The sequence below is a fragment of the Acinetobacter sp. GQ146 genome (genome assembly GCF_059758585.1).
Map to the genome: position 1 here is coordinate 230686 of NZ_JCAXDV010000004.1, position 57671 is coordinate 288356.

A 57671-nucleotide genomic window follows, 5' to 3' on the forward strand; every position below is an offset into this window, starting at 1 on the left:
TTCATAGCATTCAAGATATGCATACGACCTGCATACGCTTGGTTTAACGCAACTTCCATGATCTCTTCAGTAATGCCTTCGATCTTGATGTCCATTTGCAGTGCAGTAATACCGTTGGCAGAACCTGCTACTTTAAAGTCCATGTCGCCAAGGTGGTCTTCGTCACCCAAGATGTCAGAAAGAACTGCGAAACGCTCGCCTTCTTTCACTAGACCCATTGCGATACCCGCAACAGGTGCTTTCAATGGAACACCAGCATCCATAAGGGATAATGAAGCACCACATACAGAAGCCATAGAAGATGAACCGTTTGATTCAGTAATGTCAGATACAATACGAATCACGTACGGGAAGCGGTCAGCCGCTGGAAGAACAGCCTGTACGCCACGACGTGCCAAACGACCGTGACCAATTTCACGACGTTTAGGACCAGATTCACGACCTGTCTCACCTACAGAGTATGCAGGGAAGTTGTAGTGCAACATGAAGTTGTCAGTTTTAGTACCTGAAAGCGTGTCAACCATGAGTGCATCACGCGTGTTACCCAAAGTTGTAGTTACCAACGCCTGAGTTTCACCACGCGTGAACAATGCTGAACCGTGTGCACGACCTAACACACCCACTTGTACGTCTAATGCACGTACAGTTTTCGTGTCACGACCATCAATACGTGGCTTACCAGAAAGGATGTTGTCACGTACCGTACGGTATTTCAAATCTTCGAACAATTCGTTCAAGTCATCCGCAATACCTGTTTCATCATTTTCAGGAACGAACTGAGCAACCGCTTCCGCTTGAATCGCGTCTAATGCTGCATAACGGTCTTGCTTAACAGCAATCGTGTACGCTTCAGAAATTTTCGCTTCAAACGCTTCTTTTAATTTAGTACGAAGCTCTTCATTTTTCGTTGGTGCAGTCCAAGTAGACTCAGTTGCACCCGCAGCAGCAGCAAACTCTTTAATCGCTTGTACAGCAATTTGCATTTCGTCATGACCGAAAAGCACTGCACCGAGCATTTGGTCTTCAGAAAGTTCTTTTGCTTCTGATTCAACCATCAATACTGCTGATTCTGTACCTGCAACCACAAGGTCAAGGTCAGATTGTGCCATTTGTTCAAAGTTCGGGTTAAGAACATATTCACCGTTGATTAAACCAACACGCGCAGCACCAATTGGACCACGGAACGGTGTACCTGCAATAGCCAATGCCGCAGAAGTACCGAGCATTGCCGCAATATCAGCATCCATAGTTTTGTCAGAAGACACAACAGTGGCTGTTACTTGAATTTCGTTGTAATAGCCTTCTGGGAACAACGGACGGATTGGACGGTCGATTAAGCGTGAAATCAAAGTTTCAGCTTCTGAAGCACGACCTTCACGTTTGCCATAACCACCTGGGATACGACCCGCAGCATATTGTTTTTCTTGGTAGTTCACAGTGAGTGGGAAAAAGTCTTGACCCGCTTTCGCTGTTGGTTGAGCAACAACGGCAACCAATACCGTTACACCACCCATCGTGATTAAAACTGTGTTTGCTTGACGAGCAACACGACCAGTTTCTAGTACTACATTGTACTGACCGTATTGGAATTCTTTACGAACGATATTAAACATCGACATATATTTTTCTTTCCTGATTTTATTCTAGTGGAGACCCCTAAGGTTTGGCATTCACAACCTAAAGTTTGTGCAAATGACAAAGCTTAGAAGCCGACCTCACTAGAAACACTATTTTTAAACGCAAAGAAGGAGCGAAACATTCGCCCCTTCCCCTTTATCTAGACGAAGCTAGATATTCTTTAGTTTTCAGCAATACAGCATTCAACATGCAATAATCCGAAAATAAAAGTTTCAATCGAATTAACGACGTAAACCTAAAGCACCGATCAAAGCAACATAACGGCCATGATCTTTACCATTTAGGTAGTCAAGTAACTTACGACGTTGGTTAACCATACGGATAAGACCGCGACGGCTATGGTGGTCGTGTTTGTGCTCTTTGAAGTGACCTTGTAAGTCATTGATTTGAGCAGTTAAAAGAGCTACTTGAACTTCTGGTGAACCAGTGTCGTTTTCAGCACGAGCAAATTTAGCGATGATTTCTGCGCGATCTGCGTTTGTTAAAGCCATTCGATTTCTCCGAGATGCTTAAAAAAGTTACATTTGATACGAATCAATCGATTGCTCAATTGACTGCCGTGCATCACTACAGCAAGAGCGTTATTTTAAGGGAAAATGCCGATGATTGCAAAATATGCGCACTATTTAAATTTACTAAACAAAAATAATGCATGAATAAATCACATCTGGCTCCGTAAATTGTCAAATATCATGAAAATAAGCGCACAACATGAAATACTGAATAGATAATCATAATTTACATTCTATTGGATACCGTTGCCGATATTTCAACAAGCAAGCCAGCGTATTGCATCAGCCCTTCCGTCTTTAGCCAGAATTCACGATGCAAGAATTAAGCTTGTCGCAGTTTCGAGATACAGTTTAAAACTCAAGATCAGATTTGCTCGGCAACGGTGGAGAGCATGAAATAATATGCAAATTGAACAAAATAATGTGCTCAGATTCGCAATTTCCAACTTTAAACATTAATTGCATCAAATTTAAATAAGATGTATTTGTGATACATTTTGCCAACCATTATTGCGATCAAGTTCCAAAAGAAAAATGCCCAAGCATAACTTGGGCATTTCTCATTGCGCTGTAGTTCTTATATTTATTGTTATTTTTATTTTAGTTATTGCGCATAATGCGCTTATTGTGACAACAGTCCTTGTTTCCACCAAGATGTCCTTATGTGTAATATTTTGCCACAACAAAGCAAAAAGCATAGAGGTGTTTTACCTAACTCAATGTACGCTTTAACTTACATGAGCGGGCTAAATGGTCTGGCGGATTCTGATCGGAATATTGGACTAAATATAAAAGTACAGGCAATAAAAAAGCCCTGTAGTCTCTCCCAAAACTACAAGGCTTAGCGGCTGTAAGTTTCCTCATTCACCTACTTCACTGTAAGTTCGCTGTCATATCCTGACTTTGTTATTATCCTTTTGCGATTATGGCTCAACGTTCCGTGTTGTGCTCTTTATGTGAACTCATCTTCTCAGAAACCGAATAAAAGCTCTATGCGCAAATATCTCGAATCAATGTAAGCTTTTTCGTACAAGAACACCGATTATTTAGCACAGATTAATAATCCAAAAGACCCTTTATTTTTTCTAAAACACCACTCATGCGCGTTGTTCTTTTCGACAAGGCTTGGATTAATGCCTGAGGATCTACCAACAGGCTCACAACGGTTTTAGCCCGAGTAATGGCGGTATACAGTAGCTCTTGGCTTAACAAGTTTTGTGCTTGAGCATCGAGTACCACAGCCGTATGGGTAAATTCAGAACCTTGGGATTTATGAATGGTCAGTGCAAAAGCCGTTTCGATACTTTTCGGTAAGCGCGTTGCTAAAACCCATTTCTCTAAACTCGGGAAGTAGACTTCAAACTGTGCTTGTCCCTGACGTTGCCGTTTGAAACAAATCCCGATATCCCCATTCGACACGCCCAACTGATAATCGTTATAAGTCATCATCACGGGACGACCCACATACCAATCCCCTTGCTTGGTGGTATAGCGACTTAAGGCACTGAGTAAACGCTGCTCAATCTGCTGATTCAATTGTTTTAAGCCCAAAGCGCCATGACGGATTGCAGCCAAAATCCGATAGTCATCAAAGACCTGAATCACGTGCTGAATAGAAGCTTCAGGATCTTCCGCAGTTAAATGTGTTTTTAAGGCTTCAACATAGTGATGATAGCCTAGCATTAACTTATCGTAATAAGTCTCTGGATTAGTAAGATCCGCACTTAAATATTCCAGTTGCAACACATTCGGCATTTGCGCTTTCAATGGCACAGCGCGAATTTCAGTCGGTTCAACCACCTGTTGATGAAATTGTTGTAATAATGCTGCGGTAGATGCTGATTCTGGCGGTTGCTGAATAAAACGGGCCATCTGTCCAATCAAGGCCTGACCATCAAAGCGCCGACTGGTCTGTAAATTGACCCTATTGTGTTGCAATGCCTGAACTTGCTGTAAATCCGCCAATACCGCGCCCACGTCCACCGAAGCTAGCTGATTCGCATCCCCCAATAAAATCAGACGGGCTTGACTCGGCACGGCAGCGAACAACATGCTGGCCAGATTAAGATCTAGCATTGAAGCCTCATCCACCACAATAATGTCATAAGGCAAAGGCTGTTCGGCATGATAACGAGGACGGGCAGAATGCCCCAGCCCCAATAACCGATGTAAAGTGACTGGATTTAATTGTTTCAGCGCTGGCGTGACCAAAGGTTGCAATTTTTCATCATTCAATGCCTTTTGCAGGGCTTCTTTCATGCGCTGCGCAGCCTTACCTGTCGGTGCAGCCATCGCAATACGCAAATTGGGTAAAGACTGGTTTAACACGGCAATTATCCGCGCTAGGGTATAAGTCTTTCCTGTACCGGGCCCACCCGTAATAATATTCAGGGCGTGCTGACAGACCATCTGCAGTGCCTGCTGCTGATGCGGGTCACTGAGTAACGTGGCATAAGCCTGTGCATCGACGGTTGGCACCACTTGCTGCTGCAAGCGTGCGACATGCCGCGCCAAACCATCTTCCAGCTTCCAATAGCGATACAGATATAAATACTGTGAGTCATAAATGAAGGGCGCGACGCCAGGCGCGACTTGCTCGGCACTAACCGCCAAGTTAGCTAAGATTTGCGATGTATCGGCCTGAATTGGTACACAACTGTTGCCCTGTAACATCGCTGCCAGCACAGACTGGATCAGCGTATCGGCCTGTAGATTTGGGCTTGCACAAAAAGGGGGCTGTTGGATCGATTGGCTCCATTGTGCAATCCAGTCGGGAGTTAATTGCAATGCCTGCTTGTTTTCCACACAGTTATCCTCAAAGTTATCCACAATCTAATTCATTGTTTTTTAATACAAGCTCAGCGCAACTATGCACTTTTATGCACCGCTACTTCAGCAAAATAGCCCAATATTGCATCCAAACGCAGAATAAACTCGGCCTCTGGGCACCAAGTATTAACCCCTAGCCCTGCTACGCCTTGCATACCACGTAAATACAAATAACTGGCTCCACCTAAATGTTGCTCAATCGCATAACCTTCAAACTGGACTTGCAAATAGCGATGCAGGGCCACCAAGTACAGTCCGGCCTGCAACCAATAACTGGCATGCGACATGCTGTCCTGTATTTGGGTTGGATGATAGTCCTGCACATCGGCTCCCAAGAAGTTACTTTTATAATCGGCAATGTGGTAGCGTTCGCCATCAAAATAGACCAAGTCGATAGAGCCCGTTAAGTATCGTGCTGAATTTGCAGCATTCAGCTCCGGCATCACAATGCCATATTCTGCAAATAAATCTTGAATGCGTTTAATCGCCAATACATGGTTAGAAAGAGACAGGTAAAAAGGGAATTCCGCCAGATGTGCTTCTGCCGAAAGGTGCTTTAAGCAAAACTGCTGATGCAAAGGCGTCGATACCACCTGAGCCAGCCATTCCTGCATCCAGGTCAACAACTGCTCCTCATCCACAGACTGAAACTCTTGCTGATATTTGTCACACAAGTTCTGCCATAGACTCGGATAGTCATTTTTAAAACGACGGCGAATTTCAGTTTTCCAGTCCTGTTGCTGCTGAAAATCAATGTGCTCAAAAATTTCATGCAGGAAATTTCCCGCCAAGGTGCCCATCGGAAATTGACGCTGAATCCAGGGAATTGGTTGAGAAATCGCTACATCTTCAATAATCGGCTCTACATCTAGATGAAACTCATCCGCTGCACTTTGTGTGACTTCACGCTGCTGTGCCAAAGCATCCAACACCTGTTGACGAGTTAAATGCTGCGCCAAGGCACTGAAACTGGTTTTGCCTCGAGGATAAAAGCGTTGGGTCGGGAATTCGGCTGCAAAGAGTTCCGGAATTTGCGATTGCTGCTGGGGTTTTAATGCACTCGGACATGCACTCAACACCGCTTCATCCCCACTATAAGGATGCTGAAAGACCTGTTCCGCCTGCCCGCGCCAAAATGCCAAGCCAGTTGCGGATTTTCCTGCATGATCTTGCAGCATGGCATAAACCCGATGACTGGCACGGGTGAGTGCCACATACCACAAACGATGCTGCTCGGCTTCAGCCCGTGCATTATGCTGTTGGATCGCCACCTCATCCAATAAATGCTTGTCATTGATGGCAATCACCCGTTGCAGCTCGGTTTGCCCCGTTAACGGGTGAACCAAGGCTTGGGTAGAAAAATTCAGGGTCTTGTTCATTTCACTGAACTTTTTATCGGCCCCCAATAAAAAGACTATTTTAAACTCCAGCCCTTTGGACTGGTGAATGGTCATCAACTGTACGCCTGCCTCGTTAGACAGCTTCCGTTCTAGCTCCCATTCCCGCTCACTCGGGCTTTGAATCTGTTTTAAATACCAGTGATATAAAGCCTGAGGCCCCTGAAAATGCTCACTATGCTGACTCAACAATTCAGTTAAATGCCTTAAATTAACCACACAGCGCTCATTGTCACGACTTTGGCTCGCAACCACATTCGACCAGGCCTTAAACACATTTAAGGCATACTGCCAAGCTGGTAAAAAGCCGGTGTTAAACCACATTTCCCGAATGTAATCAAAATCTTCAATAAACTGGCTTAAACCCGCAGGCTGCTGTTCCAATTGAATTAACTGACTCAGTTGGAAATTCAGCATCCGGGTCAGCAAAGCCCGTTTCACTTTGCCTTCATCATAGGGATGCATAATCGCAGTCAAAATTGCTGCCACATCCTTGGCGATGACACTGTCAAATACACTGCGTTTGGATGGACGATTGACCCGAATGCCCAAGCGTTCTAATTCATACTGGACTTTATCGAGTCCATCATGGCTTTTGGATAAAATGGCAATATCATTTTCATCGACGGCGCGCTGGCCTGTGGCTTCTGCCAAGTACAGTTGCTGTTGAATTCCCTGATTGAGCAAATCCCGGATTTTCCACGCCACCTGAATAAATTCATCGTTCTTGTCTTGCAGCATTAGCCAACGTAAAGGTTGATGATTTTGACCCTGTGCATCCACCAAAGCAGGGTGTGGTCGTGAACCCGCCTCTACTGTGGTATATTGCACCTCTTCACCAAACTCCGTTTGTCGTTGAAACAGGGCATCCACCACCGTCACCAACTCCGCCACAGAACGATGGTTATATTTAAGACTATATAAATGTCCCTGCTTGGCAAGTACATCGGCTCGAGCCTTGTTATAGGTCAGCATATCTCCGCCACGAAAGCCATAAATGGCCTGTTTCGGATCACCCACCATAATCATGCAGCCTTGGGCACAATGCTGTGCATCACGCCAAATCCTCGCCAACATATTGTCTTGGTCTTGGTTGGTATCCTGAAATTCATCAACCAGAATCAGCGGATAACGCGCCTGCACAAAGCGCGCAAAGCGGCGGCCCTGCGTATCTTGCAGCGCCTCAGCCAAAGTGCGGATTTGCTGCGCAAAGGTGGTTTCGCCCTTTTGCTGCAATACCTGCGGCAAGCGTTTTTTGACTTCGGAAGCCAAATAAAACTGTAAATAGCTATCTAAAGTGTCTAGATCAAATGTGAGCTGCTCCAGACTTTGAATAAAATGAGCCAGAACAACAAGCAGTGGATGTTGTTGAAAACCTTGCAACACATCCTCTGGACATTTATTCAGTGCTTTTTTAGTGACTAAATCGGTGAGGTTTTTTAAGGTGTCGGCATATAAAGGCGCAAATAAGGCATAGACGCCTTGTTGGGTTAAGGCCGTGAGCAACTCAGGGAGTTTAAGGGTCAATAGCTGTTCTAACTTGCCGTCATCACGCCATTTTTTCGCCAAGATCTTAAAATGAACACCATCGGCGGCATAGTAGTCGGCCAAGCTACTAAGCAGACTCCAATCCTGTGCCAACAAATGTTCAAGCTGGGTGCTAAAGCCCGCCAAATCTACCTTGGGCGCATCCACAACCTGAAAATGCGCAGAAGCAAAATTCAAACTGTTTTCCACCACGCCCACATAAGCATCTTGCGATTTTAATTTTTTATTCAGCAGCAGATAGTCCAGAATCTTTTGGGGCTGCTGCTGAATCCACTCACGCAACACATCATGAATAAGCTGTCGGGTATATTGCTGAGCATCGTCGGTAATTTCGGCACGTTCAATTTTGCCACTTTCAAATGCAAACTCGCGCAGCAGTTTCTGGCTAAAACTATCCAATGTACCGACAAACAGCTCATCCAGTTGATCAATGACCAGTTTCAAGCGTTCCCGTGCATAGTCCACACGCGGAGCATAATCCTGCAACACTTTTTGATAGAGCGGATCACTTTCCTGCGTGATTTTCTGTTGCAGTTCGGCTTGCGTCAGGCTCTGGCACGTTTCAAAAAATCGTAAAGTTTCAACCAAACGACTGCGAATTCGCCCCTTTAATTCGGCTGCGGCAGCACGGGTAAAGGTGGTGGCAATCACCTGATTGGGTAAATATTCCCCCAAAAATATCCGCACCATTAAACTGGATAAAGTAAAGGTTTTTCCAGTGCCTGCCGAAGCTTCAATCCAGTGTAAGCCTTTAAACTGCATATCCACGATCGGATGATAAGAAATCGTGGCAGCTCTCGGAGTCGTCGTCATCTGCATTATTCCTCAATCACCTGCTGGTATTCAAAAATCGGGGCATACAAGCGCTCGGAAAAACGCTGGCAGGCCTGAGCCAATAAGGCACTAGCATCTTGCTGCTGTAAAATAAATTGCCAATCTCGATGATGCTGACTGGCTTCATTGTCGAGCACTGAAAACCCCGCAAAGCGACCATCATCTTGCCAAGCTTTCAGCAGGCTGTCCCAGTCTTTCAATTGTAATTTACCCTGATCATCTGGCTCCCACTCATGGGTTTTGCCTTTTTCCGCCACCTGAAACAACAAAGCTGCCGGTAACACCACAGGTTCCGTCTGCGCTTGTTGCCACAACTCAAACCAAGCCGCTAACCATGCCTTGGCCTGATTGGATGAAACCCCTTGGCACAGGATGGTCTGATCGCTAAAGACCACTATCCGAGCCAAGTCCTGTCCGGCATCCGCTAAATTTTCATGCGCCAGCCAGAGTAAATACTCCAACCATAGCTGTACCCGACGTTTAGCACGTGCACTGGAGGCTTCTAAACTGACCCACTTCTGGGTGTGCTGTGCAGGCAGGGTAATTTGAAACTGTAATGTGGGAGTCATGTTCCAAAGCTGCTGTGTCACCGCTGTGACGGCATCGGCATAGCGCGCGAGACGGGCGCGTAACTGTTGTTGCTCATTGATACTGACTTGCCAAGCCGCCTGCTGCATTTTTCCCACAGGTAGCTGATCTAATAACAATTCTGGCTGAAGATTTTGTCCCTGTTGTTGTAAAAAGTGTCGTACCGCATAGCGGCCTAGGCCATCAAGCACCAATGGCTCGACTTCATCGGGCAGATTTTCGGCCTTCAAATTTTCCACCCCGAGAGTTCTTAAATACAGTCGTGCCGGGAAACAAACATCCTGAATCCACTGCTGACTTTGAATGCTTATAAAATCACCAACTTCGGTCAAATACGGGGTATCTTGCCAAGCCTGACGCTGCCCTTGGGGTTGTACAATCTGCTGTGCCACCCGAAACCAATGATCCTGAAAACGCATGGGTTTCGTGTGTATAAATCCAGTCCAGTCAAAGGGTTGTAAGGGATGAATATGGTACAGCGAATGCAGTTGTGCAGGAATTTCCAAGCCCTGTACCTGAATGAGCTCTGCCTCTGCCTCTGCCGAACGTTGGGTAATGAATGCCAAATGCTGTACCAGTTCCTGCAAAGCAGTTGAAGGTTCGCGCACTTCCCCATCATTGACATCAAATCCATTGTAAAACAGCCACAGGCTTTGCTGTGCCAGCAGTAATCCATCTAAAAAAGCACCTTGATCATCTTCCAATCGAGAACGATCCCCCAGTTGGGGTTTAAGCAAATCCATCAGGTCAAAAGGTAAATGCTGGTTACGGCTAGGGAATTTGCCGCTATCCAGATTCAGCATCACAATCAGCTGATAAGGGATTGGGCGAATTTGTCCCAACTGACTAAAGGTAATCTGTCCCGTCGGTTCCGCTTGATCCAGTTGTGCATCCAAAGTCGCCTGAATTTCATCTAGCACATAGGTTAATGGCAGAGTGAGCTGATCCAGACCATATTGATCCTGCCCTTCATAAAAGTTGGAGAGGGTCAGCATTCGCATCTGTTTTTTAATAATTTGCGCAACGCTGGCTAAAGCTTCGACCCCTGCTTGCTCAAACTCCGCCACTTCCTGTAGCAAGACTTTGAGCCAATGTTCGACTTGCTTCGGTTGTTCAGATTGCTCATGTTGCAGTAGCCAATCGCGTCGCGCGTCCAAGTCCTGATAAATCTGCAACAGCTTGGCAATCAATTCAAAATCGCTCGGCATGACTTCGGCAAAACTGAGTGTATCTGCAAACAGTGTATGTTCAGGAATCGCAATGCCCAAGGTCAATCGGTCTAAGGCAAACTTAAAACTAAAGCGATAGTCGGTATCGCCCTCGGTCAAGCTGAGTGCCAAATGCCCGGCATCCAGTCCTCGTTTAAAGCCAGCCTGCTGCAGAAGCTCCAGCATACGTTCTACGGCACTCATCTCTAGAGCATAGCATTGCTGAGTAGCCGCCAAACCCAGCCAGTCGGCAAAATCATCCAGACGGAAACGCCCTTGGACCAGTTGCATACGCCCCAGCACGGCCCGCCATGCATTAGTCGCATCCAGTTGGGTGACCCCTGCAATTTTCACTGGCAAATAGATCGTGTCTTGGCTTAAGCGCCCTGCTACGGCTGTGGCGGCTTCTGTTTCACGCTCACGTACTGGTGGCGCAAAAACACTGCGGATGAGCGGCTCTAATTCTTTCAGGTTTGGACTTAATACCAAAATATCACTCGGCCGACGTGGCTGCTGCTTGCTGCCCTGCGCCAACCATGCCGTCAGTTGATCTTTCAGTACTTCCAGTTGACGTAAACTGGAATGACAGACATGAATTTGAATGGACTCATCCTCGGCATCCAAAACAAATTGATTGGCTTTAGGCTCAACCAAATACAGAATGTCCGATTGCAGCTTGCCCAATAGGCTGGCGGGATACTCATCCACAAAGACATCTGCCCAAACCCCATCTTCCCCCGAAGAAAGCCCTGACAGCAACGAGAAGTGATCGCGGGCTTGCTTGCCAAAACGCGTTAATAACGGATGACGGGATTCTCGCACTTCCGCATTGAAATGTAGGGTGAAATCCTGAAAGAACTGTTGAATCTCTGCATCGGTGGCCTGCGGATGCTTGGCAATAAAGCGCTCTTTGACCCTTAAGTCATAGCGCGCTTTCCAGTTCGGATCGACGCTATCGGCCCAGTATTCCTGCGACGGGTTATAGTGCAGCAGATAAATATCAATGTACTGCCCCAGACGCTGTAAAAACTGCAACTGACTCGGGGGCAAATCCAATAAGGTAAATACCACCAAGGGCTGCGGCAGCTTTTTCAGGGCTGCACTATTCGGCGCATCGACACTGCCCAAAGCCTGCCAGAAGGCAGCATCAATCTGCTGCATATCGAGAAAATCTTGATGAAACACCACCTGCCATAACCAGCGCTGCCAAGCTTCCAGCTCATGTGCCTGATTTAAAGTAAACGCTGAGATTTCATTATTGGTCTGAAAGAACATCTGCTCAATCGGCAAAGCCTGATTCTCCCCCCAACGCTGCAACCAGTTACTTGGGCAGGAACATTGATTGATTGGGCAGTTTTTTTGACAGTGCCCACGATATTCCATGTAGTGACTAAATAATCTGGACACCTGTTCGGCCACCCAGTACAACATACTTTGTTTTTTGAGTTGTTTTGCAAGGCCCTGTTGTAATTGGTCGGCACTGGCATAAATGCGTTGCACAATCGAATACAGCGGATGCTCGCTGCTTAAATTACACTGTTCCGGTTCGATATAACAGAGCAGCGCCTGATAAACCCGCCATTTAATAATAATGCGTGGAATATTGGCTTTACGTACTTGTTCCTTGTCTTGATCCAGTACCCATTGATAAGCCGTCCACTGAAATGCACGAATCCGGTGATGGAATTGGGTATTGGCACTAATGCCTTTTTGTTCAGCCAACTGCTGGGTTAACCACGCTTCGACTGCGGGCGAAGGCACAATAAAATGCTGGGTTTTTAAGACCTGTAGCGCATGTGCAGATTGTGATTTTACCGTTTTCAACATGGCCTGTAGCAAAACATCGATGCGTTGACTCTGAATCACATGAATGGCCATGAATAAATATTCTCCAACGATAAATAAATGAGGCTCTACAAAAGCATAAAGATTATTGACTATACTTAGTGTACTGTCTATGTCACGGTATAGCAGTGTCACGATTTAAAAAAGACTTTGAAAATCGTAGCTTAAAGATGCTTCAATATAAAAATGGATACAAGGTTTAAAGTACAGAATGAAAATAGACAATCTTCCCGACTCAATTGACGCCAACCTAAATCTAGAGCAAGTGCGCGCTGAATGTCTCGAGCTGGTGCAAAAACGTGCTTATGTATCAGCCGGTGCAGCCGTGATTCCTATGCCTTTTTTTGATGTGGTGATTGATGTTGGGATTTTGTCACAACTAATTCCTGAAATTAACGCGCGCTTTGGTCTTGCCCCCGAACAAATCAGTGTATTTGATTTAGAAACCAAACAAATCCACTGGCAGGAACTGCGTAAACGCGGCTTTGAGTTTTCTGGTTTGGTGGTGGCGCGAACGGCTGTAAAAAACTCCCTGCACAATATCGCCTCAAAAATGATTACCAAACAGGTCAGTAAATATATTCCCTTAGGTGGTCAACTGGTCGCGGCAAGCCTTGGCTATTTGGTCATGAAAAAAGTCGCCGAAGCCCATGTAGAGGACTGCTATAAGTTAGCCAAATCGATTCAACAAAAACAAAATTTACAAACTGCCGTCTAGCACCCGAGCTTTCGATGGCGTTATTGCCGCACTCCCCCTCAAAGCCATTTAATTGGCTTTGAGCTGTTTCAAAATACTTCTGAGTATGTCCAGTCTCGCGCCATATTTATCATCATTGGCCACAATGTACCAAGGTGCATGTTCGGTATTGGTCCGTTCAAACATATCGGCCGCAGCCTTTAAATAGTCATCCCATTTTTCACGATTACGCCAATCTTCTGGGGTAATTTTAAAGCGCTTATGCGGGGTTTCTTCGCGCTCTTTAAAACGGGCATACTGTTCGTCTTTGCTAATCGACAACCAAATTTTCACCACCACCGTATTGCTATCGCTCAGGTCTTTTTCAAACCGGTTAATCTCATCATAGGCACGCTGCCACTCAACTTCGCTGGCAAAGCCTTCCACCCGCTCAACCAGCACACGCCCATACCAAGTGCGGTCAAAAATGGTGATATTTTGATTGGGTAAAATCTTGCTCCAAAACCGCCATAAATACGGATGGCGCAATTCATATTTTTCTGGCGCGGCAATACTGTGAATATCATATTCACGTGGGTCTAAGCATTTGACAATCCGCTTGATGGCTCCACCTTTCCCCGCAGCATCCATCCCCTCTAAAGCAATAATCACATTACGCTCGCCAAAGCGTAAGGCATCGGCAACCTTGCGGGTAAGCCGATCGAGCTCAGTTTTGTATTCGGCTTTGTCAATTTTGACCGTTGGCGGTTGTTCCAATATGGCGGGAACCTCAGCCTGTTTCCATTTGTGCTGGGCCGACCGGACATGATCCGGACAATGCTGCATGGCTCTTAATACATGCAACGCAAACTGTTGATCGCGCAATTGTTCATCTTCACAATCAATAATCAACCAGTCTTCGGTAAAACGCTGACGTAACTTTTGTAAACGGTCATACTGCTTTTTATTGCGCCAATTTAAACCATGCAATTTGTGCCAGTGCATTTCACTGGCATCCATATCATCCAGACGTCTTTGCAATGATTTCCACGACAAGTCAAACCAAATTTTAATCACATCCACATGGTTATTTTTAAGATCCTGCTCATAGGCACGCATGTTCTCCAGATATTCATCATAAAGTGTTTCGTCCAGAGGCTGCGACACATGCAGCGCAGTACTGAGCAGATCTCCATACCAGTTTCCAAACATCACCACGATTTGCCCTTCTGCTGGAATAAAGCGAGCATAGGGTTGCCAAAAAGTTTGTGTGTTATTAAACATAATCGGGGCATCCGCTTTTACCCGTAAATAACGCGGATCCATCCATTCGCGTAATTGCTTGACTGACTCGCCCTTACCTGCCAGCTCTATACCACTGACCAACACCAACAAGCTTTTCGCATTGGGCTGATCTTTCGTATCTTTTAAAGCGTATTGAGCATCAATTAAATCGAGTGACAGTTGGCTTTCATCTACCAAGGCTGGTTCTTGTGGTTGTTTTGCCATTTTTGTTTCGCCATAAATTAAAGGATATGATTTTGGTCTTTTAAAGCTGAGGTTTTGTTTCAGTATAAAACAAGCAGAACGCGCATTTTGACGAATCTTTGTATAATTTCATGACAAATTGGCTGATTTTCAGACCTTATTCGATCATTTTGTCATGGCGAGAACTTGCAACAAGCACTAAGATTTGCACAAGTTTCAAATTGAGATAGCCCATGTCTAAACTTGCCGTACTAGATGACTTATTAGCACAGTACGATCAATTGCAATATCACCACAATCCTGAGCTATTTCAACGCCTGCAAGATGTGCAAATGTGGCAGAAACAACGCATGCAACGCACTCATCAGCAGCACTTTGCGGTCAAGAGCCATCAATTGATGGCGGAATACTTTCTAAATCGCTTGTACGGCGGTTCAGATTTTGATGCTTTGGCCAAACAAATTGCACGTTTAATGAAGTATGCACATAAAGCCGAAAAGCTGATTCCAGAAAATGCCATTAAAACGGGTACCGCAGGGGTTGAGTTGGCCATTCTGGCGGTGCAGTTGGATGAACAGGTCGCAAAACAACTGTTAGCAGACTACGCGCCCAATACCCCACTGACCGATGAAATGATGCGTCTCAGCTATTTGAAACTGGATCAGGGGCAAGCACGCTTACACCAATTGGAATTGCTCGATCAGCTGGGAGCTAATCTGGATAAATACATGCGCTCATTTATGGTGTATACCGCCTTTAAAATGTGTAAAGGGGTCGCCTATAAACACCATTTCGAGGTGATGTATGAGTTTATGCAAGATGGCTTCTTGGCCATGAAACCACTCAAATCGGCAGAACAGTTTGTCAAAGCTTTTACTGCGATTGAGCGGCAAATTGTGGCTAATGTGCATGCAGGCGATCTACATCCTTTTCGGTAAAGGCTGCAGACTGAGCAGATAAAATCATCGATCAGCATACTGAGTCTGTGCTTTTTTCTGTATATTATTCATAACAATTGCATGATGATTACTGTACATCGGCTGAGAATCTGTCATCATGCTTGCACTGCAACATTAACCCTATTTTTATGTTAGGAGTGACTTGAATGTCTAATGAAAATCAAACGCCTACCCCTACACCTGAGTCGGCTCAACAAACAGACAAAGTCAGCCCATTCCTAAACAGCCCGCTCCCTGAAGGTGTTCCTCAAGGGCAGCAACAATCATTACAACAACAAATTACGGATACACCCGTCAATGGTACTGTACCAAAATACAACCTGCCGCGTGGTGCCAATACTGGCAATGTCGGTGCAACTACCCACTTCGGTTACCAGACGGTAAACAGTGAAGAAAAAGCCCAGAAAGTTGCGGAAGTCTTCCACTCGGTAGCCAGCAAATACGACATCATGAATGACCTGATGTCATTTGGTATTCACCGTTTATGGAAACGCTTTGCCATTAACATGTCGGGTGTGCGTCGTGGTCAACACGTATTAGACATTGCCGGTGGTACAGGTGACTTGGCTAAAGTCTTTAGCCGTGAAGTCGGTCCTACAGGTCATGTGGTACTTTCTGATATTAACGAATCGATGCTGAACGTGGGTCGTGACCGTTTAATGGATGCTGGTTGTACCAATGTCGACTTTGTCTTGGCAAATGCCGAAACTTTAGAACCTTTTGCCGACAACAGTTTTGATTTGCTCACCATCAGTTTTGGTTTACGTAACGTGACTGATAAAGATGCGGCACTGGCAGCCATGTACCGTGTGCTTAAGCCAGGTGGTCGCCTATTGGTCTTAGAGTTCTCTAAACCAGTATTTGAGCCATTCTCAAAACTCTACGACCTGTATTCATTTACCGCACTGCCAATCATGGGCAAAATCATTGCCAATGACTCGGAAAGTTATAAATATTTAGCTGAATCGATTCGTATGCACCCAGACCAAAGAACCCTAAAAGGCATGATGGAGCAGGCTGGCTTCCAGAACTGTGACTACCATAACCTGACTGGTGGCATCGTAGCTGTACACCGTGGTTTTAAACTCTAAACTAAGGTTAAGGTTAAGCTATGTGGTCGATTCTGGCACTTGGTGCAGTTGAACGCTTGATTCACCATGTGATTGATCTGGATGCGATTACCCGTATTCAGCTCAATCAGTTACAAGGCAAAATGTTGCGTGTGGTGCTCGATGCACCACAACTCTCTGTGGATGTGTTCTTTGATCAAGACAAAGTCCGTCTGGAACCGAGTGTGACCGGTCAGGCTGAGCGCCCGTCTATTTTTGAACAGCGCCCGTTTGATCCACAACACACCACTATACCTGCAACGGCAACCTTGCATGTCTCTAATGTGGTCGAACTGCTCAAGCTGTTTTTGGCAGAAGATGTCGGCACCATTCCAGTACAGGGTGATTACCATTTACTGCAAGACATTCAACGTATTCTGCAACAGGCCGAACCTGATTTAGCAGCGCATCTCAGCCCGTGGATTGGACCCGCCTTAGCCCATGAGCTGGGTAAAATTCAGCTTGCGCCCAAACATCTCAAACGCTCTTTACAAAGCCATTTATTCTTTGCCGAAGATGCCCTCAAAGAAGATTCAGGTCTGTTTGCTGCGCGTTGGCAAATGGATGACCTGCAACAAGACACCCGTCTTTTGAATCAGAACCTTGACCGTGCAGAAGCCAAAATTCAGCAGCTGCAACGTCAAATTGATGCCCTTCCAGACTCTCTTTAAACTTAGGTAAGACACTTTATGATTCCGCATGTTTCACGTTTACTCGAACTTTGGCGCATCGCTGCGCACTATAGACTCGACACGTTGTTTCCTGCGGAAGAACTACCTGAGAAAGCGCGTCATGCTTTGGCAATTATTCGCATGCACCCTGCGGCATGGTCGAGTAAAGAACGTAAAAACCCGCTGAAACTCAAGCAAGCGCTTGAAGATATGGGGCCGTTGGCGATTAAGCTGGGGCAGTTGCTCTCGACCCGTCGTGACTTGATTCCACCCGAAGTGCTGACACAACTGGTGTTATTGCAAGACCGCGTCAAGCCCTTTGGCTCCGATGTTGCCAAAAGCCGTATTCAGCAATCCCTCAAAGCCGATGTGAATACCTTATTCAGCCGCTTTGATGAGCAGCCGCTTGCCGCTGCATCGATTGCGCAAGTGCATACCGCAGCCTTGCACGATGGCCGTGAAGTGGTGGTCAAAGTCACCCGTCCCGACATTCGCAGCCAAATTCTGCAAGACTTTGAAATTCTGGAATGGCTCGGGGCTACCCTAGAAAAACGCCTCGAAGCGGCACGTGCCCTGCATCTGTCCGAAATTATTCAGGATTACCGCCAAATTATCCTGAATGAGTTGGATCTGACTTTAGAAGCAGACAACACGCGTCGCATGCGCCATTACTTTACCGGTTCAAGCATGATGTACGTGCCTGAAGTGTATATGGACAGCAAAGAAGTGATGGTGGCGGAACGCATCACCGGTGTACCGATTTCCGACACAGCGACCTTTGACCGCATGGGCATGGATCGTAAAGATTTGGCCGAAAAAGGCTTAACCATCTTTTTCACCCAAGTATTCCGCGACAACTTCTTCCATGCGGACATGCATCCGGGCAATGTATTTGTCGAAACCATCAATCCAAGCAATCCACGCTTTATTGCACTGGACTGCGCGATTATGGGCGAGCTGTCTAAACACGACCAAATGACCGTGGCGCGTATGTTACTGGCCGTGATGAACAGCGACTTTATGCAACTGATTCAGATTGTGCATCAGGCGGGCTGGATTCCACCGGGCACCGATCAAGATGCGCTCGCGCGTGAAATGCGCCGCACAGTTGGACCGATGGTCTCAAAACCAATGCATGAATTGGACTTTGCTGGCATCCTGATTCAAGTCATGGATATTGCACGTCGTTTCCATTTAGAAATTCCGCCACAGCTGATGCTGCTGCTGAAAACGTTAGTGCATGTCGAAGGCTTAGGAACAGATCTTTACCCTGAATTGGACATTTGGAGCTTGGCAAAACCCATCCTGACGGATTGGATCAAAGCCCAGATGAACCCGCAGAAAAACCTCAAAGAGCTCGGGCAAAAAATCCCGGATTTGTTGTTAGGTGCACAGGATTTTCCAACTCTGTTGGTGGATAGCTTGAATGGTCTGAAAAATCAGTCAGCTTGGAATGCCAAACAGCTGAATGAACTGCAAAGCTTGCGCCTGCAAATGGAACATCAGCAAAAACGCAGTTGGATTTTTGGTAGCCTGATGGCGATTTTCCTGTCGATTGCAATTATTGCCCCGTGGTACATCTCGATTATTCTGATTGTCTGTGCCAGCCTGTTGTCGGTTTGGCGTCTGTTTAAATAATTTTGACGATACATACTGCTGTGGATAGCCCAAGAGTTATCCACAGCCTTGTGCATTTTTAGCCCAACTCATTAAAGTGACTCTAAAGTCACCTAAAGTTTTTCCACGCCATTGAGCCCGCAAGCAGAACTTTTAAACTAAGTGCACATTTGTATATTTATAATTGCACTATGATTCAAATTCTTGAAAAGCGCTCTCCCGCCTTGAACATTCGTGCTGGTCATCTCGCTCGCCAACTCATTCAACAACAAGGTTTTCACGCCCAACAGGTCGATATTATACCGGGTGCTGCTGGTGGCCCCAAAGGCATCGGTTTAACTGGACTCGATCAAGCGATATTTGGAGATTTTCTACCCCAAGCCAAACAACGTCGTTTTTTAATCGGCTCTTCGGTGGGTGCATGGCGTTTTGCAGGGATTCTAGCACAGGGTGAAAAGCTTGGTCCTGAACAACTGGCTGAGCTGTATATTCACCTGCCTTTTCATAAAAAAATGAAAATTGCCGAAATCGAAAAAATATCACGCGACATGCTCGCGGGAATTTTAAATCAGCAGACCCAAAAACTAGTGGATCATCCCGATTATCACTTAACCATTATTGCGGCTAAAGCTGCACACCTATTTCAGAGTGATCAACGCCTTGCCCTCTATGGTTCTTTACTCGGCATTATTGGCAGCAATGCCATTTCCCGTCAGCATTTAAAGCATTTCATGCAACGCGTGATTTGCCAGCCACACGATTTCCCGCAATTCAAAATCAAAGACGATAGTTTTACCACGCATTATCTCAACTTCAACTCAGACAATGTGGCCGACTGGCTGATGGCTTCAGGCTCTATTCCGGGTGTGACTCCTGCGGTGAAAAATATCCATGATGCACCGCAAGGAGCCTATCGGGATGGCGGCTTGATTGACTATCACATTGACCTGCCCTTTGAAAGTCAAGGCATCGTGCTCTATCCGCATTTTACCGACAGCATTACCCCAGGCTGGTTCGACAAGATGTTTAAATCACGGAAATCTAACCCTGAAAATCAAGCCCGCACCTTGCTCATTTCGCCCTCGCAGGACTATCTGGCCAGTTTACCCCTAGGCCGTTTACCTGATCGTAAAGATTTCGTGCTGAAAGGCATGGAGCCACAACGTCGTATCCAGCTCTGGAAACAATGTGTCGCGGAAAGCCAACGTCTGGGGGATGAGTTTTTAGAGTTGGTTGAAAAGCAGCGCTTTGCCGAAGTGATGCAACCCCTTTAACTCGCTGAATGATCTATGGCTCTGCCCAACGCAATTGTGGGTCGAGCCGTAACGGCTGGCTAAATTGATGAAAGATAATTAACACAAATCCAGCCCGATCACCTACACTATAGCCTGCTGCTTTTCACAGCAATTTAAATATTCTTTTAGCTCAACTGATTTTGGTGAAGTCCCTATGAACAATGCGCTCTGGCTCGATGAAGTAAAATTTAACGATCAAGGTTTAGTCCCTGCCATTGCTCAGCATCATCAAACAGGACGAGTGCTGATGGTCGCATGGATGAACCGTGAAGCGTTGGCACTCACTGCCGAAAAAAATCAGGCGGTGTATTTTTCTCGTTCACGCAATAAACTCTGGCATAAAGGTGAAGAATCTGGGCACTTTCAAACTGTGCATGAAATTCGCTTAGACTGCGATGCCGATGTGATTGTGCTGCAAATTGAACAACATGGTGGTATCGCCTGCCACACGGGTCGTGAGTCTTGTTTCTACCGTAAACTCACCCCGCAAGGCTGGGAAATTGTCGATGCTCAACTCAAAGATCCAAGCCAGATTTATGCCAATGAAAAATCGACCAACCCGCATACCCTCGCCATGAATGCTTCTAAGGCACAGGCTGAGCAAGTCGAAGTGCTGTCTTACCTCGGCCAGATGATGGCAGAGCGTAAAGCTGCAGATCCAGACTCTTCTTATGTGGCCAAACTGTATCACAAGGGTTTAAATAAAATTCTTGAGAAGGTTGGTGAAGAAAGTGTTGAAAGCATTCTCGCAGCCAAAGAATTCCAACTGGCAGCCAATGAAGACAATAAAAACGATCTAATCTATGAAGTGGCAGATCTCTGGTTCCATACCATTGTGATGCTGGGTCACTTCGATTTAGACCCGCAATTGGTCTTGAATGAATTGGCACGTCGCCAAGGGCTGTCTGGCTTGATCGAAAAAGCCAACCGTAGCCACTAAAGTAGACTTTGCCTGTGTCAAACACCTCAAAAAAACCGAGCGCCACCTATGAGCAGGCCACTGCCATTGATAACGCTCGTCTGGGGCAATCCTTTAAGGTGATTGCCTATGCAGGCACAGGGAAAACCACGACGCTGCAAATGATCAGTGATGCCATGCCGCAACGACGTGGCATGTATCTCGCGTTTAACAAAGCCATCGCCAGTGAAGCCCAGCAAAAGTTCCATACCAATGTGGATTGTCGTACCTTCCACTCGCTGGCCTTTCGTAGTGTTCCACGTGGAATCACCGACAAACTGCGCCTGCCGCGTTTAAGTCCGAGTTTTATTGCCAAAGAATATCGCTTAGAGCCGATTACCTTAAGGCGCATGATGGGCGGACGTTATGAAAAATACGTGCTAATGCCAAGTCGTCTGGCCAGTCTGGTCGCCAATGCAGTGAGTTACTTCTGCTCCACCAGTTCGCAATATCCTGCACCACGACATCTGCAAGCCCCAAACTGGTTGCATCCCGATGATATCGAGAGCCTGCAGAAACACCTTTATCCCGCGGTGGAACGACGCTGGTTAGAATCCATTGACCCGAATCATCAAGCCGGAATTGGGCATGACATTTATTTAAAACTTTGGGCACTGTCTGAACCGAATATTCCTGCCGATTATGTGCTGTTTGATGAAGCACAGGATGCTGATCCGTTAATGCTCGGTATTTTGTTGCGACAAAAAAGCACCCAAGTGATTTATGTTGGTGATGCGCATCAGCAGATTTATGCATGGCGCGGGGCGGTCAATGCCATGCAGCAGTTGCCACTGCCTGAATCACGACTGACCACCTCGTTTCGCTTTGGCGAAAGTATTGCGCAGAATGCCAATGCCATCTTGGGGGCATTAAATGAAAAAGTCCCGTTGCTGGGTAATCCACTACTGAATTCCAAAGTGGTAAATAAACCACATACCAAAATGCGGGATGCGATTTTATGCCGAACCAATGCCCGTGCCATGGAGCTTCTGCTTTCAGGCTTAGTGCATGGTGAAAAAGTCAGTCTACAAGCCGATCATGTCAAACTGAATCGTTTTGTGGATGCCGCCAGCATGCTGAAACAAGGTAAACGTGTGACGGATGTGCCCGAACTGGCATGGTTCAATTCTTGGCATGATGTGCATGAATATTGCGAAACCAACGAAGGCAGTGACATCAAACCTTTGGTGAAACTGGTGGATGATCATGGCACCGATCCGCTCAAACGGGCCTTAGCCAAAATCACACCGATCGATCAGGCTGACTATATTATTTCTACGGCGCACAAAGCCAAAGGGCTAGAATGGGATCGCGTGCATATCGAAGATGACTACCAGTTTAAAGTCAATGAGCACGACCATAAAATTAGTGACGAAGAGTTAAGATTACTGTATGTCGCCTGCACTCGTGCTAAAGTAAGTCTAAATATTCATCATATTTACGACTTGATGCAACAATTAAAAAATAGGATGCCTATCTCGTTGCGCCAAGCTGTAGGCTAGTCGTTTGACGCATGCGGGGCTTCTATGAAAATCGAATCGTTACAGCTCAAACACACCAATCATTTTGCCAACCTACACATTCAGTTTCGATATCATGATCAACCCATCACCCTGATTTTGGGTGATCATGCCACGGGCAAAACCAGCATCCTCAAACATGCTTACCAAGCCCTAACTTGGTTCTCTGCGCGCTATAAAGATTTACGCAGTGCAGGGGTTGTCATGCTGGATCAAGACATCATGCACAGCCGCCTCCAATCCAAAGTGCAGATTTGCGTCGAAATTCCGACCGAGATTGGCACACTGGCTGAATCTGAAACCGCTCAGACCGAAGCTTTAAATCTTTGCAGTTGGCAATTGTATAAGACCCTGAATCAGCAAGGTATTGGATTAAGTAAAGCCGAGACTGCGCAACTCGAACAATTGGTGCAACTGTATCATCGGGCACTCCAGCAAGACCCGATGCAAGGTCTACCTTTAATTGCCTACTACCCTGCGGAAAGATTCGTCAACGAAATCAATTTGCTCAGTAAAAACAACCCGATCATTTTTCAAACGGGACATGCCTATGAAGTCGCGGCGATCCCCTTTACCACCTTTAGCCGCTTCTTTGAATGGTTTCGCGAAATTAGTGATTTGGAAAATGCCCAAACTGCGCAATTGTTTCAGCAATTGATGCGCGAAAAACTGCATTTAGGTCCACATCTACAGTCTGAAAATGTACCGAATACCCTGTTTCAAGCACATGCCCAACTACATGCACCCTGCTTAAAAGCACTCAAAGACAGCCTCAAATTAATTTTGCCTGAATTGCACGATATCTTTATTCAATACCAACCAAAACTACAACTCATGGTGAACTATCAAGGCAGAACCATGCAATTTCAGCAATTATCGAGCAACCAGAAAAACTGGATTGCCCTGATTGGCGATATTGTGCGTCGGCTGTGTTTACTGAATCCCTTAAGCCTTTACCCCTGTCTAGAAGGTGATGGCATCCTCTTTATCGATGCGATTGATGCGCAACTTGATCAACAGCAATGTTGTGAAATTTTGCATCGGCTTCATCAAGCGTTTCCACGTCTGCAAATTATTGCGACCGGCAATCGGACTGCCCTGTTAGAAAATGCCGAGGCTTATCAATGTCTGCAACTCAGTCCACAAGGGGTTCAAGAGATTATCTTGCAGCCGCGACAACAACAATTTGAGCAAATTTATGCCGAACTGAGCCAACTGTCTTTAGCATCTGCAACTGAACAACTCTCGGATGAGCCCCCACTGTCTGTGGCTCAGCACATGTATCTGCAAATTCAGCAACTTTCTCCCGAAGCACAGGCCGAATTACAACAGCTCTGGCTGCAAGCCAAGGATAGTTCTTTTAAAGATTCCTCGACCTAATTGCTGACTTCCTCCGCAGTCATGCACGAAGTTTTAAGCGCAAACTTCCCTGCAACGCGTATAATCTGATGGGTGTGCGCAAAAAGGTTTGATGTTGTTTTATTCATGTAATAAGATCAGATTTATTCGGCTTTTTTATAGTAAAATTTTGTTTTGCTATAGTTTTGCAAGTTGCGCAACACAACTTGTTTTTCGTTATTTATTTTCTTTACGGCTTTCAAGATCGAGTATTTTTGGATATCTCTTTGCTGTCCTGTAATCCTTGAAAGATAAGATTCACCCTTAGGTTTCGACCTATCACGACAATGGATACAAGTGTGCTACCAATTATTATCTTGTTACCGTTAGTACTTGGCACAACCCTTGTCTCGTGGCTGAAGAAATTCTCGCGCGGGGTAACGGCTTTCGGGGCTATCGGAGTCAGTTTAAGCAGTTTAATTTTGTTACTGACTCAAGCAAAGCAGGTCTTTCATGGCGAAACCATTACCCAAAGTTGGTCTTGGCTACCACAACTGGGCATTGATCTCAGTTTTCGTTTAGACGCCTTAGGACTCCTTTTCTCTTTGCTGATTACCGGTATCGGTACCCTCATTTTTATTTACGCCTATTATTATCTTAGCCCTAAAAACTCACTCAGCAAACTTTATCTATTGCTGATGCTGTTTATGGCGGCCATGTTAGGGATTTCTCTCTCCAATAATTTAATTTTACTGTTAATTTTTTGGGAATTGACCAGTATTTCATCGTTCTTGCTGGTGGGTTACTGGAGCAACTATGAAGTTGCCCAACGCGGTTCACGCATGGCACTGACCATTACAGGTATGGGTGGCTTAGCGATGCTGGGGGGCTTCATTTTATTGGGGCAAATTACGGGCACTTATCAAATTGACCAGATTCTGACCATGTCAGAACGCATTCAAAGTCATGCCTTATTTGTTCCAACCCTGTTGCTGATTCTATTAGGTGCCTTTACCAAAAGTGCGCAATTCCCCTTCCATTTTTGGCTACCGAATGCCATGGCTGCTCCAACTCCGGTTTCAGCCTATCTGCACTCTGCCACGATGGTCAAAGCTGGCATTTTCCTGCTGGCACGCTTACTGCCAATTTTTGCAGGTGCTGCGCTTTATCACAATATTGTCACATTTGTCGGCCTATTCACCTTGTGTATGGCTGCATTTTTCGCCATTTTCAAAGAAGACCTCAAAGGTCTTTTGGCCTATTCCACCATCAGTCATCTGGGTCTGATTGTGTGTTTATTGGGGATTGGCTCTCCTTTGGCCGTAGCCGCTGCGATTTTCCATATCATCAATCATGCCACCTTTAAAGCGGCACTGTTTATGATTGCGGGTATCGTCGATCATGAAACGGGCACCAGAGACTTACGCAAACTCAGTGGGGTCTGGCAACTCCTCCCCTTCACTGCCACGCTCACCATGATTACGGCCGCATCGATGGCAGGTGTGCCCTTTACCAATGGTTTCTTGTCTAAAGAAATGTTCTTTACCGAACTGTTGGCCAACCTCAGTGGTCCTGTGCTGATTGTCGCGGCAATTGTGGCAACCTTTGCAGGTATTTTTGCGGTCGCGTATTCCGTGCGCTTGGTACATGGTGTGTTCTTTGATGGTGCTTTGGGTGAACAAGTGCCCAATAAAGAGGGACATGAACCTCCAATTGGCATGCGTGCTCCAGCCATTTTATTGGCGACCCTATGTATTCTGGTGGGGATCTTCCCTGCATTAACGGTTGAACATATCGTCAATAGCACTGCACGTGCCAGTACACAACTCAATAACTTTACAGGCGCGCATCTGGCGATTTGGCACGGCTTTAATCTGCCCCTCGTCATGAGTATTATTGCCCTTGTCGGCGGTCTGGCTTTTTATTTTGCGCTGGCCAAAAATCGTAAAATTCGCGCGATTGATTTAGACCCTGCTTTGGGACAGTTCCAAGGTAGACTCCTGTTTGAGTCTTTCCTGAAACAATTATTGCTAAATGCCCGCAAGATTAAACGGAAAACTGAAACAGGCTCCTTACAAACCTATCTGATCTGGATTGTGGTGCTGAGCATTGCATTAGTTGCAGCCCCCCTACTGGGACAAGGACTCACCACAGGCAGCCGTGAACTCACGCATGCCCCGATGCTCGCAATCGTGCTGTGGCTGCTGTTGTTCTCTGCTTGCTGGATGATGCTCTGGTTCCACCACGAACGGATTAAGGCCGTCCTGATTAGCGGTGCAATTGGTTTAGTCGTGACAATGGTCTTCGTGACCTTATCTGCGCCTGATTTGGCATTAACCCAAATCACGGTAGATGTTGTGACAACCGTCTTATTACTGATGAGCTTATCGCTCTTACCTCAACTCACTCCGTACGAGTCGAGTCAGGCACGACGCTGGCGTGATGCGATTATTGCCATTGTGGCGGGTGTCGGGATTGGCTGGATTACTTGGCTGATTCTGACCCGAGATCATAATTCGATTTCATGGTTCTTCTTACAGCAGTCCATTCCATTGGGCGGTGGCTCCAACGTGGTTAACGTCATTTTGGTCGACTTCCGTGGTTTCGATACCTTTGGTGAAATCACCGTGCTCGGGATTGCGGGGATTGGAACCTTGTGTTTAATGGATGGTATGCGTACGCATGGCACCACTATGACGCAGGGCTTAACTTACCGTTTTAATCCCTCCCCTTTAATGCTACGGATTACCTCTTCGTGGATTTTGCCGCTGGCACTGGTGATCAGCCTGTACATATTCCTGCGTGGTCACAACTATCCTGGTGGGGGCTTTATTGCCGGCTTAATCACAGCCTTGGCTTTAATCATTCAGTACATCGCCTTAGGTCAAGACCAAGCAGAACAGTTGTTAAAAGCTAAATCGGGACGTCTCTATGAAATCTGGATTGGTACCGGTTTAAGTATTGCAGGAATCACGGCCATTGCAGCTTGGTACTGGGGACGTCCATTCCTGACCAGTGCACATATTTATGTGTCACCACCAATATTAGGTGAAATGCATTTGGCTTCTGCCGCTGCCTTTGATGTCGGGGTGTATATCACCGTGGTTGGGGCGACCATGCTGATGATTTCTGTCCTCGGTGACTCCCGTCATTCCAGCATGTCTGGTCCATTACCGAAGGGGAAATAATATGATTAGTCTAGAATTTCTTATTGCCTCTGCGATTGGACTGCTGATTGCAACAGGCATTTATTTGATCCTGCGTGCTCGTACTTTTCCTGTGGTGCTCGGTCTTGCCATGATTGGCTATGCGGTCAATGTGTTCCTGTTTGCGATGGGACGCTTACAGGTCAATGCCCCAGCGGTGTTGACCGAAACCACAAAATCGACCGACCCATTACCCCAAGCCTTGGTGCTCACTGCCATTGTTATTGGCTTTGCAACGACCGCCTTTATTGTACAACTGGCCTTACGAAGCCGTTATGAATCAGGGACAGACCACGTTGACTCCAAAGAAGAAATTAGTCTTGTCGACCCGCGCGAGGATGAGCCTTAATGCATAACTTCCTCCAATTTTGGGCCGAACATACACCAATTTTTAGCATTATCATTCCTGCCTTTACAGGGTTTTTACTGGTACTTTTAGGCAATCCTGGTTCAGGCTCCTTGGCTTACGATTGGCGCCAACCATGGCGTCGGGGCATCAGTTTAATTTCTGTGATTTTGGGGCTCATCACCGCCATCAGTTATCTTATGTTGGCGCATCATGGACAAATCAGCAGTTATAACCTGAGTGAATGGACCGCCCCGTTCGGTATTGTTTTGGTCCTAGACCAACTCTCTGCCTTCATGCTGGTATTAACCTATGCCCTCGCAGTCCCAGTACTCTGGTTTGCCAGTCGTGAATGGGATACCCGAGGTCGTTATTTCCATGCCATGTTCCATTTTCTGCTCATGGGACTCTGTGGGGCGTTCTTAACCGGCGATTTATTCAACCTGTTTGTGTTCTTTGAAATTCTGTTGTTGGCCTCTTATGTATTGCTCTTACATGGGCAAGGCAAAGCACGCTTTCAACTGGGGATCCATTACGTCACCATTAACCTGTTGGCTTCTGCACTGTTCCTGATTGGGCTGGGCATGATCTATGGCAGTGTCGGCAGTTTAAATATGGCCGATGTGGCTCGTCTTATTCCGAGCCTACAACCCGATCAGCACAAATTAGCAGTCGCTGGAGGGCTATTGCTGTTCGTGGTGTTTGGTATTAAAGCCGCTATGTTGCCTGTGGGCTTTTGGTTACCTAAGACTTATGCCGTCGCCACAACTCCAGTTGCCGCAATTTTTACCATTATGACCAAAGTCGGGATTTATGCGATTTTAAGGGTAAATGGGACGGTCTTTGATGATGCCTTGAGCCAATCTATCCTGCAAAACTGGTTATTACCGATCGGTTTAATTACCTCACTCTATGGTGTAATTGGCGCGATTGGAGCAGAACGCTTACGTCGTTTTGTCGGTTTTATGGTGCTGTCTTCAATTGGCACCCTATTAATCGCCATTTCACTTGGCAACAGCCAAGCATGGTCAGCAACGCTATATTACTTGGTACACAGCACCCTGATTGCAGCCGTATTTTATCTGCTTTGTGGCTGGATCACCTCGCAACGTGGTGTCTATAAAGATTATCTGAAAGTTGCGCCACAAATGAAGCAGCATCATGTGCTCTCAATTTGCTACTTCCTGATTGCCTTAATGATGGCAGGTCTCCCGCCATTTAGCGGTTTCTTAGGAAAAGTTTTCATTTTACAAGCGACGGCCAACGCTCCTTACCAAGGGTTGATTATTGCAATCATCTTGATTGTGAGCTTATTAAGCATTATCGCTTTTACCCGTGTAGGCTTTATTTTGTTCTGGCGTGCCAGCAAACCTGAAGAACTGGCACATACTGAAGCTGACTTTATTGCTTATCAAGCCACCCCAGAGCGAGCGCCTGCGCGGAATGATGCTGCGATTTACATATTATTGGCAGGCTTAATCGTCTATATGGTTGCGGCAAGTCCGATTCAGAAGTACACACTTAATACCGCGGTGCAAATGCAAAATAATGCCTTGTATGAGGCCGCTGTATTGAAAAAGGATGAACTGAATCAAGTCATCAGTGTGCAACCATTTGACCCTGAAAATTTGCCAGAAACCAAATATGGTGGTGAAACGCAAGATCCGAATGCTCATCTGATTCCGTATGCAATCAGTGAAAAAACTTTGTCAGGTGAACATATTTCACCGTACAAGTTACGTCAGATTCAGGAACAGCAAACCCAAGAGATGTTGATTCCCGATGATGCTCAACTTAAACCAGTGGAGCCATAACGATGCAAAAAACCTCTGTTCTTAATCGATGGTTACCTCATCCTTTTGTTTCGGTACTGGTTGCCATTACCTGGATTATGTTGGCACAGAGTCTAGAAGCCACCACATTGCTGATGGCGACTATACTGGCGATAGTGATTCCACGCATGGTTCAGCCTTTTATCCAGAAAACACCCAATATTAATTGGGTTGCCGCTGTAAAGCTGTGTTTTGTGGTGCTATGGGACATCATCATTTCCAATATACGGATTGCCAAACTGGTTTTAGGCCCAATGGATCGCCTGCATCCCAAATGGTATCGCGTACCGCTAGAAACCCAGCATGACGAGGTTAATAGCTTATTGGCGATGATCATTACCACCACCCCAGGTACCGTTTCTGCGGGTATTGATCAGGATCGGGGTGATATTTTAGTCCATGCTTTAAGTAGCGATGATGCTGAGGCAGATATCCAAGACATTAAAACCCGCTACGAAAAGCCCTTGCTCGAGATCTTCCACGTCCAATCAGGAGATGCCTCATGACCATTTTGCCTTATGCTTTAGGGATTTGTATGGTGGCAATTACACTCTCGATGCTCATGTGCTTGATTCGCTTGATTTTTGGCCCCTCAATTGTGGATCGCCTCTTGGCACTCGATACTCTGTTTCTGAATGCGACCTGCTTAATCGTCGTCTTAGGAATTTATTGGAGTACCACATCTTTATTTGAAGGTGCATTACTGGTTGCCATGCTTGGTTTCGTTTCCACAGTGGCTTTGGCGCGTTACTTTACCTCTGGCCATGTCATCGATTAAGGAGACCATAATATGCAACTTATGATGGAAATTTTGGTTTCTATATTTTTACTGATTGGTGCCTTCTTCATGCTGGTCGGTGGCATTGGCATGATTCGTCTGCCTGATTTGTTTATGCGCTTACATGCTCCGACCAAATCCAGCACTTTAGGCTTGGGGAGCTTTCTGATTGCCGCCATGATTTTCTTTGGCTTTCAGGGACATATCGGTTTCGCAGAACTTCTGCTTACGCTCTTAGCCTTTATTACTGCCCCTGTTTCAGCCAACTTGATGGCCCAGGCGGCCATTCATCTCCGCTTACGCTCTATGAGTGGTGATGTACCTGAAGCGTTAAATCGACCTTTACCTTGGCAACGGCAACGTCGTCGTGACTAAGTTTACCGCAATAAAAAAGCCACCCGAAGGTGGCTTTTTTATTCTGCTCAATTTAGAAAACCAAGCTTATTCATCATCTTGTTTCGCATCTGCAGGTAAATCTTTTACCGCTTCAGCGATCAGACCAAACATATAGTTACCATAGGCATTGGTCTTGTCATAATGGAAACGCAAACGCGGCGTAATACGTGTCTTAATACGACGACTCAACTCATGGCGCAAGAAACCCGATGCTTTGTTTAAGACATCGAGGGTTTCTTTATTGGCCACGGCACTTTGTTCATCGCCAAGTTCACGTCCCATCACGGTAACATAGACTTCTGCATAGCCTAAATCTGGGCTGACCTTCACCGCAGAGATGGTCACAAGACCACCTAAGCGTGGATCTTTCAGCTCTTGGCGGATTAATTCAGACAACTCACGTTGTACTGTATCTGCCATTCGCTTAAGACGCTGACTACCCGCCATTAAAGACTCCGTTTAATCAGTTGAACATCATAGACTTCGATCTTATCTTTGACTTTGATGTCTTTATAACCTTTCACCGCAAGACCACATTCCATACCCGCACGAACTTCTTCAACCACTTCTTTATAGCGACGAAGAGATTCAAGCTCACCTTGGAATACCACCACGTCATCACGTAATACGCGAATCGGTTTATTACGGTGTAACATGCCTTCAAGAACCATACAGCCTGCTGCTGCACCAAACTTGCTTGAGTGGAACACTTCACGTACTTCAGCCACACCCAAAATCGTTTCACGATGTTCTGGTGCAAGCTTACCACTCATGGCATCTTTCACATCATCAATCAATTGATAGATCACGCTATAGTAACGAATGTCGATACCGTCGGCATCAGCTTTTTGACGCGCAGTGTTGTCTGCACGGACGTTAAAGCCAAGCAATACAGCTTCAGAAGATTCAGCCAATGTTACGTCAGACTCAGTGATTGCACCTACGCCTGAACCAATAATACGAACTTTTACTTCATCGGTTGCAAGTTCAGCAAGCGCAACATGCAAGGCTTCCAAAGTACCACGTACGTCAGTTTTCAACACTACGTTGACAATCGGCACATCTTTCTTGCCCATTGACGCCATGATGTTTTCTAAACGCATTGCACTTTGACGCTCAAGACGTTTTTGACGTTCACGATCCATACGCGCATCGGCCACTTCACGTGCTTTCTTCTCGTCATTTACAACAAGAACTTCGTCACCTGCCATTGGCGCTTCTGGAAGACCCAAGATTTCAACAGGAATCGAAGGACCAGCAGACTTGATACGTTGACCGTTTTCATCTGCCATCGCACGAACGCGACCATAAGATGAACCTGCAAGTACAAGATCGCCAACTTTCAGAGTACCGTTTTGTACCAAGATAGAAGTAACTGCACCACGACCTTTGTCTACACGCGCTTCAATCACCACACCTTGTGCTGCACCTTCTTCAGATGCTTTCAACTCAAGTAATTCAGCTTGGATTGAAATAATATCGAGAAGCTCATCAATACCTTGACCAGAATGCGCTGATACCATTGCCACTGGAACATCACCACCCCATTGTTCAGGTACGATTTCTTTCACAGTCAATTCATTCAATACGCGATCTGGATCAGCAGATTCTTTATCCATCTTGTTGATTGCAACAATGATTGGCGTACCTGCTGCACGTGCATGGTCAATCGCTTCCGCAGTTTGTGGCATAACACCATCATCCGCAGCAACAACCAACACCACGATATCAGTCGCTTTCGCACCACGTGAACGCATTGCAGTAAATGCCGCATGTCCAGGCGTATCTAGGAAAGTGATGATACCTTTGTCTGTAGTGACGTGGTAAGCACCGATATGCTGGGTAATACCACCGGCTTCACCCGCAGCCACTTTCGAGCGGCGAATACGATCCAGTAATGAGGTTTTACCATGGTCAACGTGACCCATGATGGTCACAACTGGTGGACGAGTCGTTTGCTCACCACGTGCTTCTTCAGCCGCTTCAAGCAAGTTATCTTCTGCTTGTGTATCAGAAACCAAGACAGGGTTATGTCCCATTTCTTCAACCACAAGTGCAGCCACTTCTTGCTCAATTGCTTGGTTCTGAGTAACTAGCTCACCCATTTTCATGAGTGATTTAATAACTTCACGAACTTTAACTGCCATTTTCGCAGCCAAGTCAGCAACGACGATGGTTTCACCGATTTCTACATCATAAACCTGTTTTTTAACCGGTTTTTCGAAACCATGTTTATTCGCTTGGCTTGATTTTAAACCACGCTTGTGTGAGTTATCACGGAAAGATTGCTCTTCACCACGACGACCACCTTTCTTTGATGAACGTGTATTGGTCGTGCTTGTACCACGCTTTATTTCACGGTCTTCTTTAGCGAAAGAATCTTCGTAGGCTTGACCCACAAGACCTGCTGCAAGAGGAGAGTCATCAATCACACGGATTGTCGGTGTCGCATCGTCAGCAGAATATTTTGAAGCCATCTGACGCATCTGTTCAAGCGTACGTTGTTGTGCTTCTTCAGCTGCTTTACGGCGCGCTGCTTCTTCAGTTGCTTTAAGTTGTGCTGCTTGAGCCTCACGCGCTTTTTTCTGCTCAGGCGTCTCAATCACTTTAACTTGAGCTTTTACAATCGGCTTATTGGTTGACTTACGCTTTACCACCACCGCAGCTTTCGCTGTTTCTTGCTTTGTGGTTTCTTGCTTCGCAGCAGCACGCATCGCCTCTAAATTCGCAGCTGCTTTGTTTGCTACTGGAGTTTCAGCTTTTGGTTCAACCATAGCTTGCACGTTTGCACGCGCTTGTTGCTCAGCTTGTGCTTTTGCCAAAGCTTCTGCTTTGATTTGTTCAGGATCTGGCTTAGTAAATGTATGTTTCTTGCGAACTTCTACATTAATGGTTTTCGCCTTACCTGAGGTACTTGCCACTTTGGCAGTACCTGTAGTTTTACGTTTCAACGTGATTTGTCCTGCTTGCCCAGCGTCCTGACCATGAACTTTCTTCAAGTGGTTAACGAGGGTGTCTTGTTGTTCAGTGGAAATAAGGTCGTCAGCTTTACGTTGCGGTAAACCTGCATCACGAACCTGCTCTAGGAGCTTGTCTACAGGACGTCCTACGCTGAGTGCTAACTCTTGAATCGACTTGTCCGTCATATATTACCTCCTAGTTAAACCATGATTCGCGCGCTTTCATAATCAATTGACCCGCTTGCTCAGCCCCTAAACCTTCGATATCAGAAATATCGTCAGTCGCTTGGTCTGCCAAATCATCAACTGTCACTACTCCGCGTGCAGCCAATGCATACGCGATTTCTTGTGTCATTCCTTCCATTGCAAGAAGTTCAGCACTTGGATCTTGGATATTTTCTTGTTGCTGTAAAGCATCTGCCAACGCCACTTCTTTGGCACGGCTTTGCAATATTTCAACAGTTTCCGCATCCAACTCGATTTCGTCAAAGGTCTCAGCTGGAACATAAGCAATTTCTTCAAGTGAAGTAAAGCCCATGTCTACCAAAGCCATCGCCAAATCTTCTTCAATATCTAAACGTGAAACAAACAAGTCTAGGTATTGTTGAGCTTCGTTTTGCTGACGTGCATGATACTCTTCTTCAAGCATCATGTTCAGTTTATAACCCGTTAATTCAGAAGCTAAACGAACGTTTTGACCTTGTGAACCAATCGCACGAGCCAATTGATCGCTCGTAGCGAAAATAATGTCCGCAGTACGCTCTTCTTCATCGATCACGATACCCGACACATCTGCTGGCTCTAAAGCACTTGCAATATACTGCGCTGGATCGTCTGACCATACCACCACATCAATACGTTCACCATTCAGTTCCTGTTGAACCGCTTGGATACGTGTACCACGCATACCAATACAAGCACCTACAGGATCAATACGGTGATCATTGGTTTTCACTGCAATTTTAGCACGAACACCGGGTTGACGAGCAGCAGCTTTAATTTCAATGATTTCTTCAGAAATTTCAGGAATTTCCTTTTTCATCAAAGCCATGAGCATTTCAGGACGTGCACGCGACAATAAGAGTTGTGCACCACGACCTTCACGATTAACGTTAAATAAAATCGCATTGACACGTTGTTTTGGACGCAAAATTTCTTTTGCAATCATTTCTTCACGTGCCAGATAGGCTTCAGCATTGTCACCTAAGTCAATAATGAAACCATCTTTGGTTTGCTTTTTCACTTCACCGTAGATCAGCTCACCAACTTTAGACTCATAAGCATCAGCCACTAAAGCACGCTCTGCTTCACGAATCTTTTGTACAATCACTTGCTTGGCAATTTGTGCTGCAATACGACCGAAATCAATTGATTCCACTTCAAGTTCGCGAATATCACCAATTGACCATTTTGCAGGATCGACATCAGAAATTGCATCCTGACATGCAGGCATTTCATGATCTTCATCCGCAACCACTTCCCATTGACGGAATGTACGATAGTCACCAGTTTTACGATCAATTTCTACACGCAGACGCGCTTCTTCAGAATTCGTGCCTTCATAAAATTTCTTTTTCGTCGCTGCAACCAGAGCTTGTTCAAGCGCTTCGAAAATTGCTTCGCGACTTACACCTTTTTCATTACTAACCGTTTCAACGACGGTAAGGATTTCGCGTGCCATAAGTCACCTATTTGTTCAGATTCTTATAAAATAAATTAATCTTGGTAGACCAGATTTGCTTTGTCGATATTACTACTATCAATTTCAAGTACTTGTTGCTTTTCAACTTCAACCTGAATGATTTCATTCTCCAGATCTACTGCAACCAATTTGGCTTGAAACTTACGACGATTATCTACAGCACTGATCAGACGTAATGCGACTTGTTGACCGATATATGCCGGCATCTGTTCCAACTGGAAAAATGGTCGATCCCACCCTGGAGAAGACACTTCAAGTGCATATTCGCCGGAAATTGGATCATGAACATCAAGCATGGCACCCACTTGCTGAGTAACACGCACGCAATCTTGTACACCAACACCACGGCCAAGCTCAACCTCGCCGTCTTCATTGATCATTGGTTCTACATTTTCATCAACAACTTTGTCAATATAGATACGTAATAATGAACGTTTGCCTTGTGGGATAAATTCAATCCCCCAAAGATCTACATCACAAGCTTGCACTGCAGGAGCGATTAAATCTTGGAGTGCTTGGGTTTTATTTGATAACTTCATTTACTCTCGTCATTCTTGTGCGATTCAATAGTCTTGAAGACCGATGAGACAGACCTACTATAGTGAAGCATGACTATTTGACCAATTGATGTCGACACTACACGATAGCCAATAAAAAAGGGCGTAATCGCCCCTATTATTACACAGAAAACTAAAGTCCACTGTGCAAAAAGGCCCACCTTGTTGTGAGCCTCTTTTAGAAACTTGGTAGCGGGAGCTGGATTTGAACCAACGACCTTCGGGTTATGAGCCCGACGAGCTACCAGACTGCTCCATCCCGCATCAACGTGCAAAAATTATATACAAATATGAAATATTTTTCAATCTAAATACTTCGTACTCGCACTGATTTAGTTGCACCTAAATCAAAATGGTAGCGGGAGCTGGATTTGAACCAACGACCTTCGGGTTATGAGCCCGACGAGCTACCAGACTGCTCCATCCCGCAACAAAACGCAAAATTTCTTAATTTAACAATTTAAATTACTTATTTTAGTTTGCTTCTAAAACAAGGTTGATTGGTAGCGGGAGCTGGATTTGAACCAACGACCTTCGGGTTATGAGCCCGACGAGCTACCAGACTGCTCCATCCCGCATCAACAGATTTGCTGCATACACCAACTTAATTTTCTGGATTCATAAGTTGGTGCGGAAGGGGGGACTTGAACCCCCACGCCCGAAAGCACTACCACCTCAAGGTAGCGTGTCTACCAATTCCACCACCACCGCAGCTGTGACGCATTCTAGTAGCATCGTCACAAAAAAGAAAGGATTAATTCTAATTATTCGCTCGTTTTAGGTGCAGCTGGCGAAGTTTCACCCGAATTGGTTGTTGCTGGCGCTGTGGTTTGTACAGATTTTAAACTATACGCTTCTGTGGTTTGCTGTTTGGCAAATACGGCGAGCGTTAAACTGGTAATAAAGAATAAAGCCGTCAAGATCGCGGTTAAACGTGTCAAGAAGTTGCCTGAACCCGATGCGCCAAACACAGTTGCAGCACCGCCACCACCAAAAGAGGCACCAGCATCCGCACCTTTACCATGCTGTACGAGAATCAAGCCGATCATTAATACAGCAAGAATAATATGTACCACCAGCACAAAAGTATGCATGATGAACTCCTCAATGATTATTTAAGCGCAAACGCCTGAGCAATTTGATAAAAAGATGCAGCATTCAAAGATGCTCCACCCACTAAGGCGCCATTAATATCTGGACAGGCCGCTAACTCTACTGCATTTTCTGGTTTAACACTACCACCGTACAAAATCGGCATAGTGTCACCAAATGAAGTTAACTGTTTCAAACCTTCACGAATTTTGGCATGCATATTTTGTGCATCCGCAGGTGAAGCGGTTTTGCCTGTGCCTATCGCCCAAATCGGTTCATAGGCAATAACGATGTTTTGCCACTGTTCAGCACTAATACTAGCCGCAATATCACAAATCTGTTGCAGTACCACCTGATCCGCCTGACCATTTTCACGCTGTTCCAGACTTTCACCAACACAATAGATAACAGTTAGGCCTTCGGCTAAGGCATGTTTGACTTTTTCACGAATGACTTGCGGATTATCGCCAAAAAATTCACGACGTTCTGAATGACCAATTAAGACATGTTCAATCGCACTGTCTTTTAATAAAGTGGCACTCACCTCGCCCGTAAATGCCCCAGTCCCCGCCATACGCGATACATCTTGCGCAACAACAGCAACTGGTCTACTCGCTTGCTGTAACTCACTCTGTACAAAACTTAGCGCGATTGAAATCGGAGCCACCGCTAAATGACATTGTGCTGCGGTAATTTCATTCTTGTTCAATAATTCTTTAAATTCATTTATAAGTTGTTTGGCATTGGCCTGCATTGGATTCATTTTCCAATTACCCACAACCCAAGGCGTGATCGTCGAATCCGACATACTTAACCCATTCACAAAACAATTGATTTAAACGGCGACATTCTACACGGAATTCCCGATTTTGAAGATAATTTTCTTGACGGTTTGGTATGAACTTTACTTTTTTATATTTTTTTCAGTCAGTAAAATAGTAAAAAATCTCGGTTTGATTAGACTGGTTCATGCTTTTCTACAATACTTAGTCAGACACAACATTTTAAGATATGGTATTTTTATACAACAAAAGTATAATTTTACGATACCAATTATAAACAATTTAATTGAAGTAGGCATATTGCGAATGACAGCACTACAAGGTTCTCCACGTTTTACCGGTTTTATTCGCCGTTTGGTCGAAGATGGGCTCATTTCTACAGAAAATATGCAGGCTGCAATCGTCAGTGCAAAAAAATCCAATCAAGATATTGTTCCTTATCTGCTTGAGCATCAAAAGCTTAAGCCCATCACCATAGCGGAAAAAATTTCTGAAGAATTCGGCGAACCTCTATTTGACCTGTCAACTTATGATTCTTCTCATATTCTTCGGGATGTCATTGAAGACAAACTGATTACCAAATTCAAAATTTTACCGATTTTCAAGCGCGGTCATCTACTTTTCGTCGCAACCAGTAATCCCACCCATATTGATGCCATGGATGCGATTCGTTTCAACAGCAAGTTAAATATTGAAGCGGTGATTGTTGAACACGATAAACTCGAAAAAATTATCGAACAAAATTTCACTGAAGATACCACTTTTCATTTTGATGAAGACTTCGATATTGATATTCAAGAAACCAATATCGAGAAGAATGAAGACAATGATGACCCTCAAGAAGATGAAGCCCCGATTGTCAAATATATCAATAAATTATTAATCGATGCGATTCGCATGGGGGCATCGGACTTACATTTTGAACCTTATGAAAAAGTTTATCGGGTACGTTATCGTGTGGATGGGGTATTACGTCAAATTGCCACCCCTCCTCTGCAATTGGCCAATCGTCTTGCTTCGCGTCTAAAAGTCATGTCACAGATGGACATTGCGGAAAAGCGAGTTCCTCAAGATGGACGCATTAAACTTAAAATATCAAAAAATAAAGCGATTGATTTCCGTGTCAACTCACTGCCGACACTGTTTGGAGAAAAAATTGTACTGCGTATTCTCGACCCCTCGAGTGCAATGCTCGGCATTGATGCCTTAGGTTATGAGCCAGAACAAAAAGCCTTGTTTATGGAAGCACTCGAAAAACCTCAAGGCATGTTACTGATCACAGGCCCGACGGGTTCGGGTAAAACCGTTTCCCTGTATACCGGTTTAAATATTCTAAATAAAGAAGATACCAATATTTCCACCGCCGAAGATCCCGTCGAAATTAACTTGGAAGGGATTAATCAGGTCAACGTGAATAATAAAGTCGGACTGACCTTTGCCGCCGCTTTAAAATCATTCTTACGTCAAGATCCAGATATTGTCATGGTCGGTGAGATTCGCGACCTGGAAACTGCTGAGATTGCGATCAAAGCCGCACAAACGGGTCATATGGTGATGTCGACCCTACACACGAACAGTGCACCAGAAACATTAACTCGCCTAAGAAATATGGGCGTCCCTTCCTTTAATATTGCAACCTCTGTAAACTTGGTGATTGCACAACGTCTGGCTAGACGACTCTGTTCACAATGTAAAACACCGATTGAAATACCCAAAAACAGTTTGTTAGAAATGGGCTTTATCGAACAGGATATACAACATCCAGATTTCCAACTCTACCAACCAGTGGGGTGTTCTGAATGTCGCGAAGGCTATAAAGGGCGTGTGGGGATTTATGAGGTAATGAAAGTTACACCTGAAATATCCAAGATTATTATGGAAGATGGCAATGCAATTCAAATTGCAGAAGCATCGGCAAAATCGGGGTTTAATAATCTTCGTAGTTCAGGCTTAAAGAAGGTCATGCAAGGGGTCACTTCACTGCAAGAAGTCAATCGTGTGACCAGCGAATAAAGTAAGTATTTAAAATAAGGATAAATGCATGGCTGTCAAAAAAGCACAGATGATGCCAACCTTCAGTTATGAAGGAGTTGACCGCAAAGGGGCAAAAATTAAGGGGGAATTGCCTGCACGTAATATGGCTTTAGCCAAAGTCACATTACGCAAGCAAGGTGTGACCATTAAAACCATTCGGGAAAAACGCAAGAATATTCTCGAAGGGCTACTCAAGAAAAAGGTCGGCACGCTCGATATTACCATTTTCACCCGTCAGCTCGCCACGATGATGAAAGCCGGTGTTCCTTTAGTACAAAGCTTTGAAATTGTGGCTGAAGGTTTAGAAAATCCAGCCATGCGTGAAGTGGTTTTGGGCATCAAAGGTGAAGTCGAAGGCGGTAATACGTTTGCAGGGGCTTTACGCAAATATCCGCAGTATTTTGATAATTTATTCTGTTCTTTGGTTGAATCTGGTGAACAATCTGGTGCCTTAGAGACCATGCTGGATCGTGTCGCCATCTATAAAGAAAAAAGCGAACTGCTAAAACAGAAAATCAAAAAGGCCATGAAATATCCGATTGCGGTTATTGTGGTTGCCGTGATCGTAACCATTATTCTGATGGTCAAAGTTGTGCCTGTATTCCAAGACTTATTTACTTCCTTTGGTGCAGATCTGCCTGCATTTACCAAAATGGTGGTAAATATGTCGGAATGGATGCAAAAATACTGGTTTATTCTAATTATCGCGATCGGAATTTTAATCTCTGCATTTCTAGAAGCAAAAAAACGTAGCAAAAAGTTTCGAGACTTCTTAGACAAGGCAGCCTTAAAATTGCCTATTTTTGGTGACTTGGTCTACAAAGCGATCATTGCACGCTATAGCCGTACTTTAGCCACGACCTTTGCTGCGGGTGTGCCATTAATTGATGCACTCGAGTCTACTGCAGGTGCTACCAATAATGTGGTCTATGAACAAGCCGTGCTCAAAATCCGTGAAGATGTAGCAACTGGTCAACAGCTGCAATTTGCCATGCGACTCACCGATAAATTCCCTGCCATGGCGGTGCAAATGGTCGCCATTGGAGAGGAGTCTGGGGCACTAGACGCCATGCTGGATAAAGTCGCAACCCACTACGAAAATGAAGTCGATAATGCCGTAGATGGTTTAACCTCAATGATGGAACCTTTAATTATGGCAATTCTAGGTGTCCTCGTCGGTGGTCTCGTGATTGCGATGTATCTCCCAATCTTCCAAATGGGCTCTGTGGTTTAATGCAAGATTTAATCAATATTTTTATTCAAAACCCAACTGCCCTATATGCTGCGGTTGGGCTTTTTAGTTTATGCATTGGTAGTTTTTTAAATGTCGTGATCTACCGCACACCAAAAATGATGGAACAAGAGTGGCGCCAAGACTGCCAACTCCTGCTTCATCCGGAACAAGCGATTATTGATGAGGAAAAGCTAAGCCTAAGCAAGCCCGCATCAACCTGCCCGAAATGTAACACAGCAATTCGCTGGTATCAGAACATTCCTGTCATCAGCTGGTTGGTTTTACGTGGTCAATGTGGTACTTGTCATAACCCAATTAGCATCCGCTATCCTTTGGTTGAATTACTCACTGCCATTTGCGCCTTAACAGTCGTTGCAGTTTATGGTCCAACCATTCAGATGTTGTTTGGCTTAATCTTCACTTACACCCTAATCGCGCTCACCTTTATTGATTTTGATACCCAACTTTTACCCGATCGCTACACGCTTCCACTTGCAGCGCTTGGACTAGGGATCAATAGCTATGCGATTTATGTCTCTCCCACGACGGCAATTTGGGGCTATCTGATTGGCTTTCTATGTCTATGGATTGTCTATTACCTGTTTAAAATCATTACAGGCAAAGAAGGCATGGGTTACGGTGATTTTAAATTACTGGCGGCTTTAGGTGCGTGGATGGGGCCTTTAATGCTGCCATTAATAGTCCTGTTATCCTCGTTGGTAGGTGCCATTATTGGGATTATTTTGCTCAAAGTGCGCAAGGAAAACCAACCTTTTGCATTTGGTCCCTATATTGCCATTGCAGGTTGGATCGCATTTCTTTGGGGCGAACAAATTATGAAAGTTTATCTTGGACAATAGGTATGCAAAAGCCTTTCATTCTTGGTCTTACAGGTGGTATTGGCAGTGGAAAATCTGCCGCCAGCCACTGGTTTGAAGCACAAGGCATTCAGGTGGTGGATGCCGATATTGTAGCTCGTGAAGTCGTCGAGCCTGGCCAACCTGCCCTACATGCGATTCAAACAGCCTTTGGTGACTGGGTACTGGATAAAACGGGTGCCTTAAATCGTAAAGCCTTACGCGAACATATCTTTCAGCATGCTGAAGCGCGTAAAGTTTTAGAAGGCATCACCCATCCTGCCATTCGCCAATCCATCATCCAACAATTACAGCGTGCAAGCAGCCCCTATGTAATTTTAGTGTCTCCCCTACTCTTAGAAACCAATCAACATCAACTCACGGATCGTGTGTTACTGATTGATGCCAGTGAAGATTTGCAGATTGAACGCGCCAGCCAGCGGGATCGACAAAACATTCAACAGATTCAAAAAATTATTCAAGCGCAAATGCCACGCAAGCAGAAACAAGAACTTGCACATGATATCGTGCTGAATGACGGGCATTTATCGCATCTATATGCACATCTTGAACCTTTACATCAGCAATATTTAGACCTAGCTCAGCAAAAGCAGTCGAATTAACGTGACTTCTTTTTTTGTTGCTCTAATTGGCTGCTTAAACTGTCTTTACGTAACCAACGCCAAGGCTGTAATGCACCGACGCCCATCCCCAATAAACCGCAGATAATGGCAAAACTTAAAGGCTCATGCAGCAAAGGGACCGCTAAAATTGCAGCAATAAAAGGTGCTAAAGTCACAATACTGCCAGCCTTAAATGCTCCTAAGCGCTTAATTGCTTCTACATAGGTCAGCGTTGCCACAATCACCACAAAGATACCGTGAAATAGCGTTTGCATCAGCAAATGCATCGGTTCGGGCTGATCGAGATGTTTGGGTAAAAATAATAAATAGATCGGCAGATAAATGATCGCTGACCAAATGGCGACACTGGCCATGGAATGCCAAGCAGAAAGTTTCCATTGCCGCAATAAAACTGTGAAAATCCCCCACCACATCGCACTCAGTACAAACAACAAATCACCAAAACCAAAGGCAACGCCTGTTTCCTGATACATCAAATAAGACATTGAAGCAATTGCAGTCAGCATAATGGCCAGGCTCAGCCAGGTATGCCGATCAAAAGGTTGTTTAAACAGTAGATAGGCCGCGATGGCAGTACACAGGGGTAAACAGCCATTCAGGAAAATTGCCGCATGTGCTGCGGGCACATAATGAAATGCACTATAGGAGGTCAAACAATACGCCACACCACCAATCAGCGCTAAAATCACGGGTTGCTTGTGCCATAAAAATGCCGTGTCTTTTTTATAAATTAAGATCGGCATTAAGATACAGAACGCCAAAGCAAAACGCAGTGCGGTAATATCCCAAGCACTAATATGCCACTGAGCACTTAAACGGGAGCTCAGTGTAAAACCGCCCCAAATGCACATCGTAATGGCAACAAATAAATAGCCTTGGGAGCGGTGAGAAATCATGCTTTAAACAATATTTTTTAGTAATAACAGCAAATTAAACGCTTTGACGTTGGCGACAAGCTTCATACAATGCCATGCCTGTTGCGACACTGACATTTAAACTTTGCAAGTTGCCCGACATTGGAATATAGACAGTCTGATCACATTGGGACTGGGTAACTGGACGTAAACCTGTATCTTCCGCCCCCATCACCACGCACACCGCGGTGCCTGTAAAATCGAACTGTTGCAATGGCAGTGCTTTTTCATCGAGCATAGTACCAACCACACGTACATTAAACTGCTCTTTAATTTGCCCTAGCGTACGTGCCAGATTCGTCACCTGAATAAACTTGACTTTTTCCGCCCCACCGGCAGCCACTTTACGTGCAGTCGGCGTTAAGCTGGCAGAACGATCGCGCGGGACAATCACTGCTTCAACACCCATCGCTGCTGCGGTACGAATACAGGCACCCAAATTATGCGGATCGGTCACTTGGTCTAAACCAAGCAACAAACAATTTGGCGACTGTTTCAGTAAATCTTCTAAATCTTTTTCATTTAAAGTCGGATGCGGACGAACTGCCGCCACGACGCCTTGATGAAAAGGCAGACCAGCCAACTTTTCTAGACTGTCTCGACTGGCCTTCTGTACACTAATCCCAAAAGGTTCAGCCAATTGTAAAATCTTCTGCAGGCGTTGATCGTCGCGACCTTTTAAGGTGAACAAAGTCAGGACACGTTCAGGCTCCAATTCTAACAGCGACTCTACCGAATGAACGCCATAATAATATTCAGGTTTTGCCATGAACGACCTCGAGCAAACACAAAGACAGGGAGAAAAGAAAACAGAAAATCCTGCAAAGTTGCCTTTACAGGATTTTGTCATGGGCAGTAGTTTAACCGATTTTGATTAAAATAGCTGTGTAAATCGATCCGAGACTTAGCCTTCTAAATGGCAAACATAGTCCAGAACTTCATCCGTTTCAATTTTAAAACGGCTATTGCCAGGCACATAAAACGACTGCCCTGCACGGAACAACTCGCTTTCTTCGCTATCGGCAATTTTAACGCGGCACTCACCCGAAATAATTTCCATACGCTCAGGCACATGCGTTTCAAACGTTAACGCTTGTTCAGTCGGAAGAATAACGCCGAGTGTTTTTTTAGTTCCATCTTCAAATTGAACCGTGTGGCTAATGCATAGACCACCAAAGTAAACGTTTGATTTTTTGATAACTGATACATGATCAAACTGAGCTGACATGCGTATTCTCCAGATGATGCGCATAAATATCTTAATGATTGATGTAGTTTAAATAGGCAATAACAACTAATCAATCGGTGTTTGTCTGCAAAAGGCATTTTTCGTAGAAAATCTACAGTCACACTTTAACCACTCTGCATTTTGCGGAAAAGTTTAAAAGATCATCTGGAAAGATACAAATCACTTTGCGGTTAAAACTTTACTATGCAATTGAAGAATTTACGCTAATATACATCTAAACACAGTTTCAGCTTCGCCTGATGCTTGTGAGAATTAAAAAACTTGACTATCTTACAGAAACCAAACTTTTCGCAGCTTGGACGCGTTTATGCTGACACATTTAACTCTCATCAATTTTGCCTTAGCTGATCACTTAGCCATTGATATTGATCAAGGTTTTAATGTTTTAACAGGCGAAACTGGTGCAGGAAAATCTTTATTACTAGATGCCCTTTCGGCCTGTTTAGGTGAACGCACCGATACCAATTACGTACGCTATGGTGCAGACAAAGCTGACATCACGGCTGTGTTTAGTTATCAAACACAAAGTCCTGAAGCGAACTGGTTACAACAGCACGAGCTGGATGATGACTCTGGTGAAATTCATTTAAGACGCGTGATCTTTGCCACAGGGCGTAGCAAAGCCTGGATTAATGGTCGTCCAAGCAGCCTGTCTGAGCTGAAAGAACTGGGACGCCTCTTGGTACAGCTCTACAGCCAGCACAGTCAGCAACAACTTTTAGAGCCGCCTTATCCAAAACACTGGCTTGACCGCTACAGCAATTTTGCTCAACCTGCCCAGCAGGTCAAAGACGCGTATTCACATTGGCAACAAACCATTCGTCAGCATCAGGCTGCGCTGGATGCTCAAGCAACACGTAAGCAAAGAATTGAAACGCTTGAATTACAGCTTGAAGAATTAGAAGAAGTGGTGCAACTCGAATATAAAGACATTGAACAAGAATTCGATCGTCTCAGTCACCATGAGCACATCATGCAAGACTGTAGTTATGCCCTAAATGCCCTAGACGATGCAGAACAAAATATTAATCAAGAACTCTCAGGACTGATTCGACGTCTAGAATCTCATGCAGGACGTAGTGAGCAGCTGGCAGAAATTCATACCTCTCTTCTGAATGCACAAAGTGAACTGGATGATGCCACTGGCAATTTACGTCAGTTTATTGATCGCCAAAGCTACGATCCCGAACGTATGGAAGAATTAAATACGCAGCTCGAGGTATTCCACCGTTTTGCCCGCAAATACCGTACTCAGCCCGAATTACTCAAAGAAGAACACCAAAGCTGGCAAAGCGAGTTAGAGCAGTTACTTGCACTCGAAGATCCAGAAACCCTCGCTGAGCAAGTCGAACAGGCACATCAGGACTTTTTGAATAAGGCCCAGCATTTAGATGACATTCGACGTGAAGCAGCAGCACCGTTAGCCAAACAATTAACGGAACAAGTCAAACTATTGGCACTGCCAGAAGCGCATTTTGAGTTTAAATTTGAACCGCTTGAGCACGCTTCTGCCGATGGTCTGAGCTTTATTCAACTGTTGTTCACCGCAAATAAAGGGATTCCTGCCCAACCCTTGGCTCGCGTGGCCTCGGGCGGTGAATTGTCACGTATAGCCTTGGTCATGCAAGTGATGAATGCCGAGAAAACCGAAGCTGAAGTGCTGGTCTTTGATGAAATTGATGTCGGGATAAGTGGAGGCACGGCAGAAATCGTGGGGCGCTTACTGGCAGATTTGGCACAACATGTACAAATTCTTTGTATCACCCATCAGGCACAGGTCGCGGCTCAATCGGATCAGCATTTACTGGTGAAAAAACAGCAAACCGATCCGGCCAGCAGCACCATCATTTCTCTAGAAGAACAACAACGTATTCTAGAGCTGGCACGCATGACCGGTGGCGTGGAAATTAGTGAAACCACACTGCAACATGCCAAACAACTACGCCAATTAAAATTTCAAACGGCGTAAATTTAGTGCCAAAGCCGTAAAAAAAGATTGGTGAATACTACAAAGTCTTGTAAGTTGAAAGGATACAGACTTGCTCATCGTAGAGATGAATTTTTAAGGAGAAATGCTTAGGTGACCAAACAATATCTCACGCATCGTTGCCTGATTGCCCCGCCAGAAATGAAAGATGAGTTTTTTGCTCATACCGTCATTTATTTGGCTCGACATGATGATGAAGGTGCGCAAGGCATTATTATCAATCGACCTTCTGGCATTTCCGTAAAAGAATTACTTAATGATCTAGAAATTGATGCGGATAATGTGCATCCACATGATGTGTTACAGGGCGGTCCTTTACGTCCCGAAGCAGGTTTTGTCTTACATACCGGGCAACCAACTTGGCACTCCTCGATTGCAGTGGGTGAAAATGTCTGCATTACCACTTCTAAAGATATTCTCGATGCCATTGCCCATAATGAAGGAGTGGGACGCTATCAAATTGCCCTAGGTTATGCCAGCTGGGCGAAGCATCAACTTGAAGAAGAAATTGCCAAAGGCGATTGGCTGATTTGTGATGCCGACATGGACCTGATTTTTAATCTGCCTTATGGCGATCGTTGGGATGCGGCCTATAAAAAAATGGGCGTGGATCGTACTTGGTTATCTTCAGAGATCGGTCATGCCTGATTTGTCTCAACCGCAATTGATTATGGCGTTTGACTTTGGCACCCAAAAAATGGGCATGGCGGTCGGGCAATCGATGATTGCCAGTGCCAATCCACTGGCGTTATTCCCAATGAAAGATGGCATTCCACATTGGGATAATCTACTTAAATTGGTCAAACAACACCAACCGAACTTATTTCTGGTTGGTTTGCCGTTAAACATGGATGACAGCGAGTCGGAACTTTCGACCCGTGCACGAAAATTTGCCCGTCGCTTACGCCATCAAACCAATATTGAAACCTTAATGGTCGATGAACGCCTGACCACCCGTGAAGCCCGCGATGAGTTAGATCATTATCAGGCTCAAGGTCGTGCAAAAAAACTGACTGCCGACAGTTTGGCAGCTGCTTTATTGATAGAAAGCTGGTATCGCCATCCTGAAGGCGTTCAGCCTTAAAGCCTTTGATGGAAAAGGAACTTTTCAACTTTTCCATCGCTCCTACTGCTGGGTTTGAATATGAATGGTTGCAGTGCGACCCGCAACAAAAGCCAATTGGTTTTTCGGCATTTCATCCAGCACAATTTTGACGGGTACCCGCTGTGCGAGGCGCACCCAAGTAAAGGTTGGGTTTACATTTGCCAATAAAGTCGAACTACTCGAACGTTCACGGTCTTCAATCCCTGATGCAACCCCCTGCACATGACCTTTAATGATCTGATCATCACCCATCAATTGCACCGTGGCAGGATCACCAATTTGAATATGGTTCAATTTGGTTTCTTCAAAATAGCCCACCACATAAAGTTGCTGGCGATTCAGCAAGGCCGCAACCGCATCCCCGGTTTTGACATAATTGCCGACTTGTAAACCAAAATTTGACAGCGTTCCATCTGCAGGAGCCACAACTTCAGAACGCGCCAAATTGAGTTGCGCTAAATGTAGATTACTGTTCGCCACTTCAATCAAGGCCTTTTGCTGCACAATATTGGCTTGGGCTTGCTCAATCGCCGCCAACATTTGCTCATGCTCGGCATGGGACTGATCACGTGCTGCAAACATCTGATCCTGTTCTTGTTTCGAAATTGCACCATCCATTAAATTGGCATAACGGCTGGCATTTTTATCGGCCAAATGAGCATTGGCTTCGGACTTCACCAAGTTAGCTTTGGCTTGAGCTAAGGCCGCCTCAGCTTCCGCCAGTCCCGCATGGGCTTTGGCTAAATCAGATTTCGCCTGCTCCACATCTAGCGCCTGACGTGCCACATCAATTTTAAACAGAACCTGCCCTTTCTTCACGGTTTGGTTGTCTTCAACCAAGACTTGCGTGACTAAGCCCGAAACATCCGAAGAAACTTGCATGACATCGCCTCTGACCCGCCCATCACGTGTCCAAGGTGCTGAATTATAGTAATTCCACAAATGCACCACCACGTAGATCGCGGCCAATAGCATGACCACGGTCACGATCGGTCGGATGACCTTACGCGTATCTAAGGTATTCATCTCAGTTTCCTCTTTCCTAATTCAATCATCTGTACGGCCTAAACACCCCAAAACACCAAAGACACTTCATGGATGCCCATCAACACAAGCAGATACAGGCAGAGATTGAAGACACCCGGCAACGCAATCCAACCTTTATCTATCCACGAATCAGTCAAAATGGACACCCATTTAAACAGCAGATAAGCACAAACTGCCTGTATTAAAAAAACAGGAATATAGATGCCATAGGCATTCAACTCACCCATCTCAGACTCCTTTTTCTGCTGCATCCTCTACATGCACAGAGGCTTGTTCATGAAAAATACTGCTGCGGATATTGTTGAGATTCATTCTGACCCGTGTACAGAGTTCAGCATTTGGTTCATCCCTCAACTGCTGCTCGACTTGCAACAGTGCAGCAAACACGTGTTGTTTCAACACCTCAGGTAAGAGTCGTTGTTTCTCTTGTGCCAGAAAGGCCTGTTCCAGACGATGTTGTAACGCAACCAATGCTTGTTGCAGATTTCGACTAATATTCGGGTTCTGCACAAATTCAGCCAGACGGCTCAGGTTGATGGCCGCACTGGTTTCAATCAGGGCCAGATTCATCGCCTGCTTGATCGGTTCAGACTGTACCAGCTTGGTGTTCAGCACACCGATGCGATCTAACATACTGCGTAAATGAATGCGAAACTGCACCCCATATGGCATAAATAAGGCTTCACGCATCGCACGGTAATGCAAAGACAAAATACGACTGGCACTGGTTTCGGGTGACATGGCGCGAATAAAATAAATCGCCAAGATCGAAATAATCGGACCCACGACACCGGCCATTGCCGTATCAATCAACAGTACGGCATCGGTGCTATAACGGTTTTGTAAATTCAAACTCATGATGAAATTGATCAACATGGGCAAAGCCAAACCCATTAATGGTGGATTTGGAAACATACTCAGCAAATATAAGGACAGTGGCGCCAGGACAAAGGCCAACTGCCAGAACTCGTGGACCTCGGGCATAATGACAAAGGCATAGAGCATGGTTATGATTGCCGCGTAGACCGAGCCACGAATAAACAAGCGCAATGCAGGCACCGGATTGTCTAAGCCAGACAAAATACACACACTGACTGCTGTCAGCTGCACCATCATATAGCCCGCATGCCAACCACTATAAATCCACAGCAAAAATGAAGTGATGGTCGCAATGACCGCCGCCACCGCACTGCGCACCGCCACCCCATGATCGCGATGTAAACTCGGATAAGACGTGGTCAAGGTCACAATTTGCTCGGGAATGCGCTTGTCGCCTCGCTGAATCAAATCCCACAGGCACTTGATGGTCACCACATTTTCCATAAAGTGGCGAATATCCATTTTGAAGGCATTCAAAATAATCTGTTGTTCAGTCGATGCCAATTGCGCTAGCGCGGCAAAATCCTGCTCAAAATTTTCAGGCAATTGCTTTAATTGTTCCGCAGCTACCTGCTGTTGTGACTGTAAAAATTGCAGTACATGTTGATGTAGCGTGGGTAAAACCTGCCGATAACGGCGATCGATCTGATCCAGCTGGGCGATGCGTTCCGACATCGCCACCAAGTTAGCCACGGTCATGCTCACCTGATGCAATAATTCTTGCAGTGACTTGGTCATGCCCTGTAAGGCGCTGCGTTCATAATTCAAATGTACTGCCAAGGCATGAATATCAGACGTATCCCGGGTGATAGCTGCCAGCAGTTGGGTATAGCTGCTGCTATGCTCGGGATCGGTCAAAATACGACGGAACACCTGTCGCGTATCATCCAGCGTTTTTTGCACCCGTTTCTGCAGCAAACTGCCTAAATGTACAGGAAACAGCGTACTAGAGACCACGGCACTACACAGTACCGCCACTGAAATCTCTAAGATACGTCCTAAAGCCATATCAAACACACTATGCGTGCTGATGCTGTTGATCGAGCTACACACCACCATGACCGTGGTATAACCCGCCAACATAAAGACATAACTGCGCGGCGTGCGGTCTAATAACGAAATATACAGGCATAGCCCAACCCATCCCGCCAGAACCACGGTAAAGAAGATTGGCAGATCAATAAATTGAGGGGTCAGTACGATTGCCACAATTCCGCCAATCAGCGTCCCGAGAATGCGATAAACCGCCTTAGACGACACCATCCCTGCATAAGGATGCGCCACAATAATTACGGTGCCTGCTGCCCACATCGGATAGGTCAAATCGAGGGAAAATGCGATAAACAGCGCCAATAACATCGCAATAAAGGTTTTCATCGCAAAAACCAAATCCATGCGACTCGGGCGAAAAGCCAATATCGGTTTAATTAATAACATCGTCCCATCCTTTAGACGAAATCAGACGGATTACCAGTTTCAAAGTCACACCAATGCCGACAATATCAATATGCAAGATCTGCCCATCCCGCGAAAATTGCGGTAACAGGAATATTTATGTAAATGAGGGTGCAGATCTTGACGTGGGAGAAACGTCATTTCTGCTATTCATGCGTAAATTTTGCGCTGCAAAATTTACAGTGAGAAATTTAATGCTGCTATTTTGCGAATAACCACAGCAAAAGTCAAATAAAATATCTTATTATGATAATTTAATTAAATTAATATCTAATTTTTAAGTTTTCATCAGTCAAATTATCGATAAACAGCTTGCTTTGACTCACTCGTCGATTTATTACAAAAGCCCTGCAAGCCCCAGCACAATTTGTTATAACATTACTTTAAATGTCTTTTTATTTTTGACGTTGTGGCTTGTTATGACACTTTCTAGTTTTGGTAAAATTCTCACCGTTTTAGACCTGTTTTCAGTGTCTCGCCCAATCATTAATGTCGATATCATTAGTGAAGAACTTGGCCTTTCTAAACCAACCAGCTATCGCTATTTAAAAGAATTGGTTTCTGCCGAACTCTTACACCGCCTGAGTGGCACTTCTGGGGACTATACCCTGGGCTCAAAAATTGCCGTTTTAGATTATATTTCGCGTAAATCCGATCCACTGGTACAAATCAGTATTCCCTTTATGAAAGAGATTGTGGAACGTACAGAATTTTGCTGTCTGTTGACCCACCTCAATCATGATTCCTGTATCGATGTGCATCATGAGGTATTTAAAGATCTCACGTTATTATCTTATGGGCGGGGCTGTCCACGACCTGTTTATGTGGGTTCATCGCCTAAAACCATTATTTCGCACTTACCCAAACAGGGAATTTTGGATTATTACCACCGTTTTGCCACGCAACTTGCCGAAGTGAGTTTTGCCAGTGACGAGCAAGAATTTTTAACGAAAATGAAGAAAATTAAGAAACAGGGTTATTATTTTTCCAATGGAGAAGTCGATCCGAATGTTTCTGGTTTATCTGTTCCGATTAAATTCTCGAGTAAAGAAGCACCAATGACATTGACCTTATTGGGTTCTAAAAATCGTTTCGAATTCGTAGACTTACAAAAACTCATTGCAATTTTGCAAAGCAATGCCGCGCTCATTGAACAAAAATTCATGGGCTTATCCGATCACAATAGCGTTTAAACTGAAGTTGGCTGTATACAAGAATTGAACAAAGTTATAGGGTCAATTTTATTGAATTAAGAAACATATTCTCATACTATGATTATAGTTCTTCAGCGGCTTTATGTTTCCATGACATAAAAGACGCCCAACTCTCCCTCAGAAGTTGCAGTTGCTGTAGTTAAAAAGCTCAAGCCCCGTCTTGGGCTTTTTAATGCCTGTTAGATTGCTACGAAAATTCAGACATAAAAAAACTCCATGACTGGAGTTCTTTCTATTTCAACCCTTAAGGCTGCTTCAAATATGGCCATGCGGCTTTTAAATAAATAAACATCGACCATAGGGTCAGTATCACTGCGGTATAGAGCAGCAGATAAGCCAGCGTTTCTAAAGGTTGCCAATTCAACAAGAACACTGAAATTGCAATCATTTGAAAGGCAGTTTTATATTTACCCACGGTAGACACTGCCACATTGGTTCGCGCCCCTAGCTCAGCCATCCACTCTCTTAACGCAGATACGGTGATTTCACGCGAAATAATCACAATCGCTGCAAAAGCCATGGAAATTGAAGGCTGCCATTGCACCAATACAATTAACGCAGCAGCCACCATGAGTTTATCCGCAACAGGATCGAGAAAACGACCAAACGCCGAGGTCTGGTTTAAGGTTCTGGCCAGATAGCCATCAAACCAATCTGTCACTGCCGCAAGCACAAAAATCGCAGTCAAAATAATATGCCGCGTCATGCCGCCATCATGCCCAGCCACACCAATCGCTGGTGGCCAGTAAGCAATCAATAAAAATACAGGAATCAAGGCGATACGCGCCAAGGTCAAGATATTTGGAATATTCAGGATTCGACCTGCTGTCATAGACACCGCCAACTTTTCCCCTTATGTGCGATGAAATAATTCGCCAGTTTGAGCGAATTGGCACACCGTAATTAGGGCTCACTTTATACGAATTGCTGGAACGTGTCACTAGGCAAACACGGTCACTGTTTGTCTCGAAATGGCAATCAGTCGATTTTCGGCATCCCATAAATGTGCATATTCGGTGGCATAGCCCTCAGCCGCATAATCTGTAAAGACTTTATATTTAAACCAATCATGCAAATTTTGCTGTAACGGATTCACATAGGTCACGTGCCAAGTTAGCGAACTGGCTGGTGCCAAAGTCTTAAACAGCGGCAACACTCCGGGTGGCCAAATATCAAATAAAGTCATTAAATCAGCAACATTTAAAGCTCGATTCTCATGCTGTACAGGGTCAAAACGACACCAGCCACCGAAGTCACTTTGCTCACTGGCGCTACAAGGGATCTGCCCTTCGGCCCAGCGTACATCAAATTGTTGATAGCATTCTGGAAAATGTTCATGCTGCATGCTGTGTAGGGTTTCAGGCTCGGGATAATCAGGCGCTGTACGTTCCTGACGGACATGAATTTCTGATGCACGGGCTGCACCAAAACTGGCAATCAAAATACTTTGCACCGCATTGTCCTGCCATAGCCGCACTTCAATGCTGGTGACCGACTTGCCTTGCCGTAGAATTTCCGCAGTCAACCTTGCCGCCCCTTGTTGCACTGGACCCACAAAGGTCACACTGCTACTGAGTAAGCGTTTACTCGGATCGGCAATACTGCTCACGGCTTTGTGCATCATCAGCCCCGCAACCACTCCCCCATAGACCGTCCGTCCTTGTAGCCATCTGGTGGGAATCTCAATCCAATCATTCTGCTCAATGGCCTGATACACAGCTAACAGCGACATATTGTTCTCATTTTTTATCCCGTGGACAATATTGTTCACCAAGTTCCAGCATTTGTGAATGATCAGTGACTACTGCGTCAATGAGTGTTTTTGCTAATTATCCGTGTTATTCATGCAAGATTTTATAAATGGTACGTGCCATGACCTCCCCCAATCCTGGGACTAAAGTCAGCTCATTTTCTGAAGCTTTCAGTACACCTTGAATCCCGCCAAAATGGGTCAATAAATCCCGACGGCGTTTAGGTCCCAACCCCGGAATGACTTCCAAAATAGAGGATCCACGTTTTTTATCACGCTTGGCACGATGCTTGGTAATGGCAAATCGATGCGCTTCATCCCGCACTTGCTGAATCAAATGCAAGGCTTTGTGGTCTTCGGGCAACTGGATCTTAGTGCCATCGGTAAAATGTAGGGTTTCCAGCCCGGGCTTACGTCCTTCCCCTTTCGAGACCCCAACCATAAACGCATCCAGCTCTAAATCCTGCATCACTTGCATCGCCATATGCAATTGCCCTTTACCACCATCAATCAACAATAAATCAGGCAACATATGCTTTTTATAGCGACGAGTTAAAGCTTGACGCATGGCGGCATAATCATCACCTTCGGTAATATCTTGAATGGAGAACTGACGGTAATCACGTTTGCGTGCTCCCCCCGCATCGAACACCACACAAGAAGCCACGGTTTCTTCCCCCATGGTATGTGAAATGTCAAAGCATTCAATCCGATCTACCGGGCGACCCACCACCTGTTCCAATTGATGAAAACGCTCATTCAGTTCCAGATGATTCGCCAACTTGCCTTTAATCGCATGCTGCACATTCATCTGGGCCAGCTCTAACCATTCTGCACGCGTTTCTCGTACCTTCTGTTTAATCTGGATTTTTTGTTCAAAATGCTGCTGTAAAGCTTGCTCCAATTCTTTGCGATTGGGAATTTCCACATTCACAATCAATTCATTCGGCACTTCATCCGCCACCTGAAAATAGAAGTTCGCCATAAACTCAGACAACATCTCGCCCAAATCATCCCCCAACATATCTGGGAAATAAGCTTTTCCACCCAGCATTTTGCCATTGCGTACATGCATGATTTGCACACAGGTCACACCTGCCTGATAGGCAATCGCCAGAATGTCGGCCTCACCTTTAATTTTATAAATCGCCTGCTGCGCCTGCACATCACGTAATAACGCCATTCGGTCACGGTAAAACACCGCTTTTTCAAATTCGAGAGCTTCGGCAGCCGCTTCCATTTTCTGAATCAACTCCTGATTCAGTTCTTTAGTATCGCCTTTTAAAAAGCGGATCGAATTGTTGACATCTTCCTGATAATCTTCGGGACTGATTAAGCCCACACAGGGGGCGGAACAGCGCTTGATTTGATACTGCAAACATGGACGCTTGCGCTGCGAAAAATAGCTATTTTCACACTGGCGCACATTAAACAGTTTTTGCAGCACCAACAGCGTATCACGTGCATTATAGGCACTCGGATAGGGACCAAAAAACTTGCCGACCTGATGCTTACCCTTACCGCGACCACTGGCAATGCGTGGATACGGCTGGTCTGCCGAGATAAAAATATAGACATAAGATTTATCATCGCGCAGCATAATATTGTATGGCGGACGATGCAGCTTAATCAGGTTTTGCTCAAGCAATAGTGCTTCGGTTTCGGAACGCACCACCAAGGTTTCAATGTCATAAATCCGCGCCACCAAAGCCTGTGTTTTCGGATGCTCAAGGGTTTTGACAAAATAACTCGACACCCGATTTTTCAGATTTTTGGCTTTGCCCACATACAGCAATTCGCCATCTTTGCCCAACATCCGATACACCCCCGGCAAGGTGGTCATATGGGCGAGAATCTTTTCAATATGTTCGCGGGCGTTTTCGTTCACAGTGTCTTGAAACCTTGAAGAGTTATGGGTGGATGTGGAGTGCATCAGCCAATTTTCAAGCCAGTGGCTTAAATGGCTTTAGGCTGGATCAATCGCAATTTGAGCCAAACTTAAAAGGCTTATAGCACACTGTCTTGCAGCCGTGCTGATGACTGAGCAGCTGGCACCACCTGACCATATAAATCCATATGGGTATCACCCCAGGTTTTTAGGGCCATTAAAATCTCACGCAGACTTGCACCCAAAGGCGTTAAACTATATTCCACTTTCGGCGGCACTTGCGGATACACTTCGCGGTGGATCAGGCCGTCTTGTTCCAGTTCTCGCAGCTGATTGGTCAGCATGCGCTGTGTCACATTCGGAATCCGTTTACGAATTTCTCCAAAACGTAAAGTATGCTCGGTCAGTAAATGCCATAAAATAATACTTTTCCATTTCCCGTCTAAAATGCCAATTGCCGCTTCGACTGCGCAGCCTGGACTGCAATTAAATCGGGAATGCTTTGTTTTGGTCATGTTCATAGTATCCTTTTATACACTATATGCAGAATTTAACCGTATACACGCAATTTAAAACTACATTAAGATTTTCATCATAAACCCAATTTGAGATTAAAAATATGAAAGCTGTGGGCTATTTACAGGCAGGTGGTGCCGAACAATTACAAGACATTCAGCTACCAACCCCAACCCCGAAAAACCGAGAGGTTTTGGTGGCAGTCAAAGCTATTTCAGTCAATCCTGTGGATTGTAAAATCCGGACTCGTGTTTCACCTGAGCAGGGACAATATAAAGTCTTAGGCTGGGATGCCGCAGGTGAAGTGGTCGATGTCGGCCCGGAAGTGGAACATTTTAAAGTCGGAGATCAAGTTTGGTATGCGGGCGACCTCACCAAAGCCGGCACCAATGCCGAGTTTCATGTGGTGGATGAACGGATTATCAGTCTAAAACCACAAAATCTGAGTTATGCCGAAGCAGCGGCACTCCCGCTTACCTCCATTACGGCATGGGAGATGTTGTTTGACCGCCTGCAAGTGCAACAGCATGATCACCCGCAAGAGTCGATTCTGATTATTGGCGGTGCAGGAGGTGTCGGCTCGATGGCCATTCAACTGCTCAAAGCCAAGACCCAGCTCAAAGTGATTGCTACAGCCTCGCGCCCTGAAACGCAGGCTTGGGTCACACAGTTAGGAGCAGACGTCGTTCTGGATCATCGCCAGTCTTTAGCTGAACAAATTCAGGCACAGGGATTAACCGCGCCTCGTTACGTCTTTTCCACTACGCATACCGGCAGTTATCTCACCCAAATTGCCGAACTGATTGCCCCGCAAGGACAGTTTGGATTGATTGATGATCCTGAACATCTCGACATTAACCTGTTTAAACGTAAATCCATTGCTGTGCATTGGGAATTTATGTTCACCCGCTCCATGTTCCAAACGGCAGACATGTCGGCACAAGCGCATTTACTGCAACAGGTCGCGCAACTGATTGAAACAGGAAAAATCAAAACCACCTTGAATCAGGTCATGGGCAGCATCAATGCCGAAAATATTCGTCAGGCACACCAAGCCATTGAGTCTGAACGTACCCAAGGCAAATTGGTACTCGAAGGCTTCTAAAACAATAAAGCCCCATGCTCATTAACATGGGGCTTTATCGATGTGTTTATTGTGTTTTTAGACAGATTGCTGAGCTTGATGCAAAGCTTGAGTAAAGCCCTGTTTATCTTTG

Annotated in this window: 47 protein-coding genes and 4 tRNA genes (2 of these 51 only partly in view); 24 read left to right on the plus strand and 27 right to left on the minus strand. The window is 45.3% G+C overall.

The window, feature by feature from the left end; genetic code table 11:
• From pnp to AC6CHI_RS09085, 5 genes are all read right to left on the minus strand, one after another.
• Window positions 1-1613 carry the 5' portion of a polyribonucleotide nucleotidyltransferase gene (gene pnp, locus AC6CHI_RS09065; protein ID WP_458892685.1) on the minus strand. 475 nt of this gene lie to the left of the window's left edge, so the window shows 1613 of its 2088 coding nt (coding positions 1-1613); it begins with the start codon at window positions 1611-1613; its stop codon lies off the left edge, out of view.
• 246 nt (window positions 1614-1859) lie between these two features.
• Window positions 1860-2129 carry a 30S ribosomal protein S15 gene (gene rpsO, locus AC6CHI_RS09070; protein ID WP_004637724.1) on the minus strand — a complete coding sequence of 90 codons (270 nt, stop codon included), beginning with the start codon at window positions 2127-2129 and terminating at the stop codon, window positions 1860-1862.
• A gap of 1077 nt (window positions 2130-3206) precedes the next feature.
• Window positions 3207-4955, minus strand: coding sequence for an exodeoxyribonuclease V subunit alpha (gene recD / locus AC6CHI_RS09075; protein ID WP_498120829.1), 1749 nt, complete (start codon window positions 4953-4955; stop codon window positions 3207-3209).
• A gap of 62 nt (window positions 4956-5017) precedes the next feature.
• A complete protein-coding gene (locus tag AC6CHI_RS09080) occupies window positions 5018-8737 on the minus strand; it encodes a UvrD-helicase domain-containing protein (protein WP_498120831.1) in 3720 nt (1239 codons plus the stop codon).
• 5 nt (window positions 8738-8742) lie between these two features.
• Window positions 8743-12432 (minus strand): exodeoxyribonuclease V subunit gamma, encoded by a 3690-nt coding sequence (locus tag AC6CHI_RS09085; protein ID WP_498120833.1) that lies wholly within the window; start codon window positions 12430-12432, stop codon window positions 8743-8745.
• Window positions 12433-12610: 178 nt separating this feature from the next.
• Here AC6CHI_RS09085 and AC6CHI_RS09090 point away from each other — a divergent pair, with 178 nt between their 5' ends.
• The gene (locus AC6CHI_RS09090; RefSeq protein ID WP_458892548.1) at window positions 12611-13117 is read left to right on the plus strand and encodes a hypothetical protein; all 507 of its coding nucleotides are present in this window, start codon (window positions 12611-12613) and stop codon (window positions 13115-13117) included.
• A gap of 48 nt (window positions 13118-13165) precedes the next feature.
• On the opposite strand, the gene pap is transcribed toward AC6CHI_RS09090, so the two are convergent.
• A complete protein-coding gene (gene pap / locus AC6CHI_RS09095) occupies window positions 13166-14584 on the minus strand; it encodes a polyphosphate:AMP phosphotransferase (RefSeq protein ID WP_498120835.1) in 1419 nt (472 codons plus the stop codon).
• 212 nt (window positions 14585-14796) lie between these two features.
• Here pap and AC6CHI_RS09100 point away from each other — a divergent pair, with 212 nt between their 5' ends.
• The 14 genes from AC6CHI_RS09100 (at window position 14797) to AC6CHI_RS09165 (ending at window position 30567) form a co-directional block, all read left to right on the plus strand.
• Window positions 14797-15501: a DUF8198 family protein gene (locus AC6CHI_RS09100; RefSeq protein WP_498120837.1), complete on the plus strand. Its 705-nt coding sequence runs from the start codon at window positions 14797-14799 to the stop codon at window positions 15499-15501.
• 167 nt (window positions 15502-15668) lie between these two features.
• Window positions 15669-16613: a bifunctional demethylmenaquinone methyltransferase/2-methoxy-6-polyprenyl-1,4-benzoquinol methylase UbiE gene (gene ubiE, locus AC6CHI_RS09105; protein WP_458892545.1), complete on the plus strand. Its 945-nt coding sequence runs from the start codon at window positions 15669-15671 to the stop codon at window positions 16611-16613.
• 20 nt (window positions 16614-16633) lie between these two features.
• Entirely contained in the window at window positions 16634-17302 is a 669-nt protein-coding gene (locus AC6CHI_RS09110; RefSeq protein WP_498120839.1) for a ubiquinone biosynthesis accessory factor UbiJ, read from the plus strand.
• Between the two features lie 18 nt (window positions 17303-17320).
• Window positions 17321-18940 (plus strand): ABC1 kinase family protein, encoded by a 1620-nt coding sequence (locus tag AC6CHI_RS09115; RefSeq protein WP_498120841.1) that lies wholly within the window; start codon window positions 17321-17323, stop codon window positions 18938-18940.
• Window positions 18941-19110: 170 nt separating this feature from the next.
• On the plus strand, window positions 19111-20193 hold the full coding sequence (locus tag AC6CHI_RS09120; protein WP_498120842.1) for a patatin-like phospholipase family protein: 1083 nt from the start codon (window positions 19111-19113) through the stop codon (window positions 20191-20193).
• 175 nt (window positions 20194-20368) lie between these two features.
• Window positions 20369-21154: a bifunctional phosphoribosyl-AMP cyclohydrolase/phosphoribosyl-ATP diphosphatase HisIE gene (hisIE, locus tag AC6CHI_RS09125; RefSeq protein WP_498120843.1), complete on the plus strand. Its 786-nt coding sequence runs from the start codon at window positions 20369-20371 to the stop codon at window positions 21152-21154.
• A gap of 14 nt (window positions 21155-21168) precedes the next feature.
• Window positions 21169-22674, plus strand: a complete 1506-nt coding sequence (locus AC6CHI_RS09130; RefSeq protein WP_498120845.1) for a UvrD-helicase domain-containing protein — start codon at window positions 21169-21171, stop codon at window positions 22672-22674.
• Between the two features lie 24 nt (window positions 22675-22698).
• Complete coding sequence (locus AC6CHI_RS09135; RefSeq protein WP_498120847.1) at window positions 22699-24072, plus strand: ATP-binding protein; 1374 nt, start codon at window positions 22699-22701, stop codon at window positions 24070-24072.
• A 305-nt stretch (window positions 24073-24377) separates the two neighbouring features.
• The gene (locus AC6CHI_RS09140) at window positions 24378-27218 is read left to right on the plus strand and encodes a monovalent cation/H+ antiporter subunit A (protein WP_498120848.1); all 2841 of its coding nucleotides are present in this window, start codon (window positions 24378-24380) and stop codon (window positions 27216-27218) included.
• Window position 27219: 1 nt separating this feature from the next.
• Complete coding sequence (locus tag AC6CHI_RS09145) at window positions 27220-27585, plus strand: Na+/H+ antiporter subunit C (RefSeq protein WP_458892536.1); 366 nt, start codon at window positions 27220-27222, stop codon at window positions 27583-27585.
• Entirely contained in the window at window positions 27585-29396 is a 1812-nt protein-coding gene (locus AC6CHI_RS09150; protein WP_498120850.1) for a monovalent cation/H+ antiporter subunit D, read from the plus strand. The genes AC6CHI_RS09145 and AC6CHI_RS09150 overlap by 1 nt, the downstream gene beginning before the upstream one ends.
• Window positions 29397-29398: 2 nt before the next feature.
• The gene (locus tag AC6CHI_RS09155) at window positions 29399-29920 is read left to right on the plus strand and encodes a Na+/H+ antiporter subunit E (RefSeq protein WP_498120851.1); all 522 of its coding nucleotides are present in this window, start codon (window positions 29399-29401) and stop codon (window positions 29918-29920) included.
• A complete protein-coding gene (locus tag AC6CHI_RS09160; RefSeq protein WP_498120853.1) occupies window positions 29917-30192 on the plus strand; it encodes a monovalent cation/H+ antiporter subunit F in 276 nt (91 codons plus the stop codon). Before AC6CHI_RS09155 ends, AC6CHI_RS09160 begins: the two co-directional genes overlap by 4 nt.
• Before the next feature lie 12 nt (window positions 30193-30204).
• The gene (locus tag AC6CHI_RS09165; protein ID WP_458892532.1) at window positions 30205-30567 is read left to right on the plus strand and encodes a Na+/H+ antiporter subunit G; all 363 of its coding nucleotides are present in this window, start codon (window positions 30205-30207) and stop codon (window positions 30565-30567) included.
• A 66-nt stretch (window positions 30568-30633) separates the two neighbouring features.
• Here the strand turns inward: AC6CHI_RS09165 and AC6CHI_RS09170 are convergent, their stop codons facing one another.
• The 10 genes from AC6CHI_RS09170 to tpiA form a co-directional block, all read right to left on the minus strand.
• Window positions 30634-31035, minus strand: a complete 402-nt coding sequence (locus AC6CHI_RS09170; protein ID WP_458892531.1) for a ribosome-binding factor A — start codon at window positions 31033-31035, stop codon at window positions 30634-30636.
• On the minus strand, window positions 31035-33734 hold the full coding sequence (infB, locus tag AC6CHI_RS09175) for a translation initiation factor IF-2 (protein WP_498120854.1): 2700 nt from the start codon (window positions 33732-33734) through the stop codon (window positions 31035-31037). The genes AC6CHI_RS09170 and infB overlap by 1 nt, the downstream gene beginning before the upstream one ends.
• Window positions 33735-33744: 10 nt before the next feature.
• Window positions 33745-35229: a transcription termination factor NusA gene (gene nusA, locus AC6CHI_RS09180; RefSeq protein ID WP_458892529.1), complete on the minus strand. Its 1485-nt coding sequence runs from the start codon at window positions 35227-35229 to the stop codon at window positions 33745-33747.
• A 35-nt stretch (window positions 35230-35264) separates the two neighbouring features.
• Window positions 35265-35789 (minus strand): ribosome maturation factor RimP, encoded by a 525-nt coding sequence (gene rimP / locus AC6CHI_RS09185; RefSeq protein WP_498120856.1) that lies wholly within the window; start codon window positions 35787-35789, stop codon window positions 35265-35267.
• A 205-nt stretch (window positions 35790-35994) separates the two neighbouring features.
• Window positions 35995-36071: transfer RNA gene (locus tag AC6CHI_RS09190), tRNA-Met, on the minus strand.
• An 89-nt stretch (window positions 36072-36160) separates the two neighbouring features.
• Window positions 36161-36237 (minus strand) — tRNA-Met (locus AC6CHI_RS09195).
• Window positions 36238-36308: 71 nt separating this feature from the next.
• Window positions 36309-36385: transfer RNA gene (locus AC6CHI_RS09200), tRNA-Met, on the minus strand.
• 48 nt (window positions 36386-36433) lie between these two features.
• Window positions 36434-36518, minus strand: a tRNA-Leu gene (locus AC6CHI_RS09205).
• 53 nt (window positions 36519-36571) lie between these two features.
• Window positions 36572-36901, minus strand: coding sequence for a preprotein translocase subunit SecG (gene secG / locus AC6CHI_RS09210; RefSeq protein WP_016168397.1), 330 nt, complete (start codon window positions 36899-36901; stop codon window positions 36572-36574).
• A gap of 17 nt (window positions 36902-36918) precedes the next feature.
• The gene (gene tpiA / locus AC6CHI_RS09215; RefSeq protein ID WP_498120858.1) at window positions 36919-37707 is read right to left on the minus strand and encodes a triose-phosphate isomerase; all 789 of its coding nucleotides are present in this window, start codon (window positions 37705-37707) and stop codon (window positions 36919-36921) included.
• Window positions 37708-37987: 280 nt separating this feature from the next.
• On the opposite strand from tpiA, the gene pilB reads away from it, so the two are divergent.
• From pilB to coaE, 4 genes are read left to right on the plus strand one after another with little or no spacing between them, the layout of a single operon-like run.
• Window positions 37988-39694 (plus strand): type IV-A pilus assembly ATPase PilB, encoded by a 1707-nt coding sequence (gene pilB / locus AC6CHI_RS09220; RefSeq protein ID WP_498120859.1) that lies wholly within the window; start codon window positions 37988-37990, stop codon window positions 39692-39694.
• Between the two features lie 28 nt (window positions 39695-39722).
• Window positions 39723-40949 (plus strand): type II secretion system F family protein, encoded by a 1227-nt coding sequence (locus AC6CHI_RS09225; RefSeq protein WP_498120861.1) that lies wholly within the window; start codon window positions 39723-39725, stop codon window positions 40947-40949.
• The gene (locus tag AC6CHI_RS09230; protein WP_498120863.1) at window positions 40949-41809 is read left to right on the plus strand and encodes a prepilin peptidase; all 861 of its coding nucleotides are present in this window, start codon (window positions 40949-40951) and stop codon (window positions 41807-41809) included. The genes AC6CHI_RS09225 and AC6CHI_RS09230 overlap by 1 nt, the downstream gene beginning before the upstream one ends.
• 2 nt (window positions 41810-41811) lie before the next feature.
• Entirely contained in the window at window positions 41812-42429 is a 618-nt protein-coding gene (coaE, locus tag AC6CHI_RS09235; RefSeq protein WP_498120864.1) for a dephospho-CoA kinase, read from the plus strand.
• On the opposite strand, the gene AC6CHI_RS09240 is transcribed toward coaE, so the two are convergent.
• From AC6CHI_RS09240 to ppnP, 3 genes are all read right to left on the minus strand, one after another.
• Entirely contained in the window at window positions 42426-43343 is a 918-nt protein-coding gene (locus tag AC6CHI_RS09240; protein WP_498120929.1) for a DMT family transporter, read from the minus strand. The two genes, coaE and AC6CHI_RS09240, sit on opposite strands and share 4 nt — an antisense overlap.
• 37 nt (window positions 43344-43380) lie before the next feature.
• Complete coding sequence (rlmB, locus tag AC6CHI_RS09245) at window positions 43381-44133, minus strand: 23S rRNA (guanosine(2251)-2'-O)-methyltransferase RlmB (protein WP_498120865.1); 753 nt, start codon at window positions 44131-44133, stop codon at window positions 43381-43383.
• A 135-nt stretch (window positions 44134-44268) separates the two neighbouring features.
• The gene (gene ppnP / locus AC6CHI_RS09250) at window positions 44269-44592 is read right to left on the minus strand and encodes a pyrimidine/purine nucleoside phosphorylase (protein WP_016168405.1); all 324 of its coding nucleotides are present in this window, start codon (window positions 44590-44592) and stop codon (window positions 44269-44271) included.
• Between the two features lie 328 nt (window positions 44593-44920).
• Here ppnP and recN point away from each other — a divergent pair, with 328 nt between their 5' ends.
• From recN to ruvX, 3 genes are all read left to right on the plus strand, one after another.
• Window positions 44921-46582, plus strand: coding sequence for a DNA repair protein RecN (gene recN / locus AC6CHI_RS09255; protein ID WP_498120867.1), 1662 nt, complete (start codon window positions 44921-44923; stop codon window positions 46580-46582).
• Window positions 46583-46693: 111 nt separating this feature from the next.
• Window positions 46694-47248, plus strand: a complete 555-nt coding sequence (locus tag AC6CHI_RS09260; protein WP_458892518.1) for a YqgE/AlgH family protein — start codon at window positions 46694-46696, stop codon at window positions 47246-47248.
• The gene (gene ruvX / locus AC6CHI_RS09265; protein WP_498120869.1) at window positions 47241-47684 is read left to right on the plus strand and encodes a Holliday junction resolvase RuvX; all 444 of its coding nucleotides are present in this window, start codon (window positions 47241-47243) and stop codon (window positions 47682-47684) included. Before AC6CHI_RS09260 ends, ruvX begins: the two co-directional genes overlap by 8 nt.
• A 42-nt stretch (window positions 47685-47726) precedes the next feature.
• Here ruvX and AC6CHI_RS09270 read toward each other — a convergent pair whose 3' ends face one another.
• From AC6CHI_RS09270 to AC6CHI_RS09280, 3 genes are read right to left on the minus strand one after another with little or no spacing between them, the layout of a single operon-like run.
• The gene (locus AC6CHI_RS09270; RefSeq protein ID WP_498120871.1) at window positions 47727-48731 is read right to left on the minus strand and encodes an HlyD family secretion protein; all 1005 of its coding nucleotides are present in this window, start codon (window positions 48729-48731) and stop codon (window positions 47727-47729) included.
• Between the two features lie 38 nt (window positions 48732-48769).
• Complete coding sequence (locus AC6CHI_RS09275) at window positions 48770-48979, minus strand: DUF1656 domain-containing protein (protein ID WP_458892515.1); 210 nt, start codon at window positions 48977-48979, stop codon at window positions 48770-48772.
• Window position 48980: 1 nt separating this feature from the next.
• Window positions 48981-51068 (minus strand): FUSC family protein, encoded by a 2088-nt coding sequence (locus AC6CHI_RS09280; protein ID WP_498120873.1) that lies wholly within the window; start codon window positions 51066-51068, stop codon window positions 48981-48983.
• A gap of 437 nt (window positions 51069-51505) precedes the next feature.
• Here AC6CHI_RS09280 and AC6CHI_RS09285 point away from each other — a divergent pair, with 437 nt between their 5' ends.
• A complete protein-coding gene (locus AC6CHI_RS09285) occupies window positions 51506-52279 on the plus strand; it encodes an IclR family transcriptional regulator (protein ID WP_498120875.1) in 774 nt (257 codons plus the stop codon).
• A gap of 265 nt (window positions 52280-52544) precedes the next feature.
• On the opposite strand, the gene pgsA is transcribed toward AC6CHI_RS09285, so the two are convergent.
• The 4 genes from pgsA to AC6CHI_RS09305 all read right to left on the minus strand — a co-directional run bounded on the left by pgsA (window position 52545) and on the right by AC6CHI_RS09305 (window position 56453).
• Window positions 52545-53132 (minus strand): CDP-diacylglycerol--glycerol-3-phosphate 3-phosphatidyltransferase, encoded by a 588-nt coding sequence (pgsA, locus tag AC6CHI_RS09290; protein ID WP_458892512.1) that lies wholly within the window; start codon window positions 53130-53132, stop codon window positions 52545-52547.
• A gap of 108 nt (window positions 53133-53240) precedes the next feature.
• Window positions 53241-54032, minus strand: coding sequence for a thioesterase family protein (locus AC6CHI_RS09295; protein WP_498120877.1), 792 nt, complete (start codon window positions 54030-54032; stop codon window positions 53241-53243).
• Between the two features lie 106 nt (window positions 54033-54138).
• Complete coding sequence (gene uvrC, locus AC6CHI_RS09300) at window positions 54139-55938, minus strand: excinuclease ABC subunit UvrC (RefSeq protein ID WP_458892510.1); 1800 nt, start codon at window positions 55936-55938, stop codon at window positions 54139-54141.
• 119 nt (window positions 55939-56057) lie between these two features.
• The gene (locus AC6CHI_RS09305; protein WP_498120879.1) at window positions 56058-56453 is read right to left on the minus strand and encodes a winged helix-turn-helix transcriptional regulator; all 396 of its coding nucleotides are present in this window, start codon (window positions 56451-56453) and stop codon (window positions 56058-56060) included.
• Window positions 56454-56557: 104 nt separating this feature from the next.
• Here AC6CHI_RS09305 and AC6CHI_RS09310 point away from each other — a divergent pair, with 104 nt between their 5' ends.
• On the plus strand, window positions 56558-57559 hold the full coding sequence (locus AC6CHI_RS09310) for a zinc-binding alcohol dehydrogenase family protein (protein WP_498120881.1): 1002 nt from the start codon (window positions 56558-56560) through the stop codon (window positions 57557-57559).
• A 57-nt stretch (window positions 57560-57616) separates the two neighbouring features.
• On the opposite strand, the gene AC6CHI_RS09315 is transcribed toward AC6CHI_RS09310, so the two are convergent.
• Window positions 57617-57671 carry the end of a PH domain-containing protein gene (locus AC6CHI_RS09315; RefSeq protein ID WP_498120882.1) on the minus strand. 365 nt of this gene lie beyond the right edge of the window, so only the last 55 of its 420 coding nucleotides appear in the window; its start codon lies beyond the right edge, outside the window — the gene reads right to left on this strand; its stop codon occupies window positions 57617-57619.

Bases quoted from the DNA above. Each gene is read 5' to 3' on its own strand.
- rpsO (WP_004637724.1), bottom strand. From the start codon at position 2,129: ATGGCTTTAACAAACGCAGATCGCGCAGAAATCATCGCTAAATTTGCT.
- AC6CHI_RS09080 (WP_498120831.1), bottom strand. From the start codon at position 8,737: ATGACGACGACTCCGAGAGCTGCCACGATTTCTTATCATCCGATCGTG.
- AC6CHI_RS09085 (WP_498120833.1), bottom strand. From the start codon at position 12,432: ATGGCCATTCATGTGATTCAGAGTCAACGCATCGATGTTTTGCTACAG.
- AC6CHI_RS09090 (WP_458892548.1), top strand. From the start codon at position 12,611: ATGAAAATAGACAATCTTCCCGACTCAATTGACGCCAACCTAAATCTA.
- pap (WP_498120835.1), bottom strand. From the start codon at position 14,584: ATGGCAAAACAACCACAAGAACCAGCCTTGGTAGATGAAAGCCAACTG.
- AC6CHI_RS09100 (WP_498120837.1), top strand. From the start codon at position 14,797: ATGTCTAAACTTGCCGTACTAGATGACTTATTAGCACAGTACGATCAA.
- ubiE (WP_458892545.1), top strand. From the start codon at position 15,669: ATGTCTAATGAAAATCAAACGCCTACCCCTACACCTGAGTCGGCTCAA.
- AC6CHI_RS09110 (WP_498120839.1), top strand. From the start codon at position 16,634: ATGTGGTCGATTCTGGCACTTGGTGCAGTTGAACGCTTGATTCACCAT.
- AC6CHI_RS09115 (WP_498120841.1), top strand. From the start codon at position 17,321: ATGATTCCGCATGTTTCACGTTTACTCGAACTTTGGCGCATCGCTGCG.
- AC6CHI_RS09120 (WP_498120842.1), top strand. From the start codon at position 19,111: ATGATTCAAATTCTTGAAAAGCGCTCTCCCGCCTTGAACATTCGTGCT.
- hisIE (WP_498120843.1), top strand. From the start codon at position 20,369: ATGAACAATGCGCTCTGGCTCGATGAAGTAAAATTTAACGATCAAGGT.
- AC6CHI_RS09135 (WP_498120847.1), top strand. From the start codon at position 22,699: ATGAAAATCGAATCGTTACAGCTCAAACACACCAATCATTTTGCCAAC.
- AC6CHI_RS09140 (WP_498120848.1), top strand. From the start codon at position 24,378: ATGGATACAAGTGTGCTACCAATTATTATCTTGTTACCGTTAGTACTT.
- AC6CHI_RS09145 (WP_458892536.1), top strand. From the start codon at position 27,220: ATGATTAGTCTAGAATTTCTTATTGCCTCTGCGATTGGACTGCTGATT.
- AC6CHI_RS09150 (WP_498120850.1), top strand. From the start codon at position 27,585: ATGCATAACTTCCTCCAATTTTGGGCCGAACATACACCAATTTTTAGC.
- AC6CHI_RS09155 (WP_498120851.1), top strand. From the start codon at position 29,399: ATGCAAAAAACCTCTGTTCTTAATCGATGGTTACCTCATCCTTTTGTT.
- AC6CHI_RS09160 (WP_498120853.1), top strand. From the start codon at position 29,917: ATGACCATTTTGCCTTATGCTTTAGGGATTTGTATGGTGGCAATTACA.
- AC6CHI_RS09165 (WP_458892532.1), top strand. From the start codon at position 30,205: ATGCAACTTATGATGGAAATTTTGGTTTCTATATTTTTACTGATTGGT.
- AC6CHI_RS09170 (WP_458892531.1), bottom strand. From the start codon at position 31,035: ATGGCGGGTAGTCAGCGTCTTAAGCGAATGGCAGATACAGTACAACGT.
- infB (WP_498120854.1), bottom strand. From the start codon at position 33,734: ATGACGGACAAGTCGATTCAAGAGTTAGCACTCAGCGTAGGACGTCCT.
- nusA (WP_458892529.1), bottom strand. From the start codon at position 35,229: ATGGCACGCGAAATCCTTACCGTCGTTGAAACGGTTAGTAATGAAAAA.
- rimP (WP_498120856.1), bottom strand. From the start codon at position 35,789: ATGAAGTTATCAAATAAAACCCAAGCACTCCAAGATTTAATCGCTCCT.
- secG (WP_016168397.1), bottom strand. From the start codon at position 36,901: ATGCATACTTTTGTGCTGGTGGTACATATTATTCTTGCTGTATTAATG.
- tpiA (WP_498120858.1), bottom strand. From the start codon at position 37,707: ATGTCGGATTCGACGATCACGCCTTGGGTTGTGGGTAATTGGAAAATG.
- pilB (WP_498120859.1), top strand. From the start codon at position 37,988: ATGACAGCACTACAAGGTTCTCCACGTTTTACCGGTTTTATTCGCCGT.
- AC6CHI_RS09225 (WP_498120861.1), top strand. From the start codon at position 39,723: ATGGCTGTCAAAAAAGCACAGATGATGCCAACCTTCAGTTATGAAGGA.
- AC6CHI_RS09230 (WP_498120863.1), top strand. From the start codon at position 40,949: ATGCAAGATTTAATCAATATTTTTATTCAAAACCCAACTGCCCTATAT.
- coaE (WP_498120864.1), top strand. From the start codon at position 41,812: ATGCAAAAGCCTTTCATTCTTGGTCTTACAGGTGGTATTGGCAGTGGA.
- rlmB (WP_498120865.1), bottom strand. From the start codon at position 44,133: ATGGCAAAACCTGAATATTATTATGGCGTTCATTCGGTAGAGTCGCTG.
- ppnP (WP_016168405.1), bottom strand. From the start codon at position 44,592: ATGTCAGCTCAGTTTGATCATGTATCAGTTATCAAAAAATCAAACGTT.
- recN (WP_498120867.1), top strand. From the start codon at position 44,921: ATGCTGACACATTTAACTCTCATCAATTTTGCCTTAGCTGATCACTTA.
- ruvX (WP_498120869.1), top strand. From the start codon at position 47,241: ATGCCTGATTTGTCTCAACCGCAATTGATTATGGCGTTTGACTTTGGC.
- AC6CHI_RS09270 (WP_498120871.1), bottom strand. From the start codon at position 48,731: ATGAATACCTTAGATACGCGTAAGGTCATCCGACCGATCGTGACCGTG.
- AC6CHI_RS09275 (WP_458892515.1), bottom strand. From the start codon at position 48,979: ATGGGTGAGTTGAATGCCTATGGCATCTATATTCCTGTTTTTTTAATA.
- AC6CHI_RS09280 (WP_498120873.1), bottom strand. From the start codon at position 51,068: ATGTTATTAATTAAACCGATATTGGCTTTTCGCCCGAGTCGCATGGAT.
- AC6CHI_RS09285 (WP_498120875.1), top strand. From the start codon at position 51,506: ATGACACTTTCTAGTTTTGGTAAAATTCTCACCGTTTTAGACCTGTTT.
- pgsA (WP_458892512.1), bottom strand. From the start codon at position 53,132: ATGACAGCAGGTCGAATCCTGAATATTCCAAATATCTTGACCTTGGCG.
- AC6CHI_RS09295 (WP_498120877.1), bottom strand. From the start codon at position 54,032: ATGTCGCTGTTAGCTGTGTATCAGGCCATTGAGCAGAATGATTGGATT.
- AC6CHI_RS09305 (WP_498120879.1), bottom strand. From the start codon at position 56,453: ATGACCAAAACAAAGCATTCCCGATTTAATTGCAGTCCAGGCTGCGCA.
- AC6CHI_RS09310 (WP_498120881.1), top strand. From the start codon at position 56,558: ATGAAAGCTGTGGGCTATTTACAGGCAGGTGGTGCCGAACAATTACAA.